The organism is Anaeromassilibacillus sp. An250, assembly GCF_002159845.1.
GTDB classification, from domain to species: Bacteria; Bacillota; Clostridia; order Oscillospirales; family Acutalibacteraceae; genus Anaeromassilibacillus; species Anaeromassilibacillus stercoravium.
Genome location: NZ_NFJK01000009.1, coordinates 1 through 53,466, shown reverse-complemented (window position 1 = coordinate 53,466; position 53,466 = coordinate 1). Strand labels below are relative to the sequence as shown.

The following is a 53,466-nucleotide window of genomic DNA, read 5'->3' as shown; positions in this document are numbered from 1 at the left end:
CTGCCGCTCGTTCTCGCTGTCGCGGGTCTGGGTGTGGACGACGGAGTTGACCACCCTGCCGTTCTGCTCCCGGATGAGCTGAAGCTCACGGGAGCCGTCCTCGATGGTGAAGATCCGCTTGCGGTCAGGGATGGTGGACAGGAGCCAGCCCGCCACGGTAGTCTTGCCGGAGCTGGTCGCGCCTGCCACACAGATGGACACGCCATAGCGCAGGCAGGCGGACAGAAAGTCCAGCATTTCCTCCGTAGCGGTTCCGCTGCCCACAAAGTCCTCCTTGGTCAGATTCTTGGGATTGACGATTCGGATGGAGGCCGCAACACCTGCGTCCTCGTCCAGCACGGGGGTCTTAATGACCGAAACACGGATGTTTTTGGCCAGACGGGAGGTGATGATGGGACTGGCGTTGTCCAGCACCTTGCCGGAGTTCTGCAGCATACGGCGGATGACATTGGCCGCATGGTCCGGCGAGTCAAAGTGTTCCTCCAGCTTGACGGTGCGGCCGTCGGAATATTGGATCTCGATGTCCCGCCAGGAATTGATGTCGATCTCCTCGATGCCGTCTGCAAAGATGTACTTGGTGAGGAAACCGTATTCGGCCATTTCCGTGTACAGAGCGTCCACCAGCTCGCCCTGCGTCATGCCGTCCACAGCCATTCGGTTGTCCTGCAGATACCGGGCGATGCGGCGCTTCATCTGCTCCTTGGCCTCATCCCCGCTGTCGGTAATCAGGGTGGCATAGGCGCCGGAGAGGTAGGACTGCACCTGACTGAGTACCTCCCCGAAGGGCATCCCCTCGGCCTGGGGAGCGAAGAAGACTTCGCTTGCCTTGGGGGCGACCTTGGCTTCCGCAAAGATGGACCGTCCGGTATCCTCCTCAAAGGCGATATCATGCACCTCGGCCGGTTCTGGCCTGGCTTCCACCGGGGCGGCGACCGGGTGCGCAGCAAATATGGAATTGCTTCTCTTGTCGCCAAGCATCAGAACACCTCCTTGCAGATTTTCTCGATCTCCCGGCGAAACGCCTTGCTGTCCTTCATGGAGAGGTCATTCAGGAGCGTCCCCTCCAGATACTGCTCCTCCAGTTCCTGAGAGTACGGCAGCTTGAAAGCAACGCTGCCCAGCACTTGACCGATACGGTCGGCAGCCTGCAGAGGCTTGATATTGGACGCAGCTTTATACTGCTTGTCCTCGTCCCAGTGCAGTTCCCGGAGGAGCGGGAGCTGGCTGGACAGGTACCCGATGGACTTCAGATCGCAGTTGGCCAGCCGGAGGACGCTGTCGGCCTCCATGAGCGCCACGGCGGAGAGGATGTCATTGGCGATATAGCTGGAGCAGTCGATGACCACATAGGGGGCGATCTCACGCAGACCGCGGATGAGTTCCTCGGCCTGCTGCTTGGTGCAGGCCGCGTAGGTATACTCGTTCTCGCCCTTTCGCAGCCCCAGTATGGTCAGATAGGACAGCTTTTTGTGGGTGGTCAGGTTGTGCTTGATGAGGTTGACGGAGATGCGCTGGGCCGCAAAGATGCTGCCCAGGGATTTATCGCACTCCAGCTCGGAGGGCGGGCAGATGCAGGGCATCATGGGGGCGGTCATGTCACAGAGCAGCAGCGCCACATTTTTCTTCTGGGAGGCCAGATGCTTTGCGATCTTCACCGCGGTAACCGTTTTACCGCAGCCGGGGCTTCCCCACACGGCGAGAACGCCACCGCCGGACTCCACAACAGGTTCCAGTTCCTCCGGCTCCGTGTTTCGACGAAACAGGCTTCCTTTGATGAAGTTCATTCTCCAGCCGCCTCGCTCTCTGCGGCAGGATCAGCGCCCTCGCTTTCCTCGGTTTCAGCGCTTTCCGCATTTTCAGCGCCCTCCGCCGCCTCAGCCTCCGGCTCGGCGTACAGTTCCTCGATCAGAGCGTCCTGCGCCGCGATAAATTCATCGGCATTCTCAGGTGCGCCGCGGTAGACCAGGGCCAGATGCAGCTCGCTTTCCTGTTCCAGTCCGGCCAGCACCTTGGCCTGCTCGGTGGTCACCAGAAGCGTTACGGTAGAGGGAAGCTCTTTTTCATCCTCAACAGCCTCGCCGGTGTTGGCGTCGTAACCGGAGGAAGCGGTGACGGAGATGACCTCTACATACTGCAGCTCAGGCGGGATCACGGTTTCGCCCATACCCTTGTAGTCGGCCACAAGGACGGAGACGATGTCTCCGCTCTCCAGCTTGCCGGAAAGGCCGGTGGCAAAGCTCTTGATAGTGACCGAGATGGCCTGTTTGTTCCCGTCCAGACTGTACAGATAGGCGTTCTCAGCGGCGGGCTCATAGGAGAGCTTGCTGTCCAGAATGTAGTCGCCCATCTTCAGGTCGGCGGTGGCATACTTGCCAATGACGTCATCCTTGTCTGTCATAATGCCGGAGGGCAGGTTATAAGCGCCCACCTCCACGGTCTGCACCATCTCGGCGGTGATCTCGTCGCCCTCCTTGATGTCGGCGGTGACGCGGACGATTTCAGTCTTCTCGCTGGCGCTGCGGCTGAACAGGGGCGTCACCCCAAAGCAGATGAGGAGCGCAAGAAGGATACACAGCACACCGACCACGGTGCGGTTGCGAAAGATTTTCATATGAGCCTCCTTATAAGAAATATGCGGGGATGAAAGCCACCGCGAAATACGGAACCAGCGGCTGCTTTGCCGATGCGCCCTCCCGCAGTGCCGGGATCACCCGCATGGCAAAGGAAACGAAAAGGAGCGCAGCGGCCATAAGACACAAGCCGGTGATTACCCGGTCAACTCCCAGAACAAATCCAACGGCGGCGGCTAACCGCCAATCGCCGCCCCCCATCAGGCCGAGACCTGCACAGAGGTAAAATGGGGCCATTGCCAGCAGCGCCCCCAAAAGGGAGGCGGGGCTGATGGTGATCAGCCCCGCCGCAGCAATGATGATACAGACGATGTCGCAGACCGTTCTGGTTTTCAGGTCATCCACGGCGGCATAGATGAGACCGCCGCAGAAGACCAGTGCCTGTACCCAGAGCATCAGCCCGCGTAGTTGAACATCTCCTGAATCCGCTGGGTGACGGTGGGCATGACGGTGTCGTCCAGCACAGCGTACAGACCGGCCAGCACCAGGGCGCCCAGAACGACGGCGATCAGCACCTTGACGGCGGTATCGATGTAGCCCTCGCCGGCGTTGCCGCTGACAGCCCGGCTGTGGAAGGCGGCGATGGAAGACTTGTAGCTGGCGGCGGTGGTCTTGGCGGTGTTGGCGATGTTCTTAAACAGCTTCTTCATGAAAAATACCTCCTGTAAGTAAATCAATTTTGATTGTTTGTGGATGGCTTGATGATGTAGGTTCGGTCACAGTCTTCCTGATGCGGGAGGGCTGCGGCTACGCCCTGACAAGGTAAAGGCCGGACGATGGGCAAACGTCCGGCCTACATGGTCATTTCAATACATTCTGCTTGCTCCTGACTCTGGCTGAACTGGATGGGACGAAAGCCCACCCGGTCGCAGTAATAAAACTCGCTGCCGGAAGCGTCGTAAAGCTCCACCACATCGGACAGTGCCATTCGGTATCCCCGGTATCCGGGAGGAGGGCTATCCCTGCAGATGGCATAGATCCGCTCCAGATCATTGGTTCCCAGATTCCCTTCGAATACCTGGGTATAGTTGCCGGCATCCGGTTCTCCGAACTTTTTGACCAGATCCTCATATCCGATGAAACGCATGGTGACATCCACATCTTTTCGGAGCTGCCAGATGCGGCAGCCCTTCTGCGGCTGACCCAGCTCCTCACCGGGTACCTCACCGGCAGTCAGGCGGTCGAATACGCCCTCCTCCCACTGGGGAGCCAGGTTCATTCTGGCCAGATAACGGGACAGCTCATCGGTCTGGAACATTTCGTCCACAACGGCGGTGCTGTCCTTTACATAGCCCACCATATTGCCATAGAAGATCAGGCGGTTTTGGTTGTCTACTGTGAAACGAATCAGGGTGCATCACCTCCTTCCGGACAACCGGTTTACATCTGCTGACTCATAGCCTGCTCGGGAGCGTCGCTTTTCTGCTCCTGCTGCTCCTGGAGCTTCTGCTCGTAAGCGTCGTTGACCGCCTCCACCAGCGCGGTCCGTGCCTCGGCGGTAATGGCGTGGAAGGTGTCGTTGTATTTGGTTTCGCCATTTTTCTTGTAGGACTCCTGGGGCATGGAGATGAAGCGCCCCTTGTCGGACTCAATGACCCGGATGCCGTGGACGGCAAAGGCGCCGCCGATGGTGGCGCTGGCATAGGCTTTGGTCTTGAAGTCCCCATCCACCATACGGTCGATTCGCGCCTCCACCTGGGGCGTGGGGGTTTCCTGCTGCTTTTTCTTCTGTGTTGCCATGTGACAAATCTCCTTTCTTTCTTTACATGGATGGATGACTCATTTCGAGACCGGCGGGCGATTCCTGCCGGAGTTGCTCCAGCCGCTCTCTGGCCCAGTCGGGCAGATGCTCCTCCCGGAGAATGCCGATAAAGTCGCTGCGGTTCCAGCGTGTCTGCTCTCCATCGCCAAGACAGGTGGCGTATACCGCTCTGCCTGCGGCGGTGGGGACGCAGCCAAAGCCGCCGGTGGCCAGCCAGAGCTGATTTTCCGGCGCCCAGCAGGACTCCTTCAGTGTGAACGGACTCATGACCAGCACCTTGCCCTCCAGATTTTGGCCGGTCATATCGTCGCACTGGGAGCCGGTGAACAGCTTCAGCTCTGCCTGTGCCTTGCGGAAGTCGTTGACGAAGCCGTCCAGCACGGCGGGGTGGCTCTCCACGGTAAACTCATAATTGCGGTCGCTGGGCGGGATGAAGGTGGAGGCGGCCCACGCTTTGTTTTGCGGGCTGAATCGTCCGTCGTACTGCTTTTGCTGAAGCGTGGCGGACAGCACCCACCCCACACGTTTGAATCCGAAATTATCGATGACACTTCTGGCGCAGTCACGGTCCAGGTGCATCCCATCAAAGCCCCGGCGGATGGATTCCTCGATGGCCTGCTTACAGGCGATGTTCTCCAAGTGGCTTGCCCGCCAGAGGGCCACCTCGTTTTGCCGTTTGGCCTCGGCGAAGGAACTGAGATAGAGGTAGGCGTGGTCTTTAGTCATTGGCTTTCCCACTTTCAAGGATCGCCTTGGTCAGCGCATCGCTCCATGTGGTCTTGTGGTCATCGGATACCACCAGAACAGCGCCGTCCACGCTGAACACACAGAGGTTATCGTACAGGATGCCGGCATCCGCAAAGGCTTCGGCGGGGATGGGGAGCATATCTTCATCGCAGCCGTGGCAGCCGTCGCACATATCCCCATCGTCCTCCTGGGCCTCCCAGTCGGCCAGCATATCCTCCATCAGGCTGTGGGCCAGTCGCAGCAGAGTTGTCGTGGCGGCAGCCTTCTCCGCAGGCTCCATCTCCTGCTTGAGCAGGACGATGGCGTTTTCCAGGGTGTGCAGCTCCAGCGTTTCCTCCCTGTCCAGCCCGCTTAAGGTCAGGGCGGCGGGCTGGATGACGGCCTTGCCGTCGCTTGTGTACTTGATAAATGTCATGTTCATTCCTCCTGTTTGAGTTCTTTTGTGGGTTCATGGATCAGGGTGTATTTTCCCTCCTCCTCATCCGCGGCAGACAGGTTGAAAAGGTTGAGCTGCCAATGCCTTGCGGAATTGTGGCGGCGGGGGTCGTAATTGGTGATGACGATCTCCTCATACTCGCTTCCGGCCTTCTGCGACATGCTGTTGGGGCGAGTGGTGTGGAAGATGTAAAACTCCTTGTACAGCTCCACGATGAAGGGGCAGTAGTTGTAGGACACCATCACATACCCCTGGCACTCCAGAAGGGCGTCGTGGAGGCGCTGATGATCTTCCTTGGGAAACACCGCCGCATAACAGTCCTCCGCATCGTAATAGGGCGGATCAAAATACAGAAATGCGTCTGGCCGGTCGTACTGACGGGCGACCTCCACACAGTCCTTGTTTTCGATGACGACATTTGCCAGCCTGCGGGAGCACTCCCAAATCAGGTAGAAGAAACGGCGGATGTCGCAGGATTTTCCGGCAAAGGACTTGGCACCGCCGCTGAAGCTGTATCGGATCAGCTTGAAAAAGTCGGCGGCCCGCCGCACATCGCCGCGAGGCGCCCGTTCCAGCATCATCCTTCGGATGGTCTCGGCATCCGGCGGCTCCAGATACCGCTCCGTCAGCTCCATCTCCTCGTCCAGATAGTCATCGGTGAATTCCTCTTTGGAGAAGAACTTATACAGCACATTGAAATCGTCGCGTGTATTCAGCGGCAGAAAACCCAACTCCAGCAGAAGCGCCATGGTCCTGTTTTTGACACAGCAGAACAGGTTGGTCAGGTCACTGTTGAAGTCGTTGTAGACCTCCATACATCCCGGCTGGATGGGGCGGCTCAGGGTCACTGTGCCGCTGCCGCCGAACACATCAATAAACCGGGAATACCGCGAGGGAGACAGCTTTCGGATCAGCCACAGCAGCTTGCTTTTACCGCCCACCCAGGGGATGAAGCTTTTCAAGCGGTATCACCGCCCTCCAGCGGAAGGGATATCTGTCCGCTGTCGATGGATTGCTCCAGCGCCTTGGTGAGACCGCGTTCCGCGTGGGCGATCTTCTTGATCCGGCTCCGGAGCTGCCGGATCGTTCTGCGCAGTTCTTCCTCAGTACCGGCGTAATAATAGCCGGAAGCCGAGCTGCAGATGGGGACGCCATCCCCACGCAGGCTGTTGATCAACCGGCGCAGGTCGGGGCCGCGGATCTGGAAAGCTGCCTCCAGCTCCCGGCTGGATACGACCCTTTCCGCTCCCTTGTGATAGGTCTTCAGGTACGCAGCGATGGGGTTTGTCGTGGTCATGCGGGCTCCTTTCCGGGGCTGTCACCCGAAAAGAGCGCAAAAAATCAGGGGCCGTTTGTCCCTTTCGGGTAACGGCCCCTGTGGTGTTCAGGCTATTTCATTTCTTATTTCATCACCTCCGTTGCGGCGGCTGGTCTGTGGGTGGCTTTTCACATGGACATGGTCGGCTCCATATCCGGCTGACTGTACTCATAGACCAGCTCTGTGCCGTTCCAGGATACGAAGCCATGCGCAGCGGCGGACAGACCCATGTTCTTCATCCTCTGGTTGGCATACCCCTCCGCATCAAAGCAGGAGGCAAGCAGCTCGTCCCTGGGGTATACGCCGTCCCGTTTCGCCAGCTCTTTTCCGAAATCGGCGAGTTCCATGTCACGGGGCATGAAGTGATAGCAGTGGAGGTTCTGTGCCAGATCCAGGGCGTAATCCAGACGGTGGCAATCCTCCAGCTCCATCACAGCCTGCCATTTATCCAGCCACTGGGGTCCTCCCTGCCCCTGTTCCGCCCAGACATAGCCGAAGTCGATGGCGTGACGGACGAGTTCCGCTGCGGAGCCGTACTGAGAGAGGATGTCCTTCAGCTGCGGGAGGCAGCAGCCCACATCCACAGCAATGCACTCGCTCAAAGACTCCACCTCCAGTGCGTCCAGCGCCAGGAGAAGCTCGTCCGGGTGTGCGGCATCCATATACTCGCCGGTGTCCGGGAATCCCACCCACACGCCGTCCGTATTGAAGCGGCTTGCCAGCCTGACTCGGATACCGTAGTCGCCTTTGTCGGGATTCAGCGTCGGGGCGCCATCCAGAAACGGATCGATCAGGGAGGTGACCCTGATGAAGTGCCCGTCGCAGAAGGTGTTCCCACCTTTCTGGCGGTAAGCTGCCCCCACTTTCTCCGGGTCAAGAAATGCACGTGCCTGGGAGGCAGGGCGCTGGATCTGTTCCATGATAAATTTGCCAAGTCGGGCATCGTCCCCGGCGCCGTAGAACAGGTCGTAGTGATCCAATTGACTGGCAATCAGCATCACATCGCAGGTCATCCTCGGCTGCTCGATCTGCATGGCCCCTCGGAACAGGAGACTTTCTTTGACCGTCATGTTCTCGAACCGCCGCTCCAGCCAGTCGTGCTGGGACTTGGTCATTTCAAAGCCGTCCAGGAGATCAAGGAGCCGCCTGGTTTGCCGATTTGCCATCACATCATCTCCATTCCGGCCTTCTCTGCCTGCATTTCTTCGCTGCGGATCGGCTCGCCATCCCTGCGCTGGACCAGCCCATAGGGGGTCAGCAGTGCGTTGTTTGACGCCATGACATCCTTGCCGTAGCTGTAGAGGACAATGTGCTTTTGCAAAATAGACCGGGAATGCTCATCCACAATGAAGCGAAGCTCCTCTACGGCCACCTCCTCGGGGGTCCGCTGATCCGGCTCGATCAGGTAGTCATCCAGATTTTCCGCAATTCGGACAGCGGCAGCGATATCGTGACAATCCGCCGCAAGGATAACCGCCTTGTATGTGGAGAGGTCTCCTTGCGCGACCATCTCCTTGAAGCATTTGGCCAACTCGTTCAGTTCGTGAACATCATTGCAGTCCATGCTTTCCAGAAGCGCGGGCATCGCGCTGTCCTCCACCTGGACAGACATTTCCGACCATGAGGCGCCTCCGTAAGCCTCCAGAACAGCGTCCAGCCGTTCCTGCGTAGCGGGCAGATCCAGGCACATCCTGTTGTCCGGCTGCTCATCGGAGTGGGAGGGACACTTGCCGACCGTCAGGCGGATGCCATATTCCGGCGCTTCGGGGATCAAGGCCAGGCTGTCATATACCTGCTTCAGCTCGTTGTGCTGCGTGACATAACCACCGTTTGCAAAGACGCCGCCCTCCTCAAATCGGGCGTTTCTGCCGAGCTTCTCAAAGTCCAGGTACTCGAAGATGGGGTCGGGGACTTTGTCAAGTGCGGGGATGAAATCATTCTCGGCGTAGAATCTGCCCAGCTGCTCATCCGTTGAGGCGTTGACCACGTGGCAGCAGTCTGTGCTGTAGGCCAGATCGATCATGGTGGCAACACTGATGGGGCCGTACTTTTTGGCCACCTCCATGTTGAACAGCCCTTCAAAGGCAGTCTTTTCTCTGCCGTTCATCTGTCCCAGACAGGTTGCCAAAGCGTTAAGCTGATAGAGATCGCATTCATGGGCCAAATGGTCTTGCAGGAAGACAAAGCCATGGTGTTCGAGGAATTCCCATCTCGGCTTTTCGCCCAGCGTCATCTGAAGCTTGTCCAGCGCATCCAGAAGGCCGTAGTAGGTAGCCGGAAGCTCCAGCTCGCACCACCGGTTCGTCTTCTCCCCGAACAGCTCCACACGAAACACTTTATCCAAGGGTCATCCCTCCCATCGTCGTTCCATGCTCCATATCATTCGCCTCGTCCGGGGGACAAGGCTCACTCATTTTGCCGGAACTCCTCTCCCCACCGAACCCGCTGTGCCGGGCTTCGGCGGGGGCCCCGGTTTGTACATAGTCTTCCTGGTACTTGGCGGGGTCAGCGCCGGGGGCATCCCAGCCGCACATACTGCCCACCTCCATGGCCTGCCGCTGAATGGGGCTGACTCCCAGTTTTTCGTTCAGCTCGTCCGCCAGCTCCACATTTTTCTCCTTGTCGCCGGTGTCCCAATCGGAGGGGTAGTAGCCGGTCTCGCCCCGGCGGATGCAGATGAGATCGCCGGTGGACCTGAGGGTGGAGAAGCACATCTCCGGCAGGCCGTCTGCCACTCTGGGCGCGAACTGCTCCGCCTCGGTTCGGATGTCCCAATTGTCCTCCATGCTCCACAGGTGGACATACAGCTCGTCGTCGCCGACGCAGATCTCCCGCTGTTCGAAACCCTCGCCCCAGCCATCCGAGGCCTGGCCGGAGACGTACTCCTTCAGGGTGGTCAGATCTTCCGGGGTGAGGGCGCCGACCACCCGGCACTCAGCCACGCCCCATAGCCGGCCGTTCCGCTCCTCGACGGTGAACACGGCGGATTTGACCTTCTGGTTGACGCTGTCATCCTTGCCATACCAGTGCATGATGCCGCTCTCGGCTTCTTCCGGCATCCGGTTGTTGATCAGGGCTCTGAGGATCTCGCCCTCATAGCACCGCAGCAGCCTTCCGTCCAGCGGGGTGCTGTCGTCCTCCATCTCCCCATACTCGTTGCGGGTGTAGAGATCGGCGGTCAGGGGCATATACAGCTTCAGGGTGGTGGGCTCGGGCGGCAGAACGGTGAAGCTGTCCTCACCGATGATCAGCGCCAGGGTTCTGCCGTTGTCCCACTTCATGTGGAACTGCCCAGCATCGTCGATGTAGTCCAGAGTCCCTGTGCTGCCCGGCTCCAGCGGGGCATACGGGTCTTTCATCTCTCTGAGCTTGATCCTCGAACCTGCGGGGAACTGTTCCCGCAGGAAGTCCAGCCATTCTTTTGGTGCTGACATTTACATTCCTCCCATATTCATATTTTGGCCGGGATTGTTTTCATAGTCCGCAAGAGAATGGGGATTTTCTTCGCCATAAAGGTCGAAGAGGATGTCATCCACCTGTTTGCGGACAGCCGGGTCATCCGTCAGAGTCTCATACCGGAAACCCGTCACATCCCGATACGGCAGTTCCTGCCGGATGGCAGCCAGATAGGTTTGGGGATCGTGATACTCCCGCTGTTCCCCATTGGCAAAGGTCGCACGCCCCACGGCCCTGTTCTGCTGGGCCATCTGCTGCTGACGCAGGTCATAGCAGTAGAGATACCCCTGGTAGTCGCCGGGAAACGGGGTGCAGCGCAGGCAGTAGCGGTAATGCTCCGTTTCTGCGATGTAGCCATAACTCCGGCCGTCCTCGGTGATGGCCCCGCCGTTCCGATAGCAGTAGGCTCTCATCGATGCCAGGTCCTTCAACGGGCCATCGGCACGAAGGGTGTCCACCACTTCCTGAAGGTCATCCTTAAATTCCCCGGTGTTGAATTGGTCTTCGTTATGGGGCCACCAGGAATGGTGAAATCCTTTTCCGGAAGAACCGAAATCCATCCGCATATGGCCCACTGTACCGGCCTGAAGGTCCCGTTCTTCTTCCACCTGAGAATAGAACAGGCCCGCCTCCTCACGGGAAGCGGGCCTGAGTTTATATTTGGGTGGAGTCTTCAACCCATACTGTTTGCAAAATTCCGTGAGTGTGATCTCATCGCCGAGAAAATCCAGCGCATCACCAATCTCACGGTAGTCCTGATTATCCGGAAAGGAAATCGGTTCCGGCACAACGATAGAACCAGCGTGATTAACCACAACCAGAATTTCCAGCGTACAGGGTGAGCCCGGATCATTGTCACTGCCTCGCAGATCATATACATGCCAACCGTCCGGCACAGTGTGGGTGTCTACTCGCGCATTGGTGAACAGGGCAGGCTTCCCAAACAGCTCGATATGCTCATACTCCTCAGTCATCGCATTGACGCTCATTATTTCACCTCTTTCCCCTTGGTATAGCTACACAACATACCACAGCTCAGCGGAAATGGCTATGGCCAAAAGGCATCTTGCCGGAAAAGTGGAGATACCCGGCGACAGCGGCTCCCAGTGCCGCCATAGATGCTATTGTGATCATTATTTTCTTCTTCATTCACATTCCTCCCAATCATTGGATCGTGTTGTTCAGGTCACCTGCATATCGAGGAGAGAATACGCCGCCAGCTTTACGCAGAGCAGTTCGGTTTCGTGGGGCATCAGGAAAGCCCTTCCATCTCCATCGCCTGCGTTTCCTCAGCAAAGGGGCTGCTGCACCGGCGAATCAGGCCAAATTCCGTGCGCCGGACTCCGTCCTCCACCATGGCGTCCTCGCCCAGCTTCTCGAAATCCATATACCCGTCGATGGTATCGATCAGTTCATCATCGGCACCGATGCGCCGAAGGACCGTTTGCCCGTATTCATAGGCGTCCTCCGGGATGCGCTCGTAGTCGTCCAGATTCATGGCATAGCGGAGCGCCTCCTGCATGGTCCCTGGCTGTTCCACAGAAAGAACCGACAGATATTTCAGCAGCTCACCATCGTCACACTGCATCCCCTCAATGGCCCAGGCCAATTCGTTTGCGTCTTCCACGCAGACCCCTGTAGTGGGAATATGCTCGTCCATATAGGGAACAGAAAACGACACTCTGGTGATTGCTGCCTCGGCAAAACAATCGATGCCCAGTGTTCTTTTTACTCGCTCCAATTCCTCTTTCGTTGCCGGAAGGCAGACGATCGCTTGCGCCTTAGCGGAGGAGAGGTCGAGCTGGACCTTCGACTTTTTCTCTCTGACAAGCGCATCATCCTGCTTGCGGAGCACATAGCCTGCATGGGTATAGGCGCCGCCATGGTCGGCATAGTATTCTGCGCCGATCTTCGCAAAGTCCAGGTAGGGCCAGGCGGCTTCAGGGAATCTGGGATCGCCCTGAATCTGGCCTGCAACAGCGACATAACGGCCAAGTGTCACATCTGAATTGACATTGGGAATGAGGATGTAGTCCGGCACCTGTTCCGCCACACGAATCATATCACTCAGGTCATTGATGCTGCTGCCATCCAATGCGCCGGCATAGATGTTCCGTTCACGGGAGTCCATTTTGGCAATGATGCTGGAAAGCTGATTCAGCTGTGCAAGCTGCGTTCTGGAATCGGGGTCAAGCCCGCTGAGGTACGACGGCAGATTAGCGATCACGCTTTTGATCTCGACGATCTCTGTTTTGCCCGTTCTGCTGGCCTCATCAAGCCGGCTGACCGCTTCTGTCATAGCGTCATGCGATGCGGGAAAATGGAGCGGGACAATGGCCGGACTGCCGCTTCGTTTCATGAAGAGTTGGATCATGCCATTCCCCCTATCTGAAAGTCCTGTTCCCGCTGATAGGCTTCTGCCGGGTCATCCGCCATCAGTTCCTCCAGACTCAGCGCACCCTGGTAGGCGATATAGCCGCGGTCAGTAAACACGCCGGACTCCTGATCCATGTGCTGCAGGCCATACCGCTCGTAGTCATAGAACTCGTCCAGATTGGGGTCATACTCAAAATGACCGGATTTCTGGATCATGTATTTTCCGTATTCCGCAGGGGTATGTGCGCCGGGGGCAAATGCAAAGAGATCCAGGTTTTCCGCCAGATGCCGGATCTGACCGGCGCACTCCGGCTTGGCCATGCTGACTGCGGCCCCCAGCTTCTCACGGGCGTCATATGAAAGCTTGTCCATGACCAGCGCCAGCTCATTGAGCTCGTGTATGTTTTCGCACCGGAAGTCCAGTACCACATCCACTTCCTCGGGAAATGAGCTTTCACTCATCCAAAGACACCTATTCTCAGGCGCAATGCCGCTGCGCTGCATGGCGCGTTCAATCTGGCCTTTGGAGGCAGGGAGGTATATCCAGGTGACATTTTGGGTGTTCTCCGGTTCCTGTCGGGAAGATATTCCGATAGCGGTCAGATCGGCCTCATAGTGATAGCAGGGCAGGTGCTTTCCATCGTAGAGCTGCGAGAGCTGCATACCGTTGTCATAGACCACACCGTAGCGGGTGATGGTTCCCTCGTTGCCCTCAATCAGCAAGATGGCGGTTTCCTCTCCGTCCAACTGCTCCAGTTCCTCCATGCTGGCACACCCGCCATGGATGTTCATGTAGTGATCACGGCCAACCTCTTTCAAATTTGTGAAGTCCGTGATCACCGTTGCCTGCTGGCAGCAAAAGGTCAGGTTGATGAGATCCTTCATGCTGGTGAGCTGCAGTTTTTCGGCCATGGCCTGAAATTGCGAAAACTCGCCCACATCAAAGCTGTCCAGCCGCTTAGCCAGATAGTCCAGCTCGTCCAGATTGACCCTGGCACCTTCCAGCCGATACAGCACAGGCCAGGCGCTGTCGAGTGCGTCCACATGGCAGTCGGCATCCGATACATGGCCGATTTCCAGTGACTCCAACAGCGCAACGCAGTGGTCGTATTGATTTCTGGGAATGGGCAGGGGGATCGTCGCAACACCATATTCCGGGTGGTCGGCGTTGCTCAGAACTGCTTTCATGATCAATTTGCATCACCTTTCTTTTTCTCAAAATTCAAAATCGCATCACCGTACTTGGCCAGAAGCAGAGCGCAGATAATCAGGTGGAACGCCTCATCTGTGACCAATTCGGGGGATGCGAGATCGGCAATGGTAATGTTTTGGCTGCCGGTGGAAATGGCTTTGGCCGCCTGATAAACGCTGTAAAGCTCCGGCTGGATGCCGGCCAGCCGGAGGGACTGGAAATCAAATCCGCAGGCATCAAACTTCCAGATCATCCTGCGCCAGATATCGTCGTAGGCTGTCAGGAGAAACAGTGCGGCCTGGTTGCGCTGCGACAATCGGCGGCAACGTGTTCGCCAGTGCATCCAACGGCTACGGTGTTCGTCAGAATGGAAGGCTTGCAGAGGATATGGGTAGATCTCCTGTGCCAACCGTTTCCAAAGCCTCATTCTCAGCTTGCCACGGAGGCAGTCCTCAATTACTTTCGCAAGGCTGAGCGACCCGGTCTCGATTCGTTCCCCCAGGCAAGTGCATTCACACAGCGGGCAGGGATTTTCCTTTGAGTAGTTTGTGCAGTACTGGCAATCGACATCTTCAGACTGATAGTGAAATGTAGGTCGGCGTAGGCCGTGACCTCTGGGCTTGAAATGGGGCGGGGTCATCATCATCTGCTCCATCTGGTATAAGGGGGTATCTCTCATGAAGTAGCGCGTCATGGGTGGTGTGCTCCTTTCGGTGAAATAAAAAAGCGCCGGAGTCTTATTTCTAAAACTCCGGCGCTCGGTGTATTACATGGTCAGTTCCTGGCTTTGAGAATCCAAGGAGTGCTGCTCCTGCTCTCGCATGCGCTCCAGGATGTTGGGCATTCCACGTAGGATCTGTTCCTGAACACTTTTAATGCATTGTTCCTGGTCGACAGTCAAATCAACTCCGGCATCCAGTGTGTCGGTGCAGCATCGATAGATTTCGGTGAGCTGTGCTTCGTTAAAAATCAGCTGTTTGGAGACGAGACCGGCACGGATGGCGAAGTCCTGCTTGGCTCCCGTATAGTTATCCTGAAAGTAATGGCCTTGGTTGAGACCTGTGCGGTCACAGCTCCAGTCCCATGTGACGAAATGGACGCCAAGCCGGGTGGGGTGGGCAGCCAGCACTGTGCCGTTGAAGTCGGCCAGCAGGCGGTAGTCGCCGGTCAGGCTTTGGGCCTGCAGGGGCGGAGCCTGTTCCAGCAGCGTCATGTACTCCCGCACTGTGCAGGCCAGATCAGTGACTCGCTCACAGGCTCGTTCCCGTTCCGCCGTTGCCACATCCTCCTGCCAGTAGCGAACCCCTCCGCCCTCTGTGATCCGGCAGAGGGGGAGACCATCCCATTCCACCGGGAGAAGATCATCCTGCTCCGGCTGCGTGGTGAAGCCTTCCCGGCCAAGCACCGTGCAAAGTTCTCGGTAAAATTGTTCTCTATCCATCTTGTTGTGATGCTCCATCAGAAAGACCTCCAGTCATTTCAATTTATACGCCCGCGCAAATAAAAAAAGCCGCCACCTGAATATAGGTGACGGCCACAGAACTTCAGAACGAAGTGGATTGTACTACATTTTGGTACAATCCACTTCGTTCACAAAAAATTAACAAAATATTTTTTGGAGAACACGAATTATTTCCGTATTTTCACCTCGAAAGCGGGCTGAAAAGCGCCGGGATTTAGTTCAAGTCCTCACCCCATAGGGGAAAGGCCGGATGATATCTTTTTCTTGTGCAGTAAAATTTGGACACGAAAAAAGCCCGGAAACCGCATGGTTCCGGGCTTTTTCGGTGCGATATCTTTTTTGGTCGCACAATGTGGTTGCGGAGGTCTGCAATGCATAGTATGTACAACGTTCCGCAAATCCGCATGATCCCGCCATGAGCCTGCACTTTAAAATTATGTCTCTTAGATTAACACTAGTATACCATCTGTTTGATTGCGCCGCAATTACTGATGATATATTTTTTAAAAAAATTGCAACTTTTTTCAAAAAACATCTTGACAAATTGTGTATATAGTTATATAATAAATCACAAAGAGATAAGATATAGACAACAAGCAGTACATGGAGGCAACGATTATGATCTACCGCGATACAATAGGCCGTCCAGATGCAAAAGCCACCGTATCTATGTTTGGATGGTTTACCCCGGCCTTTGGATCAGCTTATTATAGCCTGTCTCACGTCAATGATTGTCCAGATCGCAAGTGGGATGGTAACACAGCTCCGGAAGCCATCGCCGCCGAGATGGAGGCAGACGGGTGGGAATGCACTATCCGCAAGGACGGGCACGGAAATCCCGTGATCGACTGCATTCACAAAGAGACGCAGGCAGTCATAGATGCAGCGCAAGCCGCAGCATCGGCCAAATTCGCAGGTGCGGAACATGGGTATATCCGCTTCGGGGCGCTACCGGACGGCGGGCGCAGCCGCAATCACCGAGATAACACATTAGAGTCCGGTGTCTCCTGCTTTGAGGCTGAGATCGCCTCAGACGGCAGTTTTCGTCTCCTCTTGACCCAAGTATTAGAGGTCAGTTATTTGACCGTCGCAGACCGTCCAGCATACCGCCTGTATGGAGATCGCGTCGGCACCGGCGCCGACGGGGAGCCGCTACTCCGCGTAGATCGCGCCGTTAAGATGTAACTACTTCCCGCCCAGGGACAACCTGGGCGGTTTTTCTCTTTTGACGGATTTGCTTTTGATAGTATTTAGACCCTCTGGATCACTTTGTCCAGAGGGCTTTTTGTTTGAAAAATATTTTAATTTTTTCTGATTTTCTATTGACAAATAGTGTATATAGTTATATAATTAATCACAGAGAGAGAAAAGAAAGGAAAATAAAAATGAAATATAACAAAAGTAACATCATGAGAAATGCATGGGCAATTAGAAAAAGCGCAAACGTGTCTATGTCTGTTGCGCTGAAAGCTGCCTGGGCGCTTGAAAAGGCGATGATGGCGGCAGAAGAAATCGGCAAAGAGTCTGGATGGAATTACCGAGTCGTGGCTAACGACTGGGTAAAGTATGGAAAGAACCGCACTTACATTGCTACACGCATTTATACAAACGCGTGGAACTGTAAGAGCGAGCAGAAGGTCGGTTATGTCGATAACTTTACCGGCGAGTTCTTCGCCGCGTAACAATAAGGAGGAAACGAAAATGAAAAAGAAGATCATTGATGTTGAGATTTTCGACCGCAACGACACAGTCAATGGATTTACCGTGAAACCGGGGTTTATCCGGTTTGTTACCGATGCCGGAGAAGTATTCTTTTCTTCCGGTTGGAGGGTGGGAAAAGATTACGCCCTCTTCGCTTACCGTTTAATCGACGGCAAGTGGGAGGGAGAATGGATTTTCTCCGAGGACTTTGTCCCCGGAGAAATGAGAGACCTGAATCTGTATCGGGTCTTGTGGTGCCGGGATCATGGCATCCGGCTAAACCTTACAGATTACGAGGATTATTCCGAGTTCTTTGACCTCTCGGATGACGAGGCCGAAGAAACGGAACGTGAAGAGGCTCCCGATGCCGACGGCAAAAGAGGCTGGGGAGCTTTTATGGATGCCCAGCCAGAGGAAGACGGGGATTACACGGGATATTCCCCCGCCGAGGAACGGATCGACGTTCTGACGTGCGCGATCAATTCATCTGAGTGGGCATGGACAGATGTGCCCACCCAGGAGTTGTTGCGCCACAAGGCTCAAGAAGAGCAATTGCATCTTCTCGACTTTTTTAAAAATGTCGGGAAGCGCTGGAAGTTTTGCGGTGAACTGTCGGATGATAATTTTAATTATTACGTCCGGCGTCACAAAAAAGAGGAGAAAGGAGAATAAATAATGGAAACAAAATTACAAAAAGCTATCGATGAAAAAGGCGTAAGCCAAAAATCTTTGGCAAAGGCCGCGGGCATATCCACGGTATATCTGTGGAAACTTGCGAGCGGCGAAAAGGATTTCAGCCGGGTGTCTTTGGCACTCGCGCTCCGTATCGCCGATGCTTTGGAGATCACCGATCTCCGGGATCTGGTGGATTATGAGGGTGGAGAGCTTGCGGCAAAAGCCAGCAAGAGAGTTCGCGACTCGTTTTTAAGGCGGGTTGTAAGCGAGCGTATGATCGATACCGAGCTATATCGGTATGCGATATTTGAGAAAGAGGATCATGCGCTCATCCGGCGTATCCCGATTGATAAACTGGACACGACGGCAGCTTTGCCCGGTTGGGAAACCGTTGCTATCGTTGGAGAGGGAGGGGCAATCAAAAAAGTATAAAGTCAAAAGGTGCAGCTGCCCGTTTTTTGGATAGCTGCACCTTTTCTTTATTTAGTCAATCCATGTTTTACCCGATCGCGTACTTCCGCGCGCTTTGCATTGTTGAACCGCTCTACGGTGCCAGCCAAATAGCCGGTGATCCGACGGATACGCTCGAATGGCACGCCCTGGCCTATAAGACCGGATTTATCCGCCTTTGGTATCATTCCTGCACCTCCTGCCCGGTGACAATGTTGTAGGCAGCGCGGTACACGTCCTCTTCTTCGGTTTTGATCGGGATGTCGGTTTCCGTGTATGTTCGCCCGCTGTCCAATGGGTCAATTGCATCTGCATAGCGTTCTCCGTCTCGCTCGATGTAACAACCAGCAGTGGAGTATGTATGCATAAATTGTTTGCCTTTAATAGTGATCGTCTCTGTTTTAATCATGCTGCATCCTCCATAGTAGCTACGATATTGGCAATATCCGGGTAATCTTCAATCGCGCGGATTTGGTCTGCGTACGTTGTCCAGTTTGTAGCAGATTTGTATGTGTCAACAAGCGTCTTTGGCACATATATGTATCCAGTTCCGCTTCCTATCGGAGTGCCGTTGAAAGCGTTTTTGCCATTCAACTTGCAAATATTATTATTTAAAATAATAATTGACGTTAAACTGCTGCAATATGAAAACGCATAAGTATCAATTTCTGATAACGCAGGGAGATTTATTAAGGTAAGATCGTAGCAATTCCCCAATCCGCGGGATTCTATTTTTTCAACAGAAGAAAGATTTACTGTTGTAAGAACCTTGCATCCATAGATACCATAATCCGGGATGATTGTTACAAGTGGGAGGCTTAACGATCCGAGTGAATCGCAATACGAAAATGAATAACTTCCTATGCTTTTTGCGTTGGGGAAATTTGCGGATACCAAATTATTGCATCCGTAAAAACAACGCTCCCTGATGCTTGTTTCGTTTCCAGAATAGTCTGTAATAGTTCCCTCGATCAAAGCAGAAATGGCTTCTCCTCCACCTCCACCTTCAATCTGTGCTATTTTCCCCGCATAGCTGGAAAATGGGTCGCTATCTGATATGGTTACGCCTTTTGCGGTAATTGCCGATTTTATAGCGCTCTTTGTCTCCATAAGTTTGCTAAGCTTGTCTGCAACGCTCCCCATCAGACCACCTCCCCGTTGATCTCATCAAGCAAGGCACTGATGTTCCCGACTTCTTCTGCTGAGGCCGCTCCAATCGCTTCCCGGACGTCGTCCGGCGTTGTCCAGTAAGGCGCACCGCTTGTTCCTTGCCGCAAAAATGAGCCAGCAGTTGTGGGAAATGCCAGCTGTGTCAATGCGGTGGTGCTTGACGGATAAATCAGTCGGTACGACGACCAGCTTGTTTTCCCTGTACCGCCTTTTGACACGCTGACAGAACTACTTAAATCAGAGGTATAGGGTTTGTTTGCGCCAACCGCGATCCAATAAGTCCCGTCGTATTGTAAGAGCTGAGGATCGCCGGAAGACAGCCATGAAGATGTATATCCGGTCGTTGCTGAGCTGTTTGTGTAGCTGTAGCGGCGTCGGATTTCTTTTGCGCCCAACCCATTGATATTTAACGTAGGCGTGGAACTCGAGCTTGCCCTATGCGGGATAATCGTAATCAGCATACCAACCGTTAGCTCTGTAACGCCGTCTATCGTAGCCGTAAACGCGCTTCCGGTACCCGCTGTTGTAACAATGGGGATTGCCGCGCCTGCCTGCATCGTACCTGTTACCAATCCCGCGGAGGTAATCGCCTTTTTTCCTTCCGCGATGTCGCTGGCGGTTGCGTCCGCCTGGGCCTGTGCGGTCTGCCACCCCTCTACGGCGGCATCCACTTCCTCGCCTGTGTGGGTTAAGGTGTACTCAGCCATGATAACAGTCCTCCTATTGCTTCATCGATCTGTGCGCCGGCGTACGGGATTGTATGGTCCTGTTTGTCTGCTGTGTGGAGTTCTGCGCCGCCGCTATCGTAAAGGACCGCCCCAGAAGACTCTTTCAGCACTCCATATTCTTCTGTCCCTATCGAGATTAAGCATCCTTGACCGGTAGAGGCAGGATTCGGGATGATCTGTGCGGACGTGATCCTAATGGACATTTAGGACCACCCGCACTTTCCGTGTTTCCGGCGGTATTTCATACGTGATTTCCAGCGTGTAGACGCCCGTTTCCCTCGGCTCTACCAATACGCTGATCTGCGCGCCGTCGATCTCGCACGCTCCGGCTTGTTCCGGATCGGCGTCCATGTTCTTTTTCAATTCCCACGATGCCGACGGGATAACAATCGGGCCTGATTGTTTGCTGTGCACCTCTAGTTCGATGTATTTATCCTCGCCTAAAATCCAATCGCGCTTATACACTGGCAGCACAGCAGCACCCCCTTTTAAAAATCACTGTGTACCGGTCGTTTTCCAGTTTGGCTTCGACTCGCTCTGGCAACAAGACCACTTGGTATGGGTCCTCTTCTAATCGGATGCAGACTAGTCGACTATCTTGTATGTACAGGATACCTGACCAATACGCCTGCTCCCCTATGGCGTTCTCCGCCCAAAACTCACACGCGTATTGCCCGTCCGCCAAATCGGTGGGGACCGACGCCCGCCAGACCCCACCTTCCTCTTGTTTAAATATAAGGCTGTACTGATCGGCGTTTCCCCATACCTTTACTACGCTACCCATTCATCGCCTCTTCGTTTGCATCCTCAAAGGTTATATCAATTTGGCACGTGGCTCCTGCATCTACCGGATTCGGCGTAAGTGTCACTGTTTTAAATTCAGGAGCATGCGTGTTAAGGATTATCGTACGCCTGATTGTGGTAGTTTTTCCCGCTTTGTCTGTTGCGGTCGTGTCTACATAGTTGACCCCTTCGTTTTCGAGCGTGACTTGCTTGGTAAATTTTCCTTCTTCGTTTAGCGTGACTTCTCCTTGATCGGTTTTTTCGTTTAGTATCATGGTGACCGTCGGAGTCCCGCTTGCGTCTGATGCCGACCCCTCAAATGTGATTGTTTTTTGATTTGTAACAAAGTTATCCGGCGGACTTGTGATGTCCAAAGATGGCGGCGTAGTGTCTATTTTGATCGACCGCGTAACTGTGTCTGCTGCATTTCCGTCATTGTCGGATACGTTTACTTTAATCGTATGAGCGCCGTCTCCAAGAGCCTCTTGTGGCGTGTAAACAACATCATATCCTCCGGATACAGATTCCGTAGACACCCCCGGAGAGTCGCTTCTGATCGCCGGGTTGCTGTCGATCTCGAGCAAAAATGTATCGATGTTGATACCACTGTCATCGTCGCGCAACTGGACTGTGATTTCCGGCGTGTTGTCCGTGAGCAACGCATTCTCGCCGGGCGCGGTGATCGTGGCGGTTGGTTTTACATGCTCATTCACTTCCAGCCGCAGCGCTTCGCCGATTGCCCCTTCGGTGGATGAGTTAACTTCTTTTACGTTTCCCGCCTCATCCGTCGCTCTTGCGGTCACATCATAATAATGACCTTCCTCGTTATAAGATGATCTGCTTGGCGCGGTGAATAAGGCGGTCCATTTTTTTGTCTCTCCGTTATAGGTAAGAGTGTACTCCTGCCCGTCGATAATCGCTTTTACTGTTTTGGGTTCCATGCTGTGCCCCCTTTATGCCGCATATTTGCCGCCGCTGCTCTGCAATTTTCCAAGAATATCAGACGCATAGTTCGCTCCCCGGCTTGCAAAAATACCGGTCAATACGCATCCAACGTATGGCACACTAAAAGTCACTCCCAAAGACGCATAAATGTCCGCCCCAGCCAGTACACACAACGCAACAGCAACGACCAACGCGCAAAGCTGGATGACCACCGCCCGGCGCTCTCCCTCGATGATGTTTTTCACATATTCCACAAGCCCTTCAACCGTGACGGCCAGAGTCAAAAACAATACAATAGTCTCCATTATTTAGTCCTCCTTTTCTGGTTCTGTCGGTAATCCCATAATTTCTTTATACGCTTGTTTCCCTGTCCCATTTCCGCCCAATCGTTCATAAGGGCGGTATAGATATTCGATATTTTTCTTATCGTCCAACGAGCAATATCCCCGTTCCGTGTAATAGCGATGTGCCTGATAGATACGGTCGTGCAGGATCGCTTTTACGCCGTCTTCGATTGCGTCTTGTTCCACCTTCTGTGCTTTAATCTTACGCCATACCCATACGGCAAAAGCGCCTACAACACCCGTCAAAGCCCAATACAACAGTTGCGGGCCATAGTTTTCAATCCACTCCATTGGAACCGCCTCCTTATACAATCTGTGCGGCAAATTGTTTCACCGGCTGTCCGCCCGGGGCGGTGGTGTAGATGCCCGTCATATCCCCCGGCTTTCCAATCGGTACGATTGCCGCCAGCTTGTCCTCTCCACGGTTGATCGGCACGATGGTCACTACGTCCCCCGTTCCCGCAGTCACTTGAATCTGGGTCGCATTGGCACCGGAGAATTTCGCCGTATAGTATCCGCCGCGTTTGATTTTTACTGTCCCGCTGGTATCACTTGTAATAGCCACGTTTTGTAACCCCTCCAAAATTTTATTGTACGGAAAATCCTTGCCCGGACAATTCGGTTTCGTCACCGGATTGATCTCGCAGTGCCCGACAATATGCGCCCGGTCAACCGGGATGACGACTCCATAGAGACGTTTTACTTCCGCGATGATATACCGGTGCAGATCGATGCTTGCTGCAAGTTGCTCCGTGGTCAAAGTCCCGCCGCTCACGCAGACATGCTCAATGCTGATGGTGTAGAGATTGGCGTTTACCCGCCGGTCCCGTACAGTTGCTAGCTTAGAGCGCCCATAATATCGGTTGTCTGTGGCAACGTTGCTGGTGCCGTTGGCCCAAGCCGCACGGTCAAGCGCTACCAATTGATAGACCGTTCCGTCCTTGTCAACGACGAAGTGGGCCGAAGCTTCTCTTGCGGGATTACAAAGCGTAGCAAGTGCGCCGGATGCTGTACTTCCTGCGGTGATGTGGTTGACGATTATGTCCGGTTTCCAGCCGTTGCGGCTTCCATAGTTCGGGCTGGGATGCTGCACGATGTTCATTCTGCCACCTCTTCAAAATATTGATTTAATAATTCATGTGGCAAAAACTGTAATTCGACTTTGCCCCCGTCTTCCTCTCCTACTCGTTTGCAGATATACAGCTTTCCGTCTTCTAGGTCTCTATAATATAATCCGTATGTATATTCCATTCCCCGTGCCGCTGGGATTGGATCGTCTTTTGTCCCGGCGTGGGTCTCGTCAATCACAGTCCAAAGTGCCGGCGTGATTTCGGGCGGCCAATCTCCTTGCGTCGTATGTGACGTTTTGCACTTGTATAGCAACCCGCTTGTAGGCCCCCGCATTTTGGTTTGAGGATGATCCAGGTCTTTATCGTCGTATACCTTTACCTCTGGCACCCATACCGGGTAAAGCAGTTTGTTTTCTACGGCGAGATTGTCCGGGGCATAATTAGAGATGGCTTCGATTACCGCTCGGATTCTTTTCGCTTCGGTAATCAGTTTTTCCCTGTCAAATTCAGCCATTGTTTGTCCCTCCCATTAAAATAGAAATCGCTTCCTGCTGTGCTGCAACTTGTTCTTGTAGTTTCAAATTATCATCATCTGCCTTTTGGGAGATTATAATTGTAATTTTTCCTGACTCATATACACTACGAACAAGTTCCGTAAATCCTTTGTACTCTTTCTTTTCAATTGTTATCGATTTTGACTTGTTGGGCTCTGAAAATAACTCTCTCAATTTTTGATCTTGATATGTATTTGCATCAACGCATAATTCAAGGCTGAGACATCTTTTCCCGTCAGCATAGATAGCATTCTGCTCCGCACTCAATAAAGAAATTTCTGTCCCGTCCGCCATAATTGCTGTCAAATGATCGCCTCCAAACTTTTCTGCTGGTGCTATAGGAAAAACCACATTATATGGAAATTCGGGTTGCAAAGAAATATCTCGCAATTCTTGCTTGTATTGCGCCCATATAGATTGTTCAGCTTCTTCCATTTTTGCCCACTGTTCAGCATTACAAAACGTTTTATCACAGTCATCTAGTAGTTTATCTCTGTATTCTCGGATTTTAGACGCCTCTTCATCCTGCTCATGCTGCTTGGCTAGGTTGAGCCAATACTCATAAGCAGACGCAATTCTTGCGGATAAATTTAGAGACGGATGAACGGGAAGCGTGTATTGATCGTATGTCCAAGTTTGGATACTTTTCCCTGTAGAACCATCAATCTCCGTTCCCTCGGTGATCCCGTCATAAAAAATAGCACTACTGCCTGCAATCTCAAACGAACCAGGCGGTTTTTGGATGCTTGTAATCCTCATTTCAGCCTCCTTGTGGGGTATAGGAGAGATATGCTGCTCTGATATTTGATCTAGTTATGCAAAATATACCTGTCCCACCTACAGCCGCATCATAATCTCTAAAGTACGATCCAGTCCCAATTGACGACTCATTAGAGTGTGTATGAAAAAACGTATCATAGTAAGGCGGCGCATTAGGATTGTCATCAATAACGCCTTTGACATTTGGGAGCATACCGTAAGCGTTGTTATATGACATCCCTCCGATGTAATATTGGTCAAAGCTACTCTCACCCAAAAAAGGGTCTATGGAGCCATCGTGACTTGACCCATATGGAGCATGTATCTTGTAATAATATGAGTCAGCCGTATAATCCAGCCCGTCGCACATTTTGGCCTTGCTCCCCCAAAAGTGCTCTATCCCACAAAATTTGATTCCCTCGGAGCCACTGTATACCATACCTTTTTTGTCCATTGTCCCGGTCATATTATCAGCATCATCCTCAGACTTGCCAATTCCCAACGAGGTTTGTGAGTCAGCATCACAAAACATCATCACAAACATTGCCTGGAGTAATATACGTTTTGCCCACTCTTGCTGTTGGTATCCTTTGCCATTGGCTGTTGCATATCCCCTATAACTGGAGGATGTGTTGCGAGCAGCCTCCACTCCGCTAAGTGATCGCAGCTTGTTGTTGACAACTGTACCCTCATATGCGGACATATACATTGTCTGCTGTATAACTCCAGACTCCGACAGATATGCATTGGCACAGTAGGTGTTGTCTGGTTGTGTTAGACTAAATTTGCATCCTTTCCAGGTTTTCCCACCGCTCTGATCCTCGTAGAATTTGTAATATACAAGTGGAAACTCAATCATTACATCCCCATCATCCCCAGATGTAATGTCCGCCGCTGTGCCATCGGAGCGCTTTGAATAATCATCCGGATCAAGATAATACTGTACTACCCCGTTTTTAAGAAGACATGGACGAATATTTTTAAATAGCCAGCATCCTCCAACAGAACCTGGATCAAACGTACTCCCTGACATGCTCGCCGGTATCCATTCGGATGCCCCATCCGTATACTCCACGGTTGCTGTACTCTCGTCGATTCTCCATCCTATAATATCTGGCTCGGTTGGCAGCGTAAGCGTCTCGCGCTGCACCTGCCCTCCTGTAGCCCGGATGAGCGCTGCTGCTCCATAATACTCATCTGGATAGTCGATAAGCAGGACATAGTACGTGTGCCCTTGGAGCACGTCAAACTCTGCGTTGTCGAGCGCGTCCAGCGGCTTAGTCAGATTAACACCCAGCTCACTATTACTGATCCTTACACGGGTATCTCCGACATCTCCCCCGTCCTCCGTATCCACATGGATAATCAGCTTTGTGGCATAATCCGGAGAGGCAAGCACACGGAACACGTCATCTGGCGTTGCATCTTGTCCAAGCCCATATAGCGCAGCCGTATCGTCCTGTAGCAGCGTCGCCTTATTGAGTGGAGTACCATCCTCTATTGGATCGTCTGCGCGGCTCATGTCAAATACATTGGTCTGTCCGCTGACAGGCGTAAGCAATACCCGCCCCGGATGTGTTGGTATCCTATCTTTGATAAGTCATGCCTCCCCTGAATATAAGTCTCCGCTGTAAAACCAAGCTTGTTCCATCTTCGTTATAATCTCATCGAGATCAAATAAGATTTTTTCTATGTTATTAGCTTGTTTCCATGTTAAATTATCCATACTAGACGGTGGTTCTGGTGTGGTTTCATACACAGATATTGCCGATCTTATTGCAGAGATGTTTGTTAAATATCTACTCATCTGGCTTTTTAATGGGATATCTTCTCTTTGCCAAGTAGTGTTAATGGAGACTATATCATCAGGGTTGAATTCTTGGCTTGCTGCAAATTTACCCATGCCCGAATTGCGAAAAAAGTTATTCGTAATCTTGTCATATAGGCAAGCCTCTCCATTCATATCGTAAACAGGTATGAAATCACGCACCAATATCTCGCCATCATATATTTTCATTGAGTAAATTTTAAGATTTGCTAGTTCTGTGGCTTCACCGTATGTGTTTCCGCCAAATGCATATATTTGATATTGACCTGTGAAATCTCCATCAGAATTTGTTACTGTAGCTGAATCTAGCTTACAAACATTTCTATTTTTATCTACAAGGTGTCTTCCTGTCGGAGAGATTGAACTATCAAATAATTCGTTTGTATCGTTATAGTCTGATCTGAATAGTCCATCTTCTGTAAGATGGAAGCAAAATCTTCCCTCATATGTTGGGGTCTTCCCCCTCCCTCCGAACACGCTTTGGAACGCACTTATTGTTTGGGTAAACTGGAAATCACATACAATTCTTGTATTACTCGTAGGATTAATTCCTGTGGAGATATATTGTGACCCGGTAGACTGTATATACTCTAATTCCTGATATTTTTGAGGCATCCTATGAGGAATGAAAATAGGAGAGTAGTCTACCTTATATCCATATTCCTGCAACAAATTTGCTATGTAATCGGTCGCTTCACAAACTCGATTAAGGTCAGATACGTTATAGTGTCCTTTGGAAGTAAGTGCCTCCACATCTTGAAGAGTTCTATCGAATATTAATGTGTCAATAATACTTATACAACAGCCCTCCCCTCATAATTCCCGCGGAACGCCCCGTTATAGGTGTACTGTATCTCAGTCACCAGGACTGTACTTTCTGCAAACTGGTTCTTGTTCGTCACTCTATCCAGCGGGTCAAGGCGCGGGTCTGCCCGGAATGCTCCAGACAGCACTTTCCTGTTTTCCAGATAATCGGCGGCCCATTGTGCTACAGCAGAGGCACGCTCAGAAGATACCAACGGATTGCTGATGTCCTGCGTTTCCCCTGTGGTCCCAACCGTTAAAACCGCTGCCCCATCATTTACATTGACTGCCTTTAATTGCTTTGTCAGGCTAATCTCAGAGTTTGAGTAGCTATTAAAACGGTTTATCTCATAGTCTGTTGCTCCGCTTCCCAATGGCTCAATGTGGAGCATCCCGTCACGGTCTTGATAAAAGACACAGCAGGCCGCATTTGCCACATATTGCAGGACCTCTGCAATAGTATTTTCGGATAAATCCGCAGATTCGGCGGCAGTAATGGAACTTAGAGAAGCATCCAGGGTCCACCTATCGGAACCATCCGGCATAGTTGGAAGGTCTGCTTGTTGTAGAGCGGAAGTAGCAATATCCGCCAGCGTACCCGTTGAAGGACCAGTATATGTATCGCTCATAAATTCCAGGGCATCCCTCGCTTTGAATGTGGCTGTAATGCCATTTTGCGGAGTATCCCATTCGCTCATGTAGAATGTACCGGCCTTAATCCACTCAACAGAGCCATTGAGCTTATACCCATACCTGGCCGTAATAGACTGCCGCTCCATCAGATATTTCTCTGCACCCTGCGGGTTGTCCGGGTTGTATTCGCCGTTAAGGTTGACGATTTCAAATGTAATTTCCGACTTTGGAAGCTCTGCGGACATCGGATCCACAAACATATCGTGCCCATAGCTCATAAGTTCGGATTTTCCGTAAGTCTTTTCAACTCCAACAATGATCCGCTCTATTCGTGCCCGCCTGGATGGTTTGCACCATTCCAAGACTTCAATGACGATCCTGTTGTACCCTTGGATGTCCCCTTCAACAACGGATGAGATCTCTTCATTCTCAATCACTGTTTTGGTGAACACTTGAGCGGTACCGTTATAGGCTGTTATTTTAAAACTGGATGCGTATTCGTTGTAGGATGGTGCCCATGTAACCGTTATCCCTGGAATTACTGCATTGAATACCTCTGAGAACTGAATCGTAATTGTCGGTGTAACGCTATAAGTGCCGTCATTGCCAGACAGTTCATTGCCTATAAAGCCGTTGTTCCCATATGGGCCAGAGTTAGGGACGATGCGCGCTGTTCCATTTAAGGGCCAAATGTTATGCTCCAGTGTGGCATACAGCACTTGCTCTTTTTCGGTCTCATCGATCAGGTGCTCTGTGCTTGAAAAATCTTCATGCCCGTTGTCAGATGGGGCCGCATCCGCTTGAGCGTCCGGGTCTCCCACATTAAGGATGATTTCTACGTAGCTTTCAGGAACAAGGGTCTGCTCCTGTGCATCTTTCCACGCCTGTGATACCTGTTGCATAGAAGCAGCCCCCTTCCTGAATTACACTTCTACTAGCGAAAGGCCCGCATTTTGATATCCCTTAATGCTTCCATCTTTGTTTCTTAGGAATACAGCAGCGGTTCTGTCCGACACATACATTTGCCTCGTCACCCACGAGTTTGTGTCTTGCAGATAGAAGGTTACATTGTTGTAGAACGACCCGCCTCTAGCTGGGCTAAACTGTGCCAAAATGGATGCCCAATTTGAAGCTGATATAAATGTCCACCCAAGCTCAACCTTGGCTATATCGTCTCTTATCACAGCCCCGATGACATATCCCTCAACGTTTCGGCCAGAATCCACCACGGTAGAGGTGGTGGCTGAATAGGTGGACGGCTCGGGGAACGCAAAACTCCCAATAGAGACCATCGGCGTCATCCAACCACACCCCCTACCATAATGGAGGCCCCGCTGTTTCTGGATGCGCGGTCATATGCCTTTTTTATCTGCTTTCCATCAATGTTGACAACGCCCTCTTTTGCGAGGATCGCCCTCAGAAGCTCGTTCTGCTCCCTTAGCAAAGCGTTCTGCGCCTGATTTGCATCCGATACGCCAGCAGCGATTCCCTCTACAATTTGAGCGTTATTCGCCACAGCAGTTCGGCTCCCAATGGTCCCAACCAGTTCCGGCCCCGCCTCTCTTGCGAGGAACATCTGTCCAGTCTCGGGGAAGCCGCCGGACGCAAACGCCTTCGTTGACTTACCGCCACTTACGCTCTGCGTAACAATGGTATGGACCGTTGTGATGTTGCGCGGAATGGAGTTCAGGCTGGAGATAATAGACTGGATAGCCGAATTGCTTTGACTTGCCATGCTTCTATACATGGTGGTCATTGCATCAGTGAACCTTTGGTTTTCGGTCTGTGCGGTAGCAATGGAAGTGAGGAAGAAGGCCAGCGTTGTATCAATTATGGTGTAGACCTCAGAAGAGAATGTTGTTGCAGAATCCTTCATCTCCGTTACCGTGCTGCCCCACATATTCTTTACGTTTGTAAACTCGCTTCGTAACTGCGGCGAACTGTCTTCCATGCCCTTAGAAAGCCCTGAAATTAAGTTCTTACCTACGCTGCGCATGTTAACGTACATATCATCCGAAAGTTGAATGTTCCCCGCAGACTCAGTTAAATTCTTGAGCGTTGACATTAAACTGTTGTAAACAGTCAGCAAAGAAACGGTTTCTACCAACTCCGGGTTTATTGTCTCAAGATTTTCCTTTAGCCTTGTTACATCATCGACCATGTTCCATACATCGTTCGCAAGGCCACCGATCGGGTTCCCAGCAAATAGTTTCTGGAATCCACTTACAATGCTATCCCACGTAATACTCCCCATGCTGCCTGTATACGAAGAAATCTCACCGGCCAATCCAGTCATGTAATCTGTAAAATCGGCCATATTCGTTTCAAGCCCCGGTAATTTCCCATTAAGATCATCCAGCGATGGAGAAAGTTTGTCCCCCAATTCATTTGCAACAGAAATTAGACTTTCTGTAAAAGCGATAAAAGCGGCAGCAAGCTCAACCAGGATAGCGGTACCAAGGCCGATTGCAACAGGAAGTAATCCAGCACTTGCTACTGTTGCTGCGCCAAGAGCTGCTGTTACAACGCCAATTCCGACCAATAATGATGTCCCAAGCGCAATCCCAGAAGCAATCGTTTCACCATTGTCAAGAACTGGTTGCCAAGCATGACCTATTTCATTAAGCCCCTTACCAATAGCCCAAATTTCAACAATAAATAACCCGGTTGCCACGCCAAGTTCCAGAAGAATGGCCGTTCCAATCCCAATGTTTAACGCCGCTGGTGCTCCTAGTGTTCCAAGGCCATAAGTGGCAAGCCCAACAGCCACAAGGGCCGCAGTACCAAGCCCAACACCAGCCGCAACTGTGGCACCATTGTCAATTACCGGCTCCCATGCAATTCCTACCTGCTCCAACTCATATCCAAGAATTGCAATCGCTCCGACAACAATTACAGCCGCCGCAGAAACTTCTGCTATGATTGCAACGCCTAGTCCCAGGTTTTTGGCGAGAGAGGATAAACTTGGGGACAGCTTGCCACTTACCGACGTATTAACAGCTTCCGTTGCGGTTGCAACAGTATCAACGGCTGTTGCGGCCTTCCCGATATTTGCAATACTCTTTAACTTCGAGAAAGCATCAAGAGCTACTGCAAGACCACCAAGAACCTCTAGCGCTCCGATAATCAGCGTAGCTTTATCGACCCCGCTCCAGTCACCTTCTTTAATCTCTTCCCAGTTTGTCGCAATTTCCCGGACGATAACTGTAAATCCTTGGATTGCAACTCCCCATGCGGCAAGTTTGATGTTCCCGGTAAACACTCCGATTCCAATCGCAATGTTGGTAAGTCCCCTAACCGCTGTTAGCGCATTGCCCCAATTCACACCATTCTCGGAAATGTCTTTAATGGCTACAACAATCTCTCCGATCCCTTGAATAACCTTTAATGCTCCGCCGAATTTAAGGCTTCCAAGCAAGATAAGCGCGTCCCCAACCATTCCTGCAAACTCACTTATCATTCCTGCAACGTTCTGGACAGTGGCGCCATTTTCTCTGAAATCGTTCAGATAGCGCATGAACTCATTAAGGTCTGCAAGGAACATCGTTAATCCTAGCGCCTTAAATTCAAGGTTTAAAAGAAGCGACGCCCCTTTTAAACCCGCCAAAGCGGTTTTGATTTTCTCGATAGATTGAAGTAGGCCAGTTGCGACTTTCCACGCCGCAAACGCAGCCCCAGCTGGGATGACATAATTGTAAAGAAGGTCTTTAACCGCTTCCTTCAACTCATTAGTCTGGTCAGTCAACCCATTCAAAAAGTCATATTCAGGCAGGTCAAGCCCAAGATCGCCACCAGATACTCCTGCTCCGCCTCCAGCAGCTGCATTCTGTGCGGGGGAGATGATATTCAATTCGTCAATCCCAAGCGTGTAGTCTTGCAGCTTTTTGGCCGCTTCCGCTGCATCATCCAGCGCGTTGCTTGCGTCGGTTGCGCCACCGGCTACACCTTCAAGGCCAGAGTAGTCAATGGTTGGAAGTTCAAACCCAAGGAAGTTCGCAATAGCCTGGGCCGCTTCTGTCAACACTTCAACAAATGCCTGAACCCACGGAATAACTTGCTGAAGTATGGGGATCAGCATATTGCCAAGAGCACGACGAAGCTGGACGATTTGCTGATTTAAGATCCTTATCGCATTGGCAGGGGTCTGGATTGTTCTGGACAAATCTCCCATTGCGTTGGTGCTTTGCTCCATAATTGCGATGTACCGAAGCTGAGACTTCTCAGCCTGGGTCATCGCATTTACGCTCTCAGTAATCCCGTGGTTCAGCGCCACTTGCTTCAAAGATGCAACATCAATTGCGTAGCCCAAGCGACGAAGCGGCTCAATCTCTCCAGCAAGACCAGACTGGAGCTTCTGCATTGCCTCCTCAATTGAGATGTTATAGAAGGAGCTAATGTCGTAGCCAAGCTGAGTCAAATTCTTTGACATGAGTGCTGCACTGTCAGATGCTACGCCAAACCCGGATGCCATCTGCATGAACACGCCTTGGTTGCGCATCCACTCAGAGGAGTCAATCCCCGTAAGCGCCTGAACTTCTTCTGCATATGCCTTTGCGGACTCAGCATATTCGCCCATAGCCACGGTAAACAGGTTTAAGTTCTCAACGTAATCGTTTGACTCTTTTACCCAATTAGACATTACAGAAGCAATTTTCCGAAATGCGATTAAATAAATTCCAAACTTTAATTTTGCTCTATCTGCACTGTTTCCAAGAATATTAAAACTATTTGCGGCAGAATTATTCGATGCAGCAAGTCCTGCATTACTAGATATTATCCTTTGGATTCGAATTGGAAATGCAGAAAAACCATTTGCGACTCTTTGCATCTCTGTTGCAAGGGGACGCATAGCGGAAGCCACTTGGTTCATCTGCTGGGCAAACTTTCCAAGATCGGCTTTATCAAGGGCGGTGCTTATCTCCGGTAATTTCTTCAATGCGTTGATCGTAGAGTTTAACCCGCTTGCCTTCTGGATAGTGGAAAGACTATTCATAGCAGAGGCAAACTGCTGGATTTTCTGAGAATTAAGGTTTGTCCCGTTAATCAGCTTCGCCGCATTAGAGAGAGCTTGGAGCTGTTTGGTAGTGGTAGTCAGCCCCGCACCGCCCTTTGCCGCAGACTTCAAGTTGGTCAGGGCAGTGGCAAGCTGTTCGATTTTCGATGCCGCGTCGCTGGATGTTACCTCGATTTCAATTTGCAGGCTATCAATGTCAACGGCCATGTAACCACCACCTAAACATAAAAAATTCCGCTACCTCGACTCCATATCGAGATAGCGGAAAACTTCGATTATTTAGTTATTCAATTAGTTCACATTCTACCCATGTTCCTGCGCTTAAACATTCACCTTCAAACGTAATCTCGTCTCCGACATTTACATCTTTAAGTGCTTCTTCCTGCTCTTTTTCAAATTCTGCATAAAAGAAAACAATAGTGTTGTCTACTCTGGTTTCCATTGTGAGCGTTGCCCCGCCAGACCAATTGAGCAATCCATCCGTTTCCATTCCGTTAATTGTGGCAGTTACAATGTATCGGTTATTTTTATATAACTCATCTGCTCTTAGCTCGTTTTTCTCATATTCTCTAAATATTTCAGAAAAGGTAACAGCCGATTGTATCTCTTCTTTTTGGATTTCATCTCTTTCCGGCAGCGTCATCAAATACACCGAAAACCACACGCAAGCAACTGAAACTATGCTCAAGAGGAAAGAAACAAAGATTCCTTTCTTTTTCTTGATCGCAGAGAGAACAGATGTAACTGTAAGCGCAATCAGAAACGCAGACAGAACCACAAAAACTCCTATCACAAAGGCTTTGTCATTCATTTTAAGCCTCCGCTCCGTCTGAAAATTTCAGATATTGTTAGAGCAATTCCTTTGCACAACTGATATATTCCAAACGGAATAAGCATCAAAATAAAACATAGAAGTTGAATAACGTCTTTATCTTCGTCTGTCCTTGTCTTTCTGCGTGCCATTCTACTCCCTCCTCCCCTGCATCATACCACAACACAGAGGAGGAGTCAACCAAAATTCTCCGCTATCTCGATATGAAGTTTTCAAGGTGCAATAGGGGAGAAAGGGTCAATTTTGCTTCTTTCCCCAATTTTTTCCGGCCCGCATCATCTGCTTCATATAGATTTCAGCTCGCAGACGCTCGGCTTCTTCTTGCTGTTCGGACTTGTCCTCTTTTTCCCCGTTCAGCGCATAAGGTTCCGTCCTGAACGGTTTTGGCTTTGTGCCTTTCTTTGCAAAGGCATGTAAAACGGGAGAAACGTCGCATAGAGCTTCATACACATACAACCCCATCAAGTGGGCCTCTGCATTGATCCTCTCCATGCGACGTCTATCAGCCTCCCTATAAATTGCTGCCATCCGCACATCCCCGTACCAATACTGGTCCCATGTCATTCCAATGGAGAGATAGTACGGACAGTCAGCAAGAAAGATTTCCTCATATGACCGCTGGCGCGTTACAGCTCCAGGGTCAGGCCGGAGTTTTTTTCGGCATCCTCATCAACCAGAATGGCATTGGATGCCTGGGCCTGCTGGTAGAGCTGAATGAGCCGCTTAACCAGTTTTTCCGGCACGCCGCCACCCCAACGGTCAATCAGCTTGTCGGTTTTCTCACGAGGGACATTGCGGTGATTCTTCCGAAAACTGTAATAGAACAGGTCCCGCATCCCGGTCACAGGAAACTCGATAGCGTCTTCCAGCTTGAACTTGTTTCGCTCGGCAAACACCACGCTCTCCTTGCTGAAATCTAACTCATATACCTGCCCGGTCTGATCGTCTGTCAGACGGGCAGGCTGAATAAACTCCTGAAGGTTTGTCACTTTCTCGCTCATTTTCTGTCCTCCTTACACCGTGGGAGCCGCCGCCATCTCGGGGGCGCTATTGGGAGTAATGTACAGGGTGGTCTCCAACATTGCGTCCACCTCAGCCTCGTTCAGGCCAAGAGGGGCAGGAGTGCCAACAAAGTAGGTCGCATTTGTCAGCTTCGGATGAACCACAGCAAACCAAACCTGCTTCCCGCCTTCAATCGCCGTGTCATACGCTTCCATGAGCGTGTCCCACGCCTCGATCAAATCTTCAGTCAGGTTAGCGCCATACTCCAGAGCGCCGCCAAGGTCCTTCAACCCCTGAACATAAGTCATGTACTCGGTCTCCTCCAGGGTGGTACTGTCAATGGTGTTGGGGGAGGGGTTAAAGTTGGGCATGGACTTCACTTCGGGAATCTTGATGTATCCCGTGGTGGGCCGGGTGCCAGGTGTGGTCTCCACTGCATACTGGAGCGTCATTCCAGCGGTGGAAAGTCTGGGAGAAGCCATAAAAAATACCTCCTTGAATTTAATATTCATAGGAGGCACTTGGCACATAGGCACTTGGCACTGTTAGCCTTTGTTTTGTTTTACTCTGCCCGATAAACCCACAAATCCTTGTCTATCGAGGCTTGATACCGTGCGACGATTCTGTAGATTGTGGCGTCGCTCAAGTTTGCAACCGGGTTGCACAGGATTCTTGCAAAGCCCATCTTGGCAAATTCGTTGTCTACGACTTCCAGAATGTCCTTTGCCTCTGACTTCTTGTAGCCCACGGTGTTAGAGTAAATTCCAACTTCGTACATCACCGTGACCGCGTTCTCGATGTTGGTTGTCCGCATTCGCTGAACGATTGAGTTATCCGACTCCACAATGGTCACAGCCGGGAACTTTGCGGGCAGGTCTGTAAATTCACCGCTTACAAAGATGCCGTCATATTTTTCTCTCAGCGCAGAGGCAACCGTTGAGAAAACGATTGACTCAATGTCAATCACTTCAACACCTCCTTTGCCGTCGGAACAACCATGTTTCGGAGCATCCGGGCGGTGTCATACATATACGGCCTCGACGGCATACCAGCAGTCCAATGCCATTCTCCATCTTTCCAGTACCACCAGCCTTCCTCTCCATGCTCGTTCACATCGTATCGCCATCCAGCAAGGCCGGGTTCCGGGTGTGGGCTTTGGGCACCTCGAATTCCGGTCCCAAATTCAGCGAAAGCGCTGTGCGTGGCGGTGGACACCACATATCCCTTGTCGCCCCTGTACTGGCTCTCAATCCCGTTGACCAATTCTCCGGTGTCGTATATGGACATATAGGAGGCATTAAGCTGTGCCAGCGACACGCCCTGTTCCGTCAACGAATGAGTCAGATTCTCACCGGCGGCGTCAACCTTCTTCTGATATGCTTTCAGTTCCTTCAACGCCTGATTGATGGATTGGTCATTCAGTTTCAGTTTGATGGTCAGCATTTGCTATCGCCGCCTCAATCTCCGCTTTCTTCGCAAACAGGCTTTGTTCGGCCTCATATTCGGAAACCTCCACGCGCTTGATTGCGAAGGAAACACTGTTCTTCCAGGGGGCCACTAACTTGACTATGTAATTGTATGGGCCGTCAGTGTCAGCACCGTCCACCCACAACACCGCATCTTCGTCAATCTCGCAGTCAGTGTCCGCCGTCGTCATAGTGCGGTCATAATCTTCCAGAGAACCAAACTGCTCAACCTCAGAACTTCCCTTGTTCGGCGAAACACACAGCATGGCGGATTTCAATTCGCTATAAACCGGGATATAGGATCCGGTTGGATTTCCATATTCATCCACAATTTCCTCTTGGCCTTGCAAGAGTTTGAAGAATACGGGCTGTTGGTTGCGCAAAAGTGACCTCATCAAGTCACCACCTTCGCAATCGGCGTCACTTCCTGCAAGAGAGATTCAGAAATCCAGGAGGATTCATAACTACGAGAAATACCGTTCTCTGAATGGCTAAGTTCCCCTTCAGCTCCGATTCTGTTATACAAGTCCATCGCGCACCGAAATTGCAAGTCCAGATACCGGCTCTCCAGTTCATCCGGCCACTCCCCATACGGATAGCGACGGGCGAGTATCGCACTCTTAGCGCTCTCCAGGCAGTCCTCCAGGATGGCCTCGTCAGGCTCTCCGGTTCTTAGTTTCAGCCTCGACAGATTGTCCATGTTCAACCCTCCTGGGGCGCCCCGGCTTCTTTGCTTCTGCGCTGGGCGGCGTGGAGTCATCCACGACTCGCCCGTGCTGCTTCATCTCGGTTTCGTCCTTCGGTTCAATCCTGAACTCCTGACCCGCCTTGTAAAACGTTCCCTTATAGCAAACACGATACTTTGGGATAAACCTCACGCCGCCTCACCTCCTATCAGGTAATGACCTTCAGAACGCCAACGGAATCCATCCGCTCGTAGGAGGGCAGAACGATCTCGGACGCAAAGGTGTTAATGTTCACGGGGTGGTTCTGAATCTCGCGGGTGATAGCAACGCCGGTGTTCACAATAGACACTTCGGCACTGGACGCACCCTGGAGGTCGGCCTCCTCGGGAGTGGTGCCATACCAGGTGTTGCCCAGGTTCCCAGCGGGGATCAGGCACACATAGCCGTCCGGCACAAAGCTGTGGGCAGTACCGCTCTCATCCTTGTACTGCTTGTCATAAATGGCAATACGCAGGCCAGAGGTGGCCTCCACAATAGCCTTTACCTCGGCATCGGTCAGATAGCCAAGGGACAGGCCGTTGGTGGTCAGGTAGCGGTTTTTCACAGCATCCGTGGCCGCCATCAGATTGAAGGTGTAGGTGTTCATAATGGCAATGGTCAGTTCATCGCCAGTCTTAGACCGAATCGCATCCTTGACGGTCTTGAACGCCGCAAACGGGTCAGCGGTGGTAGGTGCCGTCCAAAGAGCGGTTGTGGTCAACGCAGTATAGTTATTGGTCTTCCACACATCGCCAGGGTCGTAGTCATAGGTGTAGTCCACACCATTAGCTGTGATGGTAATGCCGCAATCTCCACCCTCCGGGAACAGAAGCTGCATAATCATCCGCTCGGGCACCACATTCGCACCATCAATCAGGTCGCGGGCATCGTCAAAAATCCGCGCAATGACCTCAGCAGCATAGGGGTCAGTAGACTCCTGCACACGAAGCATCTCCTGGCGGTCGCGTTCCTTAATCTTGAAGCCCTCACGGAAGAACGCCATCTCAGTTTCCAGTTTGTCAAAGCCAATCCGATCACGGAAGGTAGCCTTGGTATCAAAGGCGGAGGGCATCAGGGAGACGGGCAGGCCCCGGCTTCCCTTGATCCAAGACAGGTCAAGACCAGCCTTTTTACGGGCAGGGAACAGAGTAGCGCCCAGGTAAGGAATCTGGTTGGAGGCAACCTCCGTCCAGTTAGCCGCAACAGCAGCGGGAGTAAAAATTTCTCTCAGGTCCATCTATGTATCCCTCCTTACTCGTTCACGCCGATGTTGTCCCGCAGGATAATGCCGGGGACGGCAAAGGTAGTGTCCAGCGTCACACCGGAGTGCGCCTGCGCCTTCTTCTTGTCCACAACGCCCTGAACCAGCAGAGCGCCATTGGGATTTACGGTAGGGTCAACATCGTACAGCAGCATCCCCGCAGCAGTAGCAAAGCTGGTCGCGGCAATCTTTTTCCCGGCGGAAGTCATGGGCGTACCGGCCTTAACAGCGGAGGTCTCATCCACCAGAATAGGAATCGCGGTGAACTCGTCAGCGGCCAGAATCTCAACGGTTCCGCTGACAGAAGTCTTGGAAAAAATCATCCGTATCTCTCCTTTTTAAAAATAGTGCTTCAGCCCCTCGTTCGCATTTTTGAGGGCGTCCGCTCTCTGCTTGCCTAAATTGCGGGCAAACTCAATAGCGGTGTCTTTTTTCTGGTCATCTCCACCAGCGCCATCAGGCTTTGGATCCTGCTTGACCATCTCTGCCCGGAGTTTCTTCTCATAGGAGGTGTTGGCCTTCTGCTGGTTCTCGAAAACCTTGTCCATGTTTCCGTCAAACAGGGCCTCGGCAGTCTCGCGGGCCAGTTTCTCGTCATATCCTGGCATGGCAATAAACCGTGCTGTATGCTCTGCAATGGTAGACTTGCGCAACAGTTCAGTGTACTTGTCCTCCAGTGCCTTGCGATCAGCGTCAGCCTGTGCCTTGGCCGCTTCGTCGTCGGTCATCTTGGCCTTGATGGTTTTCTTCGCTTCGGCCAGTTCGGAGGCGGTCTTGTCAAACAGGTCTTTCTTCACATATCCCGCAAGATCAACCTTCTCCGGCACTTCCACTTTCAAAAGTGCTTCAACCTTCTGCTCTGCGGTCATGCTATCGAATCCTTCAATACCTTCGGTGCTAATGGTAGGCATAATCAATTCTCCTTTGCGCTTTTTCGTCGGGCATCTCCGCCCCGTATTTGCGTTTACTGTTCTCTCAGGTTTGCGTTTTAACGTCTTCTCTGACGATATTCAAGCGGCTGGGCCGCTGAAATACGTTCGCTGTCTTTTGAAGATTTTGGCGCATACACGTACTCTTTTTCACCATGTTCCGGAATCAGCAAAGCGCATAGATTCCCGCCAAACACACAGGCGGAATCGATACAAATATCGCCGGTCAATGTTGTGTATGCAAATCCGGTTTCACTGGGCGTATGCCCAAATACAACCTGCTTTTCCCGTTTCCGGCTATCTTTTTCCATCCAGTTTCTTCCCCACAAAAGTTCAGCCGGGAAGTTCTCTTTCAGCTTTGGCCTTGATAATCCGGCATGGCAAAAAATATTATTTTCCGTTTCATGGTAAAGAGGCAGGCCATCAAACCATGAAATTGCTTCTTCAAAGCAATCTGTTCGTCCAGAAAAACTTTGTACTGTTTCTTGTCCGCCGTTCATAAACCAGATGCCTGTTTCGTTTTTCCTGTATGCATTTATGGCCATCTGTTCATGATTCCCACGCAAACAAACAACTTTTTCTTTCCCATGTTTGATTTGCATACCAATCAGCGCAAGCACAACCGCCAGGCTGTTCTTCCCGCGGTCTATGTAATCACCAATGAATACCAGCGTATCCGTTTTTGGGTTCCACTTTGCCTTTTCCAGTAAGGATTCCAATGTGTAGAAGCACCCGTGAATATCACCGATTGCAATCAAGCGTTTCATGATCTCACCGCTGTACCGCCCCTTCTCTGGGGCCATATTCAAACGGCTGGGCCGCTTAAAGTTCAGGAAGTTCAATTCCCTCCATTACTGCTCTTGCCTCAAGAACGGCAATATAATCTGTCATAGCCTTTACCTGAATGTTGTATGCGCTTCTTGGGCAAGTAGGAGAAAAATCAAGTTTTCCATTATCCCACTTATCCAGCATAGACTTTAACTTCTTGTATCTGACAACATTTTGAATGTATTCCGCCTTGAAGCGGTTTTTGTAATCTTCGCTAGTCATTAAAGAAATTGTGTCTTTCAGTTCCATTGTTTTCCCTCCGTTATTTCATAATCGGTTGAAATATGCACCTACACCGTCTATGCGGTTTCGGCGGAATCGCATTGATGGAGTACACCTTCCCATTCCGCTCTCGGCAGGTTTCACACACCTTTTCATCGCCCACCGTCACCCAGCGCACACGGCGCACACCGGCATCACGATAGGATTTCAGTGTGGATTCATCGGTCACAATATCTGCATAATCCGCTGTCAAACCAGCCCAGTAATGTAGGCCACGCCGAAACTCCGTCACCTTTGCGGTGCTGGAATTGATACCCTCAGCGGTGTACTGCCTTTTTCGTTCCACCTCATTTGTGTACTGGTATTTCGTAACAGCGTTGTAAGCAGCCAGCAACGCCAACAACCACGCTAAGTCAGGCGGTTCTTCTCCGTGCGGTTCGGCCTCCTGATACCGCTCTTGCGCCAACTCCAAGTACACTTGGCGATTATCCGCTTCCAGTTGGTCATATAGCTCACGAGCGACGGACAGCACCGACAGTTCATCAAATCCGTCTTTTGCCGCCTTGTCCTTGGCATCTTCAAACCGTTTCGTCGCTCTGCGGTTCAGAAGTTCAATCGCTTTGTCTGTGGTTTCGTAAAAATTTTTTGGCATAAGCAATCAACCATTAGCAAGAATTTCTGCATCTGTGCACTTTTGCTCTTTTATCTTGAAAGAGAACATAGTGCTTTGCTTTGTAGTTTCTTACCCATGTCCTACGCTCTTTTTCCCGCTTTCTATCTGAGTCAAAAAACTCATTTAGGCTTTCAATAAATTTATTTATGTTTTCCGTAAGCTCAGAAAGTGCGGTTCTTACTGCGTCAAAAAATTCATTCCACGTCTGGATTGTTTCCTTGCTCATTTTCGCCCCCGCCTTCTGTATTCCGGCTTTCTCTCTCCGCCGCCAGTTCATCCCTCAACGTTCGGTTTAACACTTCCTGCTGTTCTTTTTCCCATTCCATTCCGCGCCGGTAAGCGCCCTCAGCGTCGGCAAACACGCCGGACACGTCGTAAGCATCCTTGGGGTGTACCTTGCTGTTGTTTAGCAGCTCACAAAGTACCTGCACCTTAGACTGAATATTAGACAGGTTCTTTCTGGTGAACTCCGGCTTGATGTCAGATAACTGCAAATTCAGGTCGGCGGTATTCCGGCAGATGTAGAGCACAATCCGAAGGAACTCCCGTTCAGATCGAATGAAGGTTTTTTCTGTGTCCTTCGCCCGACTCTCTGCCTCCGCAAAGCCGTCACGGTAGATAACCGCCGTCCCGGTATCGCTGGTAGAACTACCGCCGTTTCGGTTCGGCATACCACAAATGGTCAGGGCGGTGTCGTACAGGTCATCCACAAGTGTCTGTGTATTGGTCTGGTTCAGTTCTGAGGCAATACGATAAACCTTCGCCTCCATGCCTGGCTGACCTTTGATTTCTACTGCCATTCCTCCAGAAGAAAGCGATTTATACGCATTTTTATCAATTTCGCAGTTCTGGAACACATCAAACGCATTGACAAAATCCTGAATGCTGTCAACGCGATTGCTCTCCACGGTGTTGATAGCGTTTAGCAGGGGAAGAACAACCTCGAAAGCTCCCATGCGGGCATCGTTGTTTGGGTACTCGATAATAGGGATATAGGGAATTGTTCTAGCTTCCTGCTTCTTTATTTCTCCGCCAGCAATCTCGAAGTACCATTCACGGGTGTACACGCACTGATAGGGCTTGCCTTCCTCGTCCCACTGCCGCAGCACACCAGCAAGTGGCTTGTGTCCCACGCCGCTGTAATAGATAACAAAAGCATCTCTTGGATCCAGCGTGTAGATGCAAACAGGAGAACCGTCCTCCTCGCCTTCCTCGTCAGGAACCACCATACGAACACCTACGCCGCAAATGTGCATCCAGTCAGCGATTTCCTTGTCCTTCGTGTCCTTGCTTTCGGCACGCATGAATTCATTCAGTGTGTTTACCTTTTCGGAAACAGAATCATTTCCACCATTGGACACATATTGGAGGGGCTCCCCTAGCAGATAGGCTGTCTTGAAGGTTACGATCTCATTTGCACGGTTTACCATGACCTTGTTGTTGATTTCTGGGCGGACAACCTTCTCTTTCAGGCGAATATCCTGCTTCCCCCGAAAACAATCGTATAGATACTGGATTTCTGCCTTGTTCCTAAAGTGTGTGGGCATTGCTTTTCCGATCACATCGGACACATTTTCTGGGGTGATCTCTTTTTGGTTCGTATACGCCACATGTCTTCCATGTAGCCCATCGTCAGGCCAACAGGATATTACATTTTCATATTCTGTCAACAATTCACCTCCAGAGCAAAACAAAAAGTGCCAATAAATCGCTAGAAACTCAGCGATTTATTGGCACTTGGCACTCTTAGGTTGTGCACTTGGCACATCTGGCACTTGGCACTAAATATTTTATCGGGGCTTTTCTTTTCTCCGCAAATTAATTGCAATGTTTTTTTTGCATCCCTTGCAATATGGGTATATAGTTCCGGATGCTTCCGAATCAACTTCCAGTAGCTTTCTTCTTATCCCTGCCTCAGCACAAATGGGGCAGAAAATTTCTAACTTCAAGCTTTTACCCACTCCCCCATATACTGTTTTGAGTTAATTTTAACACAATATATATGGATATTCAATACATGTATGCGCATATATAGGTCAGATTAATAAGGCCTGTGGAAAACTTCGATCTTATTTCCTTCGAGTTGTTGAACATATTCCGCAAACAAACTCCACGCATCTGGAACGTCGTCGTGCTTATTTTTTCCAGCCATCGTATATCCACAGAGGAAATTAAGCATACGCCGATATTCCTTGTCTTTCTTAATGACGGAATTATCTTTAAACAGAACGTGTTCTTTAAGCCACGGTGAGTTTACTATAATGCGCGTCTCTTTATTACTTGTTGTATATTTCGTTGTAATCTTTGCAATACCACCAGCTTCTTTAACTTCTTTTTGTACCTTTTCCGCAACTTTACCGCCAGCGCTGTTGCTCTCGAACTGGCCCATCTGCGCCTTGTGCTGAAGCAGCTTCGACACCAACCTAGCTTCCACGATTTCTGGGTTTGAATTGTCGCACACAACATCTTCGCAATAGAAGTCATTTCCATACTGGTAGCAAATCGGCATCACGCAGTAATCGGTTCCCTTGTCCTTTGTGTCGCAGACAAACAGGATGGCGTCCGGCTTTCTGTCAGGTATTTCAAAATACCTCCGCAATTCGTCTTCATTGTATAGTTGGCCTTCACGCTCAATCGGCTGTGTCATATATAGCGCCCGCCAACTTGCATCGTCCATAATGTCGCGCTGATTGCGATAAAACTCCGTTGTAAATCCAAGCCCATATGGATAGTCAAAATTACTCTCGTCGTTTTCATCCAGCGCGGGGAGATGAATAAACTCTGCTTGCGGGTCATCAGTATGGGTCAACTCAAGCCGGTCAATCGGGTCGTGCAGCGTCCAAGGGGTTTGAACAAGGAGTTGGACGCAATCGCCAATCATACGCTGCATGAGGTCTGTATAATACTGCTGCCAGAGCTTGTCCATGCGCTCCTTGCTCATCGCGGACTCAATGTCGGGCACAAGGTCATCCGCGACCAAAAGGTTAGAGGCACGGACTTTACCGGCGTTGCCAGAGCCAATGGACGAAAATTCAAACGTTTCAAATCGCTTGCGCTTCCCCAGGTCAATCCTCATGTCCTGGGCATTGGTCTTTACCACCTGAACGGCAGGAAAGATGTCCTTCCAGAGATATTCTCCCTTCGGATCGAGCATCCGGCCCACTTCTTCGTATGCCCCACGCAGAAACGAGTTTGAGTGTGATCCCATCAGAATACTAAGATCTGGGTTCTTTAGCCCCTCCATCACCATGAACATCAATTCGATTGTGGTCTTTCCGACACCCGGGGGCGCCATCACACCAAGAATGCGGATTTTTCTTTCAGAGAGCCGTTGCATGGCCTGAACAACAGGTAGCAATTGCTTTCTGCGCGGCATATAGAACTTCTTTTTTGGTTCCCTGTCCCATTCAGCGTATCGAATCGCCGCGTCAAAATCATACGGCGCATCAAACAGCAGCGCCCTCTTATTCAATTCAAACATCTTCATGTCCGTCCGCTCCGCAGCATATTTGGCTGACAGGCGGCGGACTTCTTTGTTCTTCTCGTGCGCCAACGAAAAATTTTCAGGTTCAAGCAATCTAAGCGTGTCGAACGCATCATCCAGTGCTGACGGGTCAGATAAATCACGCTTGAACGCTTTGTCTACCAACTTGTGTATTTCCATAAAAATAAGTGCCTCCTATCCCGTAAAAGATAAAAGGCACTTGGCACTGTCAGCTCCAAATGGAGAGGCACTTGGCACTGTCTACGCCCGTCCTGTGGCGGGGTGCGGTATTCAATTTATAACTCTTTTTGTTTCGCGCGGCGATTTTTTACTTCACAACATCTACTGCACCTTTCAGCATATTAGCCGCTTTCCGCATGAACTTGTTTTCCTCCAAGTACTCCAGCCCCTTGATCGTGATTTCCGGGCAGATCGGCTCTGAAATGTGCCGCTTCATGTCTCCCAAGTTCTTCGTCACCACTAGCCCCTTGATATACCCGTTGTCCTGCATCATAATCAAAATCTGCTCCCAGCGCTCACGGGTAATGCCAAGCCGAAACGGACTTATCGTCTCAACATCAAATTCCTCGCAATCAAGATATGTCTCCAGGCGCTTCAAAATCTGATATATCACCTTGAAATTGTTCATCGGTTCACCCCCCTTTTACGGTATGAATTCCCCTATACTTTTCAACGCCTTTGCTGCTTTCTTCATCCATTCGTTTTCATTCAGGAAGTCAATTCCTTTCATCGTAATGCGAGGTCTTATCGGCTCTGCAATGTGCGGAAACATATCTGTCAGACCCTGCGAGTATACAAGCCCTTTAATATACCCATCTTCCTGCAATTCGATCATCAGCTGTTCCCAGTCCTCATATTCCATCTTCATCGCCTTTGCGGAGATCAGTTCAACTTCAAAACTTTCCCTGCCCCTCCACTTCTGCAATGTCCTCAGAATCTTATAAATTACAGTGAAATCTTTGCTCACAGTATCACTTCCTTTTTTGTTTTTCTGCGATTTTAGGAGTCCTTCAAAATAGGCTCGTGTACGCCCTTTACCCAATTCATGTCTCCGTACTTATACATTCCCCGGTAAAGCGGCTCATTCTTTATAATGCTGCGGACACTTGTGTTCTGAAACTTCGTTCCTTTTCGCGTCCGATAGCCAAGGTCATTCAGCTTATCTGCAATCGTCAGCATAGGGGTTCCCTTCTTATGTTCCGCAAACACAAACTCCACAATGGGCCGCTCCTCTTCGTTGATAACAAGCCGCCCATTGTCAACCTTGTACCCATAGGCAGTACGACCACCACTATATCCGCCAGCAGCCGCCTTAATCTTCCTGCCGTTCCCCGTTCGGAGCGCAATATTCTTTCGTTCCTGCTCTGCCACAAACAACATCAATGCACGGTAGATATTTGCAAAATCTCCTTCTGGGAATACCTCTTGCGTACTCAGCAACTTAATGTTACGCTTTTCAAGGACATACAGATAGTAGAAATACAGTTTGGTGTCTCTCGCCACCCGGTCACTCTTGAACGCAATCACGGCCTCAAACGGAGGATTAGAAATGTCCTCGTCATACAGTATTTTGTTTAGCTCCGGCCTCTCGTCACTCGTTCCGCTTTCTTCATCGCAAAACCACTTAACAACGTTATACCCATTGTCATTCGCATAGGCCAATATCTTTTCCTTCTGCGCCTCAATGCCATATTTATCATCCGCCGCCTGAGCCTCCGTGCTTACCCGAATATACCCAATGGCATTTTTGAACTCCATCATATCTTTCACCCCTCGCTTGTTGCACTTATTGTATCATTTGTTTTTGTAAATGTCAATAGGTTTTTGCAACAAGCCTTTTTTCTATTTTCGGTGCTGGCGGGACTGACCTACATACCTTATTCCGGCGAATATCCCCCGCCGGTGTACCCGTCCCGGCCTCCGCCCTCCCGGTGCCTGGACATGCCGCGTCTCGTAACTTGCAAAAAATCTTGAAATTATTTTGTATTTACCTATTGACAAGTAAATGCAAGTGTGGTATCTTATACTCACAGCAAGAGACAAGGCCACCCACACAGGGCGGCACACGACAGGCCACAGGCCGGGAGGCAACAGAAATGAAGTACATCACCGCCACCACTGAAAAGCGCATCATGAAAGCAGCCAGCAAAGATAGCTTTGGCTTTTGGGAGAATACCCAGGCCGGTACACTGGCCGCCATCCTGGACGAGATCAAGAGCAGCTATGGCTGGTTCGGGTGCAGCGTAGCGGAGGCAAAGAAGCTGGGCCAGCAGTTTGACAATGCCGACCAGCTCCGGGGCTTCTCCCACCGGGCTAGCGTCCTGTTCGGCTGGACGGTGAACTACCCCGAATACATCAACTACAGCAATACGCTGGGGCTGGATGTGCTCACCATCTCTGATTTCAACGGGCTTGTAAGGGCCGTCCTGGAAGGTTAACAAAAGACCCGCCCCGGAGGTTACGAGGGCAAAGCAAATGCCCCGGCCACTTCTCGCAATAGTGACCAGGGCGAAGAGAAACCCCGATCCATACCACCAAACCAGGGCCGCCCCCATTGTATCACGGGCGGGCCCTCCATGACAAGGAGGAAAAAAGAAATGTTGTACCAAATCAGTTTTGAAAAGAACACCGTTTGCCAGTGCCGATTGATTGACGCACCCAGCGCAGAAACGGCCCGCGCCTACTTCGAGGAGAACGAACCCACCGCGACGCTGTACGGCGTGAGTGAGCACAACGGAATGATTAAGCCCGGAATGCCTGTTGACCGTGTGCCGGACGGCTGGAAACCTGCCGACGGCGCAGAGGCCGAAAAAGGGGATTCCGTCGAGAAAATCCGTGAGACCATCGAGAACAAGCCCACCCGCAGTGCGTGGGAGCGCGGCGTAAAGGTTTACGCCCTGGAACTCCTGGAAAGCCTGGAAGAGGGCATTGGCGGAGAATATATTGACCCGGAAGACCTGGAAAGCCCCGCATTGCTGAAAAAAGCCTTGCTAAACGGCGCGGCGGACTGGGCACAATATTCCTGGGGCGGCTGCTCCCTCTGCTATGATTGCCAAATTGCGGAGCGCCTTTGCACCCCGTCAGAACTCAAGCGCAAGCGCGGCGGAGACCTCCAGCCGAACAGCCGGGAAACCTGGCTTGACGTGCAGGCGCGGGCACTGTATCAGGCGGCCCGGTGGATTATCAACGCGGCGCGGGCTTAACCCGCCCGCCGGGAGAATGGGGGAAATAACATGGCGTATCAGATCATCACATACAACCCGGACATAGGCACAGACGAGCGCGGAGACTACCGCACGCAGAAGGAGGCCCGGCAAACACTTAAGCAATACCGGCAAGAGGCCGGGGCGCTGATCTATGATTTAGACCGCTGGCACATCGTCTACCGGCGCGGACACTGGCCCGCCGGAGCACTTCCCATCGAGAGGAGGTGCAACGCTTGATCATCTTGCTTGTCCTGCTGCTCCCGATCATGATTATCTGGGAGACGGCGAAAAAATCCTAGCCAAGCCTAGCCAAAAAAAAATTTGAAAATATTTAAAATTTTCCCCGATTTTCTATTTACAAATAGTGTATATAGTTATATAATGTAGTCACAGAAGGGAAAAAGAAAGGAAGGAAGGAAAAACAGAATGGGCGTGACAGCAGCGAATGAAAAACTCTGGGAAATGGCTAAAGAGGCCATTGTAAATGATCACCTAGCCAGGTATGGCTATGTGATGGAAGACGTATATTTTACAGATGTTGCTCATTATTATAAGCAACTAAAAAACAAAAAGAATGAAAGGAAGTTGACAAAATGAAAAAAATTAGCATTGACAACGGCTACCACTGGATCGACCCCGAAGAGGCGCTGGGAAGCGTTGAACTCGATGCACTCGCAGTCTTTATGGATTTTGATACCATCGAGGCTGTCCACGCAGAGGGTCCAGAATCAGACCTGGCGTTTTTGACCCGGTATCTGGAACTTGCCCCGGATGATCTTATTTTCGGATAACTTGATCACTGCCCGCCACGGTTTTCCCGTGGCGGGCCTTCCCGTTTCTTGCACCCCTACAACGTTTCCTGCTTTCTGCCGCTTGTGCGCCGTCCTACGGCCCGCAGGCGGCTATTTTGTGCCCGCGTCCAGCAGGGCGGAGCATACCCCAAAAACAGCAAACCGCCGTAAAGGCCACTTGCAGGCACTACACGGCGTTTTATACCATTGTGGCTATCCCTATATTCCCACGCCGCCAAGCGGCCCACAGCGGCCCGCAGAAAGCCCAGCATGGCATAAATCAACCCCGGCCCGCTCCGCTATGGAGTAAGCCGGGGTATTTTCATTTGTTCCGGGCGATGGATAGCACCGCGCAGCGCTCTTTTTCAGCGTCCCACCAGGCGCAGCGGGATCCATTGCACAAAGGGGGCTTGCGAGCTATTAGAGGCGGGCACCCGTTCGCCATATCCATCAGCGCACGCATATCTGTCTGAGCAATCGGCCCTCTTTCTTTCAGTGGGCACAGATTCCCACGCGTGAGATCGTCATAGTCGTTGGCCGCTGTGTCCTTTTGGCACCGTCTCATAAAGTCGATAACAACCGGACAATCTTCTTTCCCACACATAACGCCGGACGGATGACAGCAGGAATAAGGATTTTCTCCATTATCCACCAACCCAGTAATATCTACCAGATAGTCGCAAGAGAAATCCTGTCCCATAGTCGGTGAACCTCCAAAAAGTCGCTGACATAGTCGTTTGATAGTCGTTTTTGTGCAACTACTACAAACGTCAAAAATGTTTTCCCGGGATTTTCCGATACCTCGTTGGTAAAATTGCACAAGAAAGTCGTCACTCCTCCACCACAACAGACCCGGCGATCCGCTCTTCAAGCTGCTTTTGGTCGGCAATAGTCCCTAGCGGGTTGTTGGGAGTAAGCACCACCTCGGACTTGTCCACAAGGCCGTCATAGTTCTTTTGCCACCAGACCAGAGTGACTGGGTTTAGTTTACCGTCGGCTCCTAACATTTCACGGTAAGCGGCACAAAATTTCTTAACTTTTTTAATGAATTCGGAGTGTGCGGAGCTGCGTGAACGCCCATTTTCCCAATCATATACTTCATCTTTATTCAATCCAAGGGCAAGGTATGTTACTTGATTTGTTACTCTGACATCATGCTCCGAACAATAGTTGACGAATTGCCAGAATCTATCTTCCAGGGCTTTAACATCTGACTTATCAACATCCCCCCATCGAAGGATAGTCGCAAGCACTCCAGCATACTTAGCATTATCTCCCGGCTGAGTATGTACCCCATTATCCCCGATCACAGGAGAGTTCCCGCCACGGGGTTTCATCTTGGTCTTGACTACTTTCTCTCCCTGCTCAACCAGTTCTTTCTTATTCAGTCGTAACACCTTCTTTCAAGCGCCTTGCATAGTTGTTCGATGCAGTATTTGTAGACGGATTCTTTCTCCATGCTTCGGGAGGATGCTTCCATTTGTGCGTTTCGGAGTTTTTCTTTGTAGAGGGCAACCTTTGCATTCAGGTCTGCGATCTCTAATTCCTTTGACCGGCACAGTGCCCGGACAACTTCAAGCTGCTTTTGGAGGTTTTCAACATCTAGATTTTCTTGCTCCATAGTCGTATCATTCTTGTTCAAAGTTGTCACCTTTCATTCTCTCAAACGTTTAGGCGATTGCATCGTTATACCTTCGCCCTTAATTATATTGCAAATATAGTCCCCTATATTATTTTTTACTTTCTCTCCCCAAAAGTGGATTTCAAAAATTCGCTTGTTAGATACAACGATTCTCGATCATTAAACCCTTGTCTCTTTAAAGAATCGTTTAATATCTTCGCTACTTCTGCGAGCGCCCCTACCGAATTAATAAAATCTTTGAGTGCATTGTTATCTCTCATAGTGAATCTCCTTGTATAAAAACTGCCTGGGGCAGCCCCATAAGATGAAGCCATTCCTCAGGCGGTTTTCCGTGAATAAGAAAGGAAGTGTTTATGAAAAAGAAAAGGCAGATGGCGTTTGTTGGGGTCAAACCAACGTCTTGCGGTTCTCCGCACGCTCTACCGACTGAGCTAAAACGCCATATTCCGGCGCTGGGCCGGATAGCGCAGTATTTCTAAGCCGCACTCTGCATAGCGACACCAGTCTTTCCTGGTCGCCAGAGTTTTTTCCCCGGTTCTGACTTGTCGCTCAAAAATGCCTCTCTTGACGTCCGGGTTTATCAGCCGTTGGATTCCCACCACCTACGGCCCTGTTTTTTCAGGTGGTACAAAAGTGGTGCGGCCTGCCGGAGTTGCACCGGCGTTGCACTCTTTGCCGCATGTCTGCCGCGCCGGTCTGCCCCCCGGCACGGCATGGACCAAGGAGAAAAATATGAAAGGAGCCAAAAGTAAATCGTCTATCATCCGTTTATTTTCTTGTCTTAATTATACCACAGTTTCATAGTGGCTTTCTATGGTCTATTTCACTTCTACCAACTTCAAAGCTTTTCCGTGTAATCGTAAAATCCAACGATACCCATAATTCATATGAATTGAAATTTGTTCCCACGTTTCTCCAAGTATGTACCTCCTAATTAATATATCCCGTAAAGTTCCATTTGGGACAGTCTTAATTGTATCTTCCACTTGCTTTTTGATTTCTATTGCCCTGTCGATAGTTGAATTTATTTCTCTTTCTAAGGAGATAATCTTTTCTACAGGAGATTCATCCAAATCTTCATCTTTATAGCCTTCCGCTGACGCCGAGGACAAACTAGGAGCGATTTTTGTCCCCCTCGCTCTCCATCGTGATAACTCTTCGCACAAGCGGTCGATCTCTTGATCTGCTTCTCTGTAACGTTCAAGATAAGCCTTCTTGTCTTGACTTGTCACTTTTTCTTTCCCCCTTTTTATATATCCTAGTTATCCATTTCCAAGTTATCAAAAACCATGATCTCCATGCAGTACATGTTTTTTGATTGCATGTATCACTTTGTGGGCATGTTTTACATGGATATAATTTCATTATCCTTTCTTCCATTTTATCCTCCCATTAATTTCTATTCCAATATCTACTAGCTCATCTAAGATTTCCTTTCAAACTCACCCCTCCTTATCAAAGGCCATCTTGAGCTCATCGATCACTACGCGGTCAACATGTTCCCAAAAAATTTCATCTTTTTCTGCTTGGGTAGAAAGTTTGTCTATCTCTTGGATAACAACAGCTAGACGGCTTGTGCTGAATCCATATGTGTTGTGTAACGCAACGCACATGAGCTTAAACCATCTACGCATAAGATTCTTTTGCTCCCGTTTCAAGGCTTCTTCCGCCAATTCGTGAGACATTTTTTCGATTAAATCTATTTGTTTCTTGCTAAGTTTTGCTGATGGTGGAGTTCTAGCTTTCATTTCGTTTTCTCCTGTTTGAGGTCAAAACTTTCATTTTTGCTGTCAGATATTGTAACTACAGTTTGATTTAAATATTTTAAATTTCGTTTAACATAATTTTTTGTCCTGGTTCAATTGAAGGGAACATCCTGCTGTCCAATAGGGTTCGTCCGGCGCGTTCTGATATAGTATAAACATCTCCTTCCATATCCCTTTCAAACCCACTTGCAAGCAAAGCTCTTGCCAGCACTTTTGCATCCTGAGTATCTTGCTCTGTCCATATAGGATTTTTCGAGATACAAGACGCGTTGTTTATCAGATAGCACACTTCACTTGGGGAGATCGTTCCATTTCCGTTTGGTTTTATTTCTCCATTTTCATTCACCACAAATTCTTTATATCCATCAAATGGGAAGTCGTTAAAGCCAAATACTTCTCCCACCTCAACCCCCAGCACCTCGCAAATTCTCGGCTTGTCCATGTTGGCCTCCTCCGAATGCACGCGTGCGTTTTCGATTGCATCAGCGTGCGTTTTTCGTGTGTTTGCATGTATTTCCTCCAAACTTTCATTTTTTGCGTCACTTTTTGGAAGTACAGTTTCAATCTTTCGCTGCCCCCAGGAACAAAAATGATTATCCCCGTCATGATCTAAGTATGAGTGGTGGTGGATTTCACACAGCATTCGATTCCCGCTTTCCCATTCATCGCAGATTTTATAATGAGCGCACTCCCGGCACCTGACCACAGGCACGGCATCAATGGTGGGAATCGCTTTTAAGATAGCGGCATCTATAAAACTATTATTCTGTCGCATCCATTTATCTGCTACATCTGCATCAACCAGCCTCATGCTCATCCTCCTTGTCCATGCGAGCGCCGCAGTTGGGGCAGAATTTAGGCTGCCAATCAGCCCAAACATCTGCATCCAAATCCTTAAATTTATTTTCACCACATACAGGGCAAATAGGATTTCCTGGTTCCCATCTCCCGTGCTTCACCTCCGCAACGTCGGCGGCGGGCATATAGTGAATTTCTGCCATGATTTCAATTGCGTCGTGTCCGAAGGCTTTATTTTTATCTGGATTGTTCAGCCCATCCTCAATAATCTTTTCAACAGCCGCCCTCTCGATGTACTCCTTCATTCCTTTTCCCTCCGTTCCAGCGCGTCAGCGATCCGCTTTAATTCTTCCTTAATTCCTCGAAGTTGATCCTGCCCGCTCATATCCTTGAAAAGCAGCAACAAGAATAAGGCAAGTGCTATTACTTGCAAAGTCGCAACAATCTCGGTCAATCCTGCTCCCTCCGTAGTGCGTCCTCGGCCTCTTCGCGGGTGAGAAATAATAGCTTGCCAAAATTCCAACCGCCCATTACTCTATCTCCGATTAAGTGCACCCATATGTCTCTATTTTCATACTTGATATCAGTGCATCGGTCTTTTGTGATGTGCGGTGCTGCATCATGCACGATACGCCACACAGTATCACCCTTCTTGCACGGCAGCACTATACATCGCCCCTTCCGCTTGACCTGAACCATTTCCCTCAGCTCGTCCAGATCGTACTCATCCCCCAGAATGTCCTCGATGGCGGCGAGGCGGTCAATAATATCATCCATATCGCCACACTCGGCAAATCCACCATTTTCACAACAAAAATTGTATTTACAGTTTTCGCCGCAACAAGCTGCCATAGCAGTTCCATTTTTATTTCGTTCTGTCAGCCGCTTCATGGTCAGTCCTCCTTAATGCCGCGCCACTCAAAACAATCATTATCTGTCCATCCCGGGCATCCGGTATTAACGTTCGGATAATGCTTGCAATA

At 50.7% G+C, this 53,466-nt stretch carries 74 protein-coding genes, 1 tRNA gene and 1 pseudogene (1 of these 76 only partly in view); 9 read left to right on the top strand and 67 right to left on the bottom strand.

Features of this window, described 5'->3' with window-relative positions; all coding sequences use genetic code 11:
• From B5F54_RS09525 to B5F54_RS09435, 19 genes are all read right to left on the bottom strand, one after another.
• A protein-coding gene (locus tag B5F54_RS09525) for a CpaF/VirB11 family protein (protein ID WP_087233673.1) crosses the window boundary here: on the bottom strand, positions 1 to 978 show its 5' portion. It extends 519 nt beyond the left edge of the window; the window shows 978 of its 1,497 coding nt (coding positions 1-978); its start codon is at positions 976 to 978; its stop codon lies off the left edge, out of view.
• The gene (locus tag B5F54_RS09520; protein WP_071430780.1) at positions 978 to 1,784 is read right to left on the bottom strand and encodes an AAA family ATPase; all 807 of its coding nucleotides are present in this window, start codon (positions 1,782 to 1,784) and stop codon (positions 978 to 980) included. Before B5F54_RS09520 ends, B5F54_RS09525 begins: the two co-directional genes overlap by 1 nt.
• Positions 1,781 to 2,611: a Flp pilus assembly protein CpaB gene (gene cpaB, locus B5F54_RS09515; RefSeq protein WP_071430782.1), complete on the bottom strand. Its 831-nt coding sequence runs from the start codon at positions 2,609 to 2,611 to the stop codon at positions 1,781 to 1,783. Before cpaB ends, B5F54_RS09520 begins: the two co-directional genes overlap by 4 nt.
• 10 nt (positions 2,612 to 2,621) lie before the next feature.
• A complete protein-coding gene (locus tag B5F54_RS09510; protein WP_071430784.1) occupies positions 2,622 to 3,026 on the bottom strand; it encodes an A24 family peptidase in 405 nt (134 codons plus the stop codon).
• A complete protein-coding gene (locus tag B5F54_RS09505) occupies positions 3,026 to 3,280 on the bottom strand; it encodes a DUF6133 family protein (RefSeq protein WP_071430786.1) in 255 nt (84 codons plus the stop codon). The genes B5F54_RS09510 and B5F54_RS09505 overlap by 1 nt, the downstream gene beginning before the upstream one ends.
• A 143-nt stretch (positions 3,281 to 3,423) precedes the next feature.
• Positions 3,424 to 3,930: a YodL domain-containing protein gene (locus B5F54_RS09500; protein ID WP_071430788.1), complete on the bottom strand. Its 507-nt coding sequence runs from the start codon at positions 3,928 to 3,930 to the stop codon at positions 3,424 to 3,426.
• A gap of 80 nt (positions 3,931 to 4,010) precedes the next feature.
• A complete protein-coding gene (locus B5F54_RS09495) occupies positions 4,011 to 4,370 on the bottom strand; it encodes a SpoVG family protein (protein WP_076944460.1) in 360 nt (119 codons plus the stop codon).
• A gap of 22 nt (positions 4,371 to 4,392) precedes the next feature.
• Positions 4,393 to 5,118 (bottom strand): DUF3849 domain-containing protein, encoded by a 726-nt coding sequence (locus B5F54_RS09490; RefSeq protein ID WP_071430790.1) that lies wholly within the window; start codon positions 5,116 to 5,118, stop codon positions 4,393 to 4,395.
• Entirely contained in the window at positions 5,111 to 5,554 is a 444-nt protein-coding gene (locus B5F54_RS09485) for a hypothetical protein (protein ID WP_071430792.1), read from the bottom strand. Before B5F54_RS09485 ends, B5F54_RS09490 begins: the two co-directional genes overlap by 8 nt.
• 2 nt (positions 5,555 to 5,556) lie before the next feature.
• Complete coding sequence (locus tag B5F54_RS09480) at positions 5,557 to 6,537, bottom strand: DNA adenine methylase (RefSeq protein ID WP_207738183.1); 981 nt, start codon at positions 6,535 to 6,537, stop codon at positions 5,557 to 5,559.
• Positions 6,534 to 6,872: a hypothetical protein gene (locus B5F54_RS09475; RefSeq protein WP_071430794.1), complete on the bottom strand. Its 339-nt coding sequence runs from the start codon at positions 6,870 to 6,872 to the stop codon at positions 6,534 to 6,536. Before B5F54_RS09475 ends, B5F54_RS09480 begins: the two co-directional genes overlap by 4 nt.
• A 149-nt stretch (positions 6,873 to 7,021) precedes the next feature.
• Positions 7,022 to 8,059, bottom strand: coding sequence for a hypothetical protein (locus tag B5F54_RS09470; RefSeq protein WP_071430796.1), 1,038 nt, complete (start codon positions 8,057 to 8,059; stop codon positions 7,022 to 7,024).
• A complete protein-coding gene (locus B5F54_RS09465; RefSeq protein ID WP_328245464.1) occupies positions 8,059 to 9,228 on the bottom strand; it encodes an antirestriction protein ArdA in 1,170 nt (389 codons plus the stop codon). Before B5F54_RS09465 ends, B5F54_RS09470 begins: the two co-directional genes overlap by 1 nt.
• 1 nt (position 9,229) lies before the next feature.
• Positions 9,230 to 10,327, bottom strand: coding sequence for a DUF4314 domain-containing protein (locus tag B5F54_RS09460; protein ID WP_139193380.1), 1,098 nt, complete (start codon positions 10,325 to 10,327; stop codon positions 9,230 to 9,232).
• Positions 10,328 to 11,338: an LPD28 domain-containing protein gene (locus B5F54_RS09455; protein WP_172749674.1), complete on the bottom strand. Its 1,011-nt coding sequence runs from the start codon at positions 11,336 to 11,338 to the stop codon at positions 10,328 to 10,330.
• A gap of 263 nt (positions 11,339 to 11,601) precedes the next feature.
• The gene (locus tag B5F54_RS09450) at positions 11,602 to 12,723 is read right to left on the bottom strand and encodes a DUF6329 domain-containing protein (RefSeq protein WP_071430801.1); all 1,122 of its coding nucleotides are present in this window, start codon (positions 12,721 to 12,723) and stop codon (positions 11,602 to 11,604) included.
• Entirely contained in the window at positions 12,720 to 13,913 is a 1,194-nt protein-coding gene (locus tag B5F54_RS09445) for an antirestriction protein ArdA (RefSeq protein ID WP_071434940.1), read from the bottom strand. The genes B5F54_RS09450 and B5F54_RS09445 overlap by 4 nt, the downstream gene beginning before the upstream one ends.
• A gap of 2 nt (positions 13,914 to 13,915) precedes the next feature.
• Positions 13,916 to 14,611, bottom strand: coding sequence for a hypothetical protein (locus B5F54_RS17310; RefSeq protein ID WP_087327425.1), 696 nt, complete (start codon positions 14,609 to 14,611; stop codon positions 13,916 to 13,918).
• 72 nt (positions 14,612 to 14,683) lie between these two features.
• Entirely contained in the window at positions 14,684 to 15,376 is a 693-nt protein-coding gene (locus B5F54_RS09435; RefSeq protein WP_087233670.1) for a hypothetical protein, read from the bottom strand.
• A 606-nt stretch (positions 15,377 to 15,982) separates the two neighbouring features.
• Here B5F54_RS09435 and B5F54_RS09430 point away from each other — a divergent pair.
• From B5F54_RS09430 to B5F54_RS09415, 4 genes are all read left to right on the top strand, one after another.
• Positions 15,983 to 16,564, top strand: coding sequence for a hypothetical protein (locus B5F54_RS09430; protein WP_140400353.1), 582 nt, complete (start codon positions 15,983 to 15,985; stop codon positions 16,562 to 16,564).
• Positions 16,565 to 16,764: 200 nt separating this feature from the next.
• Entirely contained in the window at positions 16,765 to 17,061 is a 297-nt protein-coding gene (locus tag B5F54_RS09425) for a hypothetical protein (RefSeq protein ID WP_087233664.1), read from the top strand.
• A 19-nt stretch (positions 17,062 to 17,080) separates the two neighbouring features.
• Positions 17,081 to 17,752: a hypothetical protein gene (locus tag B5F54_RS09420; protein ID WP_087233661.1), complete on the top strand. Its 672-nt coding sequence runs from the start codon at positions 17,081 to 17,083 to the stop codon at positions 17,750 to 17,752.
• A 3-nt stretch (positions 17,753 to 17,755) separates the two neighbouring features.
• Positions 17,756 to 18,187, top strand: coding sequence for a helix-turn-helix domain-containing protein (locus B5F54_RS09415; protein ID WP_087233658.1), 432 nt, complete (start codon positions 17,756 to 17,758; stop codon positions 18,185 to 18,187).
• 47 nt (positions 18,188 to 18,234) lie between these two features.
• Here the strand turns inward: B5F54_RS09415 and nrdD are convergent.
• The 38 genes and pseudogenes from nrdD to B5F54_RS09230 all read right to left on the bottom strand — a co-directional run.
• A pseudogene (gene nrdD / locus B5F54_RS09410) lies at positions 18,235 to 18,351 on the bottom strand (anaerobic ribonucleoside-triphosphate reductase); the annotation flags it as partial.
• A 38-nt stretch (positions 18,352 to 18,389) separates the two neighbouring features.
• Entirely contained in the window at positions 18,390 to 18,614 is a 225-nt protein-coding gene (locus B5F54_RS09405; RefSeq protein ID WP_087233651.1) for a hypothetical protein, read from the bottom strand.
• Positions 18,611 to 19,348 (bottom strand): leucine-rich repeat domain-containing protein, encoded by a 738-nt coding sequence (locus tag B5F54_RS09400; RefSeq protein ID WP_087233648.1) that lies wholly within the window; start codon positions 19,346 to 19,348, stop codon positions 18,611 to 18,613. Before B5F54_RS09400 ends, B5F54_RS09405 begins: the two co-directional genes overlap by 4 nt.
• Positions 19,348 to 20,082: a hypothetical protein gene (locus tag B5F54_RS09395; protein WP_087233645.1), complete on the bottom strand. Its 735-nt coding sequence runs from the start codon at positions 20,080 to 20,082 to the stop codon at positions 19,348 to 19,350. The genes B5F54_RS09400 and B5F54_RS09395 overlap by 1 nt, the downstream gene beginning before the upstream one ends.
• A gap of 213 nt (positions 20,083 to 20,295) precedes the next feature.
• Positions 20,296 to 20,577 carry a hypothetical protein gene (locus B5F54_RS09385; protein ID WP_087233639.1) on the bottom strand — a complete coding sequence of 94 codons (282 nt, stop codon included), beginning with the start codon at positions 20,575 to 20,577 and terminating at the stop codon, positions 20,296 to 20,298.
• Positions 20,561 to 20,887 (bottom strand): PF13754 domain-containing protein, encoded by a 327-nt coding sequence (locus B5F54_RS09380; protein WP_087233637.1) that lies wholly within the window; start codon positions 20,885 to 20,887, stop codon positions 20,561 to 20,563. The genes B5F54_RS09385 and B5F54_RS09380 overlap by 17 nt, the downstream gene beginning before the upstream one ends.
• On the bottom strand, positions 20,880 to 21,827 hold the full coding sequence (locus B5F54_RS09375; RefSeq protein ID WP_087233634.1) for an Ig-like domain-containing protein: 948 nt from the start codon (positions 21,825 to 21,827) through the stop codon (positions 20,880 to 20,882). The genes B5F54_RS09380 and B5F54_RS09375 overlap by 8 nt, the downstream gene beginning before the upstream one ends.
• 12 nt (positions 21,828 to 21,839) lie before the next feature.
• Entirely contained in the window at positions 21,840 to 22,136 is a 297-nt protein-coding gene (locus B5F54_RS09370; RefSeq protein ID WP_087233631.1) for a hypothetical protein, read from the bottom strand.
• Positions 22,137 to 22,139: 3 nt separating this feature from the next.
• The gene (locus B5F54_RS09365) at positions 22,140 to 22,466 is read right to left on the bottom strand and encodes a hypothetical protein (protein ID WP_087233628.1); all 327 of its coding nucleotides are present in this window, start codon (positions 22,464 to 22,466) and stop codon (positions 22,140 to 22,142) included.
• Between the two features lie 13 nt (positions 22,467 to 22,479).
• On the bottom strand, positions 22,480 to 23,277 hold the full coding sequence (locus B5F54_RS09360) for an N-acetylmuramoyl-L-alanine amidase (RefSeq protein WP_087233625.1): 798 nt from the start codon (positions 23,275 to 23,277) through the stop codon (positions 22,480 to 22,482).
• Complete coding sequence (locus tag B5F54_RS09355) at positions 23,274 to 23,759, bottom strand: hypothetical protein (RefSeq protein ID WP_087233623.1); 486 nt, start codon at positions 23,757 to 23,759, stop codon at positions 23,274 to 23,276. The genes B5F54_RS09360 and B5F54_RS09355 overlap by 4 nt, the downstream gene beginning before the upstream one ends.
• Positions 23,752 to 24,558, bottom strand: a complete 807-nt coding sequence (locus B5F54_RS09350; protein ID WP_087233620.1) for a phage tail assembly chaperone — start codon at positions 24,556 to 24,558, stop codon at positions 23,752 to 23,754. The genes B5F54_RS09355 and B5F54_RS09350 overlap by 8 nt, the downstream gene beginning before the upstream one ends.
• A gap of 1 nt (position 24,559) precedes the next feature.
• Positions 24,560 to 26,119, bottom strand: a complete 1,560-nt coding sequence (locus B5F54_RS09345) for a hypothetical protein (RefSeq protein ID WP_087233616.1) — start codon at positions 26,117 to 26,119, stop codon at positions 24,560 to 24,562.
• Positions 26,120 to 26,158: 39 nt separating this feature from the next.
• Positions 26,159 to 27,055: a hypothetical protein gene (locus B5F54_RS09340; RefSeq protein WP_140400352.1), complete on the bottom strand. Its 897-nt coding sequence runs from the start codon at positions 27,053 to 27,055 to the stop codon at positions 26,159 to 26,161.
• A gap of 125 nt (positions 27,056 to 27,180) precedes the next feature.
• Positions 27,181 to 28,725 (bottom strand): hypothetical protein, encoded by a 1,545-nt coding sequence (locus B5F54_RS09335; protein WP_087233610.1) that lies wholly within the window; start codon positions 28,723 to 28,725, stop codon positions 27,181 to 27,183.
• A gap of 21 nt (positions 28,726 to 28,746) precedes the next feature.
• Positions 28,747 to 29,124 (bottom strand): hypothetical protein, encoded by a 378-nt coding sequence (locus B5F54_RS09330; protein ID WP_087233607.1) that lies wholly within the window; start codon positions 29,122 to 29,124, stop codon positions 28,747 to 28,749.
• The gene (locus B5F54_RS09325) at positions 29,121 to 33,044 is read right to left on the bottom strand and encodes a hypothetical protein (RefSeq protein ID WP_087233604.1); all 3,924 of its coding nucleotides are present in this window, start codon (positions 33,042 to 33,044) and stop codon (positions 29,121 to 29,123) included. Before B5F54_RS09325 ends, B5F54_RS09330 begins: the two co-directional genes overlap by 4 nt.
• Positions 33,045 to 33,120: 76 nt before the next feature.
• Entirely contained in the window at positions 33,121 to 33,648 is a 528-nt protein-coding gene (locus B5F54_RS09320) for an OB-fold protein (RefSeq protein WP_087233601.1), read from the bottom strand.
• Positions 33,645 to 33,800 carry a hypothetical protein gene (locus B5F54_RS17620; RefSeq protein ID WP_172749673.1) on the bottom strand — a complete coding sequence of 52 codons (156 nt, stop codon included), beginning with the start codon at positions 33,798 to 33,800 and terminating at the stop codon, positions 33,645 to 33,647. The genes B5F54_RS09320 and B5F54_RS17620 overlap by 4 nt, the downstream gene beginning before the upstream one ends.
• Before the next feature lie 106 nt (positions 33,801 to 33,906).
• Positions 33,907 to 34,161: a hypothetical protein gene (locus tag B5F54_RS09315; RefSeq protein WP_087233598.1), complete on the bottom strand. Its 255-nt coding sequence runs from the start codon at positions 34,159 to 34,161 to the stop codon at positions 33,907 to 33,909.
• Positions 34,162 to 34,295: 134 nt separating this feature from the next.
• On the bottom strand, positions 34,296 to 34,670 hold the full coding sequence (locus B5F54_RS09310; protein WP_087233595.1) for a hypothetical protein: 375 nt from the start codon (positions 34,668 to 34,670) through the stop codon (positions 34,296 to 34,298).
• 12 nt (positions 34,671 to 34,682) lie between these two features.
• Positions 34,683 to 35,153, bottom strand: a complete 471-nt coding sequence (locus B5F54_RS09305; RefSeq protein WP_087233592.1) for a hypothetical protein — start codon at positions 35,151 to 35,153, stop codon at positions 34,683 to 34,685.
• Positions 35,154 to 35,233: 80 nt separating this feature from the next.
• Positions 35,234 to 35,638 (bottom strand): hypothetical protein, encoded by a 405-nt coding sequence (locus tag B5F54_RS09300; protein ID WP_087233589.1) that lies wholly within the window; start codon positions 35,636 to 35,638, stop codon positions 35,234 to 35,236.
• Positions 35,635 to 36,114 carry a hypothetical protein gene (locus B5F54_RS09295; protein ID WP_087233586.1) on the bottom strand — a complete coding sequence of 160 codons (480 nt, stop codon included), beginning with the start codon at positions 36,112 to 36,114 and terminating at the stop codon, positions 35,635 to 35,637. Before B5F54_RS09295 ends, B5F54_RS09300 begins: the two co-directional genes overlap by 4 nt.
• Complete coding sequence (locus B5F54_RS09290) at positions 36,086 to 36,532, bottom strand: hypothetical protein (RefSeq protein ID WP_140400351.1); 447 nt, start codon at positions 36,530 to 36,532, stop codon at positions 36,086 to 36,088. The genes B5F54_RS09295 and B5F54_RS09290 overlap by 29 nt, the downstream gene beginning before the upstream one ends.
• The gene (locus B5F54_RS09285; protein ID WP_087233580.1) at positions 36,532 to 36,837 is read right to left on the bottom strand and encodes a phage head-tail connector protein; all 306 of its coding nucleotides are present in this window, start codon (positions 36,835 to 36,837) and stop codon (positions 36,532 to 36,534) included. The genes B5F54_RS09290 and B5F54_RS09285 overlap by 1 nt, the downstream gene beginning before the upstream one ends.
• Positions 36,838 to 37,031: 194 nt before the next feature.
• The gene (locus B5F54_RS09280; RefSeq protein ID WP_087233577.1) at positions 37,032 to 38,099 is read right to left on the bottom strand and encodes a major capsid protein; all 1,068 of its coding nucleotides are present in this window, start codon (positions 38,097 to 38,099) and stop codon (positions 37,032 to 37,034) included.
• A 14-nt stretch (positions 38,100 to 38,113) separates the two neighbouring features.
• Entirely contained in the window at positions 38,114 to 38,446 is a 333-nt protein-coding gene (locus B5F54_RS09275; protein ID WP_087233574.1) for a hypothetical protein, read from the bottom strand.
• Between the two features lie 15 nt (positions 38,447 to 38,461).
• Entirely contained in the window at positions 38,462 to 39,034 is a 573-nt protein-coding gene (locus B5F54_RS09270; RefSeq protein ID WP_087233571.1) for a hypothetical protein, read from the bottom strand.
• 77 nt (positions 39,035 to 39,111) lie between these two features.
• Entirely contained in the window at positions 39,112 to 39,819 is a 708-nt protein-coding gene (locus tag B5F54_RS09265) for a metallophosphoesterase family protein (protein ID WP_172749671.1), read from the bottom strand.
• A gap of 55 nt (positions 39,820 to 39,874) precedes the next feature.
• Positions 39,875 to 40,129, bottom strand: a complete 255-nt coding sequence (locus B5F54_RS09260) for a crAss001_48 related protein (protein WP_087233565.1) — start codon at positions 40,127 to 40,129, stop codon at positions 39,875 to 39,877.
• 13 nt (positions 40,130 to 40,142) lie between these two features.
• On the bottom strand, positions 40,143 to 40,754 hold the full coding sequence (locus tag B5F54_RS09255) for a hypothetical protein (RefSeq protein ID WP_087233562.1): 612 nt from the start codon (positions 40,752 to 40,754) through the stop codon (positions 40,143 to 40,145).
• Between the two features lie 13 nt (positions 40,755 to 40,767).
• Positions 40,768 to 41,001: a hypothetical protein gene (locus tag B5F54_RS17305; RefSeq protein ID WP_140400350.1), complete on the bottom strand. Its 234-nt coding sequence runs from the start codon at positions 40,999 to 41,001 to the stop codon at positions 40,768 to 40,770.
• The gene (locus tag B5F54_RS09250; RefSeq protein WP_140400349.1) at positions 40,970 to 42,385 is read right to left on the bottom strand and encodes a phage portal protein; all 1,416 of its coding nucleotides are present in this window, start codon (positions 42,383 to 42,385) and stop codon (positions 40,970 to 40,972) included. The genes B5F54_RS17305 and B5F54_RS09250 overlap by 32 nt, the downstream gene beginning before the upstream one ends.
• A gap of 431 nt (positions 42,386 to 42,816) precedes the next feature.
• Entirely contained in the window at positions 42,817 to 44,439 is a 1,623-nt protein-coding gene (terL, locus tag B5F54_RS09245) for a phage terminase large subunit (protein WP_087233556.1), read from the bottom strand.
• Between the two features lie 148 nt (positions 44,440 to 44,587).
• Entirely contained in the window at positions 44,588 to 44,908 is a 321-nt protein-coding gene (locus B5F54_RS09240; RefSeq protein WP_087233553.1) for a YjcQ family protein, read from the bottom strand.
• Between the two features lie 15 nt (positions 44,909 to 44,923).
• Positions 44,924 to 45,247: a YjcQ family protein gene (locus tag B5F54_RS09235; protein ID WP_087233550.1), complete on the bottom strand. Its 324-nt coding sequence runs from the start codon at positions 45,245 to 45,247 to the stop codon at positions 44,924 to 44,926.
• 32 nt (positions 45,248 to 45,279) lie between these two features.
• Entirely contained in the window at positions 45,280 to 46,041 is a 762-nt protein-coding gene (locus B5F54_RS09230) for a recombinase family protein (RefSeq protein WP_087233547.1), read from the bottom strand.
• Positions 46,042 to 46,376: 335 nt separating this feature from the next.
• Between B5F54_RS09230 and B5F54_RS09225 the strand changes: the two genes are divergently transcribed.
• From B5F54_RS09225 to B5F54_RS09210, 5 genes are all read left to right on the top strand, one after another.
• On the top strand, positions 46,377 to 46,718 hold the full coding sequence (locus B5F54_RS09225; protein WP_087233544.1) for a hypothetical protein: 342 nt from the start codon (positions 46,377 to 46,379) through the stop codon (positions 46,716 to 46,718).
• Positions 46,719 to 46,877: 159 nt separating this feature from the next.
• Positions 46,878 to 47,483, top strand: coding sequence for a hypothetical protein (locus tag B5F54_RS09220; protein ID WP_087233540.1), 606 nt, complete (start codon positions 46,878 to 46,880; stop codon positions 47,481 to 47,483).
• Between the two features lie 30 nt (positions 47,484 to 47,513).
• The gene (locus B5F54_RS09215; RefSeq protein WP_087233538.1) at positions 47,514 to 47,723 is read left to right on the top strand and encodes a hypothetical protein; all 210 of its coding nucleotides are present in this window, start codon (positions 47,514 to 47,516) and stop codon (positions 47,721 to 47,723) included.
• 189 nt (positions 47,724 to 47,912) lie between these two features.
• The gene (locus B5F54_RS17615; protein WP_172749669.1) at positions 47,913 to 48,083 is read left to right on the top strand and encodes a hypothetical protein; all 171 of its coding nucleotides are present in this window, start codon (positions 47,913 to 47,915) and stop codon (positions 48,081 to 48,083) included.
• Complete coding sequence (locus tag B5F54_RS09210) at positions 48,080 to 48,277, top strand: hypothetical protein (protein WP_087233535.1); 198 nt, start codon at positions 48,080 to 48,082, stop codon at positions 48,275 to 48,277. Before B5F54_RS17615 ends, B5F54_RS09210 begins: the two co-directional genes overlap by 4 nt.
• Before the next feature lie 322 nt (positions 48,278 to 48,599).
• On the opposite strand, the gene B5F54_RS09200 is transcribed toward B5F54_RS09210, so the two are convergent.
• The 10 genes from B5F54_RS09200 to B5F54_RS09160 form a co-directional block, all read right to left on the bottom strand.
• Positions 48,600 to 48,977, bottom strand: coding sequence for a hypothetical protein (locus B5F54_RS09200; protein WP_087233529.1), 378 nt, complete (start codon positions 48,975 to 48,977; stop codon positions 48,600 to 48,602).
• A 130-nt stretch (positions 48,978 to 49,107) separates the two neighbouring features.
• On the bottom strand, positions 49,108 to 49,674 hold the full coding sequence (locus B5F54_RS09195; protein WP_087233526.1) for a hypothetical protein: 567 nt from the start codon (positions 49,672 to 49,674) through the stop codon (positions 49,108 to 49,110).
• Positions 49,662 to 49,919: a hypothetical protein gene (locus B5F54_RS09190; RefSeq protein WP_172749667.1), complete on the bottom strand. Its 258-nt coding sequence runs from the start codon at positions 49,917 to 49,919 to the stop codon at positions 49,662 to 49,664. The genes B5F54_RS09195 and B5F54_RS09190 overlap by 13 nt, the downstream gene beginning before the upstream one ends.
• A gap of 372 nt (positions 49,920 to 50,291) precedes the next feature.
• Positions 50,292 to 50,360: transfer RNA gene (locus B5F54_RS09185), tRNA-OTHER, on the bottom strand.
• Positions 50,361 to 50,737: 377 nt separating this feature from the next.
• On the bottom strand, positions 50,738 to 51,151 hold the full coding sequence (locus B5F54_RS09180) for a hypothetical protein (protein ID WP_087233520.1): 414 nt from the start codon (positions 51,149 to 51,151) through the stop codon (positions 50,738 to 50,740).
• A 210-nt stretch (positions 51,152 to 51,361) separates the two neighbouring features.
• Positions 51,362 to 51,667: a hypothetical protein gene (locus tag B5F54_RS09175; protein WP_087233517.1), complete on the bottom strand. Its 306-nt coding sequence runs from the start codon at positions 51,665 to 51,667 to the stop codon at positions 51,362 to 51,364.
• A gap of 76 nt (positions 51,668 to 51,743) precedes the next feature.
• Entirely contained in the window at positions 51,744 to 52,496 is a 753-nt protein-coding gene (locus B5F54_RS09170; RefSeq protein WP_087233514.1) for a hypothetical protein, read from the bottom strand.
• Entirely contained in the window at positions 52,483 to 52,788 is a 306-nt protein-coding gene (locus B5F54_RS09165; protein ID WP_087233511.1) for a hypothetical protein, read from the bottom strand. The genes B5F54_RS09170 and B5F54_RS09165 overlap by 14 nt, the downstream gene beginning before the upstream one ends.
• Complete coding sequence (locus tag B5F54_RS17610; RefSeq protein ID WP_172749665.1) at positions 52,785 to 52,937, bottom strand: hypothetical protein; 153 nt, start codon at positions 52,935 to 52,937, stop codon at positions 52,785 to 52,787. The genes B5F54_RS09165 and B5F54_RS17610 overlap by 4 nt, the downstream gene beginning before the upstream one ends.
• Complete coding sequence (locus B5F54_RS09160; protein WP_087233508.1) at positions 52,934 to 53,374, bottom strand: hypothetical protein; 441 nt, start codon at positions 53,372 to 53,374, stop codon at positions 52,934 to 52,936. The genes B5F54_RS17610 and B5F54_RS09160 overlap by 4 nt, the downstream gene beginning before the upstream one ends.
• Positions 53,375 to 53,466: the final 92 nt, after the last annotated feature.

Bases quoted from the DNA above. Each gene is read 5' to 3' on its own strand.
- B5F54_RS17620 (WP_172749673.1), bottom strand. From the start codon at position 33,800: ATGGCACGCAGAAAGACAAGGACAGACGAAGATAAAGACGTTATTCAA.
- B5F54_RS09210 (WP_087233535.1), top strand. From the start codon at position 48,080: ATGAAAAAAATTAGCATTGACAACGGCTACCACTGGATCGACCCCGAA.
- B5F54_RS09380 (WP_087233637.1), bottom strand. From the start codon at position 20,887: ATGGGTAGCGTAGTAAAGGTATGGGGAAACGCCGATCAGTACAGCCTT.
- B5F54_RS09325 (WP_087233604.1), bottom strand. From the start codon at position 33,044: ATGGCCGTTGACATTGATAGCCTGCAAATTGAAATCGAGGTAACATCC.
- B5F54_RS17305 (WP_140400350.1), bottom strand. From the start codon at position 41,001: ATGAGCAAGGAAACAATCCAGACGTGGAATGAATTTTTTGACGCAGTA.
- B5F54_RS09285 (WP_087233580.1), bottom strand. From the start codon at position 36,837: ATGGACAATCTGTCGAGGCTGAAACTAAGAACCGGAGAGCCTGACGAG.
- B5F54_RS09280 (WP_087233577.1), bottom strand. From the start codon at position 38,099: ATGGACCTGAGAGAAATTTTTACTCCCGCTGCTGTTGCGGCTAACTGG.
- B5F54_RS09435 (WP_087233670.1), bottom strand. From the start codon at position 15,376: ATGGAGCATCACAACAAGATGGATAGAGAACAATTTTACCGAGAACTT.
- B5F54_RS09430 (WP_140400353.1), top strand. From the start codon at position 15,983: ATGGAGGCAACGATTATGATCTACCGCGATACAATAGGCCGTCCAGAT.
- B5F54_RS09360 (WP_087233625.1), bottom strand. From the start codon at position 23,277: ATGAACATCGTGCAGCATCCCAGCCCGAACTATGGAAGCCGCAACGGC.
- B5F54_RS09495 (WP_076944460.1), bottom strand. From the start codon at position 4,370: ATGGCAACACAGAAGAAAAAGCAGCAGGAAACCCCCACGCCCCAGGTG.
- B5F54_RS09170 (WP_087233514.1), bottom strand. From the start codon at position 52,496: ATGAGGCTGGTTGATGCAGATGTAGCAGATAAATGGATGCGACAGAAT.
- B5F54_RS09225 (WP_087233544.1), top strand. From the start codon at position 46,377: ATGAAGTACATCACCGCCACCACTGAAAAGCGCATCATGAAAGCAGCC.
- B5F54_RS09200 (WP_087233529.1), bottom strand. From the start codon at position 48,977: ATGGGACAGGATTTCTCTTGCGACTATCTGGTAGATATTACTGGGTTG.
- B5F54_RS09510 (WP_071430784.1), bottom strand. From the start codon at position 3,026: ATGCTCTGGGTACAGGCACTGGTCTTCTGCGGCGGTCTCATCTATGCC.
- B5F54_RS09490 (WP_071430790.1), bottom strand. From the start codon at position 5,118: ATGACTAAAGACCACGCCTACCTCTATCTCAGTTCCTTCGCCGAGGCC.
- B5F54_RS09335 (WP_087233610.1), bottom strand. From the start codon at position 28,725: ATGCAACAGGTATCACAGGCGTGGAAAGATGCACAGGAGCAGACCCTT.
- B5F54_RS09175 (WP_087233517.1), bottom strand. From the start codon at position 51,667: ATGAAAGCTAGAACTCCACCATCAGCAAAACTTAGCAAGAAACAAATA.
- B5F54_RS09295 (WP_087233586.1), bottom strand. From the start codon at position 36,114: ATGCTGACCATCAAACTGAAACTGAATGACCAATCCATCAATCAGGCG.
- B5F54_RS09160 (WP_087233508.1), bottom strand. From the start codon at position 53,374: ATGAAGCGGCTGACAGAACGAAATAAAAATGGAACTGCTATGGCAGCT.
- B5F54_RS09425 (WP_087233664.1), top strand. From the start codon at position 16,765: ATGAAATATAACAAAAGTAACATCATGAGAAATGCATGGGCAATTAGA.
- B5F54_RS09265 (WP_172749671.1), bottom strand. From the start codon at position 39,819: ATGAAACGCTTGATTGCAATCGGTGATATTCACGGGTGCTTCTACACA.
- B5F54_RS09350 (WP_087233620.1), bottom strand. From the start codon at position 24,558: ATGAGGATTACAAGCATCCAAAAACCGCCTGGTTCGTTTGAGATTGCA.
- B5F54_RS09420 (WP_087233661.1), top strand. From the start codon at position 17,081: ATGAAAAAGAAGATCATTGATGTTGAGATTTTCGACCGCAACGACACA.
- B5F54_RS09475 (WP_071430794.1), bottom strand. From the start codon at position 6,872: ATGACCACGACAAACCCCATCGCTGCGTACCTGAAGACCTATCACAAG.
- B5F54_RS09330 (WP_087233607.1), bottom strand. From the start codon at position 29,124: ATGACGCCGATGGTCTCTATTGGGAGTTTTGCGTTCCCCGAGCCGTCC.
- B5F54_RS09485 (WP_071430792.1), bottom strand. From the start codon at position 5,554: ATGACATTTATCAAGTACACAAGCGACGGCAAGGCCGTCATCCAGCCC.
- B5F54_RS09370 (WP_087233631.1), bottom strand. From the start codon at position 22,136: ATGGAGACTATTGTATTGTTTTTGACTCTGGCCGTCACGGTTGAAGGG.
- B5F54_RS09260 (WP_087233565.1), bottom strand. From the start codon at position 40,129: ATGGAACTGAAAGACACAATTTCTTTAATGACTAGCGAAGATTACAAA.
- B5F54_RS09520 (WP_071430780.1), bottom strand. From the start codon at position 1,784: ATGAACTTCATCAAAGGAAGCCTGTTTCGTCGAAACACGGAGCCGGAG.
- B5F54_RS09240 (WP_087233553.1), bottom strand. From the start codon at position 44,908: ATGAACAATTTCAAGGTGATATATCAGATTTTGAAGCGCCTGGAGACA.
- B5F54_RS09305 (WP_087233592.1), bottom strand. From the start codon at position 35,153: ATGGCTTCTCCCAGACTTTCCACCGCTGGAATGACGCTCCAGTATGCA.
- B5F54_RS09230 (WP_087233547.1), bottom strand. From the start codon at position 46,041: ATGATGGAGTTCAAAAATGCCATTGGGTATATTCGGGTAAGCACGGAG.
- B5F54_RS09405 (WP_087233651.1), bottom strand. From the start codon at position 18,614: ATGATTAAAACAGAGACGATCACTATTAAAGGCAAACAATTTATGCAT.
- B5F54_RS09505 (WP_071430786.1), bottom strand. From the start codon at position 3,280: ATGAAGAAGCTGTTTAAGAACATCGCCAACACCGCCAAGACCACCGCC.
- B5F54_RS09460 (WP_139193380.1), bottom strand. From the start codon at position 10,327: ATGTCAGCACCAAAAGAATGGCTGGACTTCCTGCGGGAACAGTTCCCC.
- B5F54_RS09355 (WP_087233623.1), bottom strand. From the start codon at position 23,759: ATGGCTGAATTTGACAGGGAAAAACTGATTACCGAAGCGAAAAGAATC.
- B5F54_RS09290 (WP_140400351.1), bottom strand. From the start codon at position 36,532: ATGAGGTCACTTTTGCGCAACCAACAGCCCGTATTCTTCAAACTCTTG.
- B5F54_RS09445 (WP_071434940.1), bottom strand. From the start codon at position 13,913: ATGAAAGCAGTTCTGAGCAACGCCGACCACCCGGAATATGGTGTTGCG.
- B5F54_RS09165 (WP_087233511.1), bottom strand. From the start codon at position 52,788: ATGAAGGAGTACATCGAGAGGGCGGCTGTTGAAAAGATTATTGAGGAT.
- B5F54_RS09415 (WP_087233658.1), top strand. From the start codon at position 17,756: ATGGAAACAAAATTACAAAAAGCTATCGATGAAAAAGGCGTAAGCCAA.
- B5F54_RS09450 (WP_071430801.1), bottom strand. From the start codon at position 12,723: ATGATCCAACTCTTCATGAAACGAAGCGGCAGTCCGGCCATTGTCCCG.
- B5F54_RS09470 (WP_071430796.1), bottom strand. From the start codon at position 8,059: ATGGCAAATCGGCAAACCAGGCGGCTCCTTGATCTCCTGGACGGCTTT.
- B5F54_RS09375 (WP_087233634.1), bottom strand. From the start codon at position 21,827: ATGGAACCCAAAACAGTAAAAGCGATTATCGACGGGCAGGAGTACACT.
- B5F54_RS09365 (WP_087233628.1), bottom strand. From the start codon at position 22,466: ATGGAGTGGATTGAAAACTATGGCCCGCAACTGTTGTATTGGGCTTTG.
- B5F54_RS09395 (WP_087233645.1), bottom strand. From the start codon at position 20,082: ATGGCTGAGTACACCTTAACCCACACAGGCGAGGAAGTGGATGCCGCC.
- B5F54_RS09220 (WP_087233540.1), top strand. From the start codon at position 46,878: ATGTTGTACCAAATCAGTTTTGAAAAGAACACCGTTTGCCAGTGCCGA.
- B5F54_RS09320 (WP_087233601.1), bottom strand. From the start codon at position 33,648: ATGAATGACAAAGCCTTTGTGATAGGAGTTTTTGTGGTTCTGTCTGCG.
- B5F54_RS09500 (WP_071430788.1), bottom strand. From the start codon at position 3,930: ATGGTGGGCTATGTAAAGGACAGCACCGCCGTTGTGGACGAAATGTTC.
- terL (WP_087233556.1), bottom strand. From the start codon at position 44,439: ATGGAAATACACAAGTTGGTAGACAAAGCGTTCAAGCGTGATTTATCT.
- cpaB (WP_071430782.1), bottom strand. From the start codon at position 2,611: ATGAAAATCTTTCGCAACCGCACCGTGGTCGGTGTGCTGTGTATCCTT.
- B5F54_RS09400 (WP_087233648.1), bottom strand. From the start codon at position 19,348: ATGGGGAGCGTTGCAGACAAGCTTAGCAAACTTATGGAGACAAAGAGC.
- B5F54_RS09275 (WP_087233574.1), bottom strand. From the start codon at position 38,446: ATGATTTTTTCCAAGACTTCTGTCAGCGGAACCGTTGAGATTCTGGCC.
- B5F54_RS09255 (WP_087233562.1), bottom strand. From the start codon at position 40,754: ATGCCAAAAAATTTTTACGAAACCACAGACAAAGCGATTGAACTTCTG.
- B5F54_RS09310 (WP_087233595.1), bottom strand. From the start codon at position 34,670: ATGAGCGAGAAAGTGACAAACCTTCAGGAGTTTATTCAGCCTGCCCGT.
- B5F54_RS17615 (WP_172749669.1), top strand. From the start codon at position 47,913: ATGGGCGTGACAGCAGCGAATGAAAAACTCTGGGAAATGGCTAAAGAG.
- B5F54_RS17310 (WP_087327425.1), bottom strand. From the start codon at position 14,611: ATGACGCGCTACTTCATGAGAGATACCCCCTTATACCAGATGGAGCAG.
- B5F54_RS09455 (WP_172749674.1), bottom strand. From the start codon at position 11,338: ATGAGCGTCAATGCGATGACTGAGGAGTATGAGCATATCGAGCTGTTT.
- B5F54_RS09315 (WP_087233598.1), bottom strand. From the start codon at position 34,161: ATGGAGAGGATCAATGCAGAGGCCCACTTGATGGGGTTGTATGTGTAT.
- B5F54_RS09270 (WP_087233571.1), bottom strand. From the start codon at position 39,034: ATGCCTACCATTAGCACCGAAGGTATTGAAGGATTCGATAGCATGACC.
- B5F54_RS09215 (WP_087233538.1), top strand. From the start codon at position 47,514: ATGGCGTATCAGATCATCACATACAACCCGGACATAGGCACAGACGAG.